The following is a 56772-nucleotide window of genomic DNA, read 5'->3' as shown; positions in this document are numbered from 1 at the left end:
GGAGGGCAGGACCGTGCGGATCGACAAGCCGCACGACGCCCAGAACCTCGGCGTCGCGACCGTCTATCAGGACCTCGCGCTGTGCGACAACATCGATGTCGTCGGCAACCTCTACCTCGGCCGGGAGCTGCGCAGGTTCGGCATCCTGGACGAGGTCGAGATGGAGCGCCGCTCCCGCGAGCTGCTGTCCACCCTCTCCATCCGGATCCCGAGCGTCCGCATCCCGATCGCCTCGCTCTCCGGCGGCCAGCGCCAGACCGTGGCCATCGCCCGGTCGATGCTCGGCGAGCCCCGCCTCGTCATCCTCGACGAGCCGACCGCGGCCCTCGGCGTCGAGCAGACCGCCCAGGTCCTCGACCTCGTCGAGCGGCTGCGCGAGCGCGGTCACGCGGTCATCCTCATCAGCCACAACATGGCCGATGTGAAGGCCGTCGCCGACAAGGTGGCCGTGCTCCGGCTGGGCCGCAACAACGGTGTCTTCGATGTGAAGACCACCTCCCAGGAAGAGATCATCTCCGCCATCACGGGCGCCACGGACAACGCCGTGACCCGACGTGCGGCGCGCAACGCGGAGGTTTCCCCGTGACCACCGACGAGACCACCAACCCGGTGGACAAGACCAGCACCTTGCTGGACAAGGACAAGGACAACGCCGCGGCCGGCCCGCCGCCGGTCGCCGACCCGGCCGCGGCCGACGGCGCCGCGACGGCCCTCGACCCCCGGCTGCTCATCCGCGAGCAGGGCCTCGCCGGTTACGTCACCGAGTTCAAGCGCAGGATCAGCGGCGGCGACCTGGGATCGATCCCGGTGGTCGTCGGCCTCGCGATCATCGCCATCGTCTTCCAGAGCATGAACTCCGAGTTCCTCTCCGCGAAGAACATCAGCGACATCGCCACCACGATGGTCGCCACCGGCATGATGGCCGTGGGCATCATCTTCGTCCTGCTGCTCGGCGAGATCGACCTCTCGGTCGGCTCCGTCTCCGGTGTCTCCGGCGCCCTCGTCGCGGTGCTCAGCGTCACCCAGGGCATGAACGAATGGCTGGCGATCCTCGTCGCCATCGTCAGCGGCGCGGTGATGGGCGCCATCCACGGCTTCTTCTTCGCCCGGATCGGGGCGCCCGCCTTCGCCGTCACCCTGGCCGGCCTGCTGTTCTGGCTCGGCTTCATGCTCCAGCTGCTCGGCGACTCCGGCACCATCAACCTGGACGGCGACGGGGTGGTCGGCAAGCTGACCACGTACTACTTCACCGACGTCGCCGCCGCCTACGGGCTCGCCGCCGTCGCGGTCGTCGGCTACTTCGCCGCCGCCTTCCTGGACACCCGCCGCCGCACGGCGGCCGGCATCCCGGCCCGCCCGATCGCCGACATCGTCGTACGCACCGCCGTCCTCGCGGTGTTCGCGTTCGCCGCCGCGTACATGTTCAACCAGTACCGCGGCCTGCCGCTCGCCCTGGTCCTCTTCCTGATCGTCCTGGTCGGCACGGACTTCCTGCTCCGCCGCACCGCCTACGGGCGGAAGATCTTCGCGCTCGGCGGCAGCGTCGAGGCCTCCCGGCGCGCCGGCATCAACGTCACCGCGATCCGGATCTCCGTCTTCTCCATCGCGGGGACCTTCGCGGCGATCGGCGGCCTGTTCTGGGCCTCCAAGATCGCGGCGGCCAACCAGGGCTCCGGCACCGGCGACCTCCTGATGAACGTCATCGCGGCGGCCGTCATCGGCGGCACCAGCCTCTTCGGCGGCCGCGGCCGCACCTGGAACGCCCTGCTCGGCGTCATGGTGATCGTCTCCATCCAGTACGGACTGTCGCTGGAGGGCATCGCCACGCCGGTCCAGTACATGGTCACGGGCGCCGTTCTTCTCGCCACGGTCGTCATCGACTCCGTCACCCGTAAGACCCAGAAGACCGCGGGCCGCGCCTGACCGCTCAACCGCGCAGCCGCCCGGTGCCCCGAGGGGGTGCCGGGCACCTGCGTGTCCCGCCGGTCCGCTTTCGAACACAGGCTCCCGCTGCCCAGGCCCGGTGGCGGAACATTAGACTCATCGGATCGGCACGCTCGATCAGCTCAAACGCAAGGAGGCACGGGTGGATCTGCTGACCCGCATCAAGGGACCGCGCGACCTGGACCGGCTCAGCCTCGGTGAGCTGGAGCAGCTCGCGGAGGAGATCCGCACCTTCCTCGTGGACGCGGTGTCCAAGACCGGCGGACACCTCGGCCCCAACCTGGGCGTCGTCGAGCTCACCATCGCCCTGCACCGGGTCTTCGAGTCGCCCCGGGACAAGGTGCTGTGGGACACCGGCCACCAGGCGTACGTCCACAAGCTGCTCACCGGCCGGCAGGACTTCTCCCGGCTCAAGAGCAAGGGCGGCCTCTCCGGCTACCCCTCCCGTGCCGAGTCCGAGCACGACATCATCGAGAACAGCCACGCCTCCGGGGTCCTCGGCTGGGCCGACGGCCTCGCCAAGGCGAACGAGGTCCTCGCCAAGGACGACCACGTCGTCGCGGTCATCGGCGACGGCGCGCTCACCGGCGGTATGGCCTGGGAGGCGCTGAACAACATCGCCGCCGCCAAGGACCGCCCGCTGGTCATCGTCGTCAACGACAACGAGCGCTCCTACGCCCCGACCATCGGCGGCCTGGCCAACCACCTCGCCACGCTCCGCACGACCGACGGTTACGAACGGTTCCTGGCCCGCGGCAAGGACATCCTGGAGCGCACACCCGTCGTCGGCCGTCCGCTGTACGAGACCCTGCACGGCGCCAAGAAGGGCCTCAAGGACTTCATCGCCCCGCAGGGCATGTTCGAGGACCTCGGCCTGAAGTACGTGGGCCCGATCGACGGCCACGACATCGAGGCCCTGGAATCCGCGCTCCAGCGCGCCAAACGCTTCAACGGCCCGGTCATCGTGCACTGCCTCACCGAGAAGGGCCGCGGCTACACCCCGGCCCTCCAGGACGAGGCCGACCGCTTCCACGCGGTGGGCAAGATCCACCCGGACACCGGCCTGCCGATCTCCACCTCCGGCCTCGACTGGACCTCCGTCTTCGGCGAGGAGATGCTCAAGCTCGGCCAGGAGCGCGAGGACATCGTCGCGATCACCGCGGCCATGCTCCAGCCCGTCGGCCTCGGCAAGTTCGAGGCCGCCTTCCCGGACCGGATCTACGACGTCGGCATCGCCGAGCAGCACGGCGCGGTCTCCGCGGCCGGCCTCGCCACCGGCGGCCTCCACCCGGTCTTCGCGGTCTACGCCACCTTCCTCAACCGGGCCTTCGACCAGGTCCTGATGGACGTCGCCCTGCACAAGTGCGGCGTCACCTTCGTCCTGGACCGGGCCGGTATCACCGGCACGGACGGCGCCTCGCACAACGGCATGTGGGACATGTCGATCCTCCAGTGCGTGCCCACGCTCCGGATCGCCGCCCCGCGCGACGCCGACCAGGTCCGCGCCCAGCTGCGCGAGGCCGTCGCCGTCGACGACGCGCCCACCGTGGTCCGCTTCTCCAAGGGCGCGGTCGGCCCGGCGGTCAAGGCGGTCGGCAAGGCCGGCGGCATGGACATCCTGCGCGAGCCGAAGGCCGCCCGCCCGGACGTCCTGGTCGTCTCCGTCGGCGCGCTCGCCCCGATGTGCCTGGAGATCGCCGACCTGCTGGACGCCCAGGGCATCTCCAGCACCGTCGTCGACCCCCGCTGGGTCAAGCCCGTCGACGAGGCGCTCGCCCCGCTCGCCGAGCGCCACCGCGTCGTCGTCACGGTCGAGGACAACAGCCGCGCCGGAGGCGTCGGTTCCGCCGTCTCCCAGGCCCTGCGCGACGCCGGCGTCGACGTACCGCTGCGCGACTTCGGCATCCCGCCGGTCTTCCTCGACCACGCCTCGCGCGGCGAGGTCATGGCCGAGATCGGGCTGACCGCGCCGGACATCGCCCGGCAGGTCACCGGCCTGGTCGCCAAGCTCGACGGCCGCTTCGAGAGCCGCGTGGCGGAGCCCGCCCGCGACTGACCCGCGCACACCTCTCCGTACGGCCGACGGGCCGGGAGAACCGCCCTTGTACGGGTGGTTCGCCCGGCCCGTTCGCGTGGGACGGGCCGGACGGCGCTCACCGGCCAGGTCGCCGGGGAGACGGCGGGCCCCGCCACCGGCACCGCTGTGGCGTTGGCCGTCGTCGCCCTCGGAGCGCTGGTCGAGCGCCGCACCCACCCGGACCTGCCCGCGCCTTCCGCACCCCGTGAGTGCCGCCGACGTCCGTGCCGGGCCGGGTCCTCACGGAGCGGCCCCGCCCGGCGCCCGCAGCCCCACCTGTCCGGCCAGGAACGCGAGGCACTCGGCCTCCAGCGCCACCACGCGCGAGACGGCGCGGGCACCATGCCCGACGCCGCGTTCCAGGCGCAGCAGGACCGGCCCGGCCCCGGACGTGGCGTGCTGCAGGGCGGCGCACATCTTGCGCGCGTGCAGCGGGTCGGTCCTGGTGTCGCCGTCCGAGGCGGCCAGCAGCACCGCCGGGTAGCTGACGCCGGGCCTGACGCGGTGGTACGGGGAGTAGCCCAGCAGCGTCCGCGCCTGCGCGGGGTCGCGCGCGCTTCCGTACTCGGGCACCCAGCTGGGCCCCAGCCCCGACGTCTCGAAGCGGACCATGTCCAGGAGCGGGACCCGGCACACCGCGGCGGCGTACTTCTCGGGCTCCTGGGTGAGGGCCGCGCCGACCAGCAGCCCGCCGTTGGAGGAGCCCATGACCGTGACCCGGCCCGGTGCGGTCCAGCCGGCCGCCAGCAGGTGGTCGGAGGCGGCGGCGAAGTCGTCGAACGTGTTCTGTTTGTCGGCTCCGCTGCCGGCGAGGTGCCACTCCTCGCCCTCCTCGCCGCCGCCGCGCAGCCCCGCCCAGGCGAAGACGCCGCCCGCCTTGACCCAGGCGAGGACCTGGGGCCGGTACCGGGGCGACATGATCTGGCCGAAGCCGCCGTATCCGGTGAGCAGGGCCGCGCGCGGCACGTCCGGGCGGCCGGTGGGCGAGATCACGAACATCCGCACCGTCGTCCCGTCCCGGGACGTGAAGGCGACCTGCCGGGTGACCGCCCCCTCGGCCTCCGGCTCGTGTCGGGCGCCGTGCTCCCAGGGCGTCACGCGGCACGTCCGCCCGTCGAAGCGGAGGACGCGTGTCGGCGTCACGAAGTCGGTGTAGGTGAACCACGCCTCGTGGCTGCCGGGCGGCCCGGCCGCGAAGCCGCCGACGGTGCCGCTGCCCGGCAGCGGCACCGAGGCCACCTGCCTGCCGTCCGTCAGGTCGTGCACGGTCACTTCCGCCACCGTGTGGCGGGTCCAGGAGGCCAGGCCGAGCGGGTGGTCGAGCTCGGGTCCCGAGACCACCGTGAAGTGGGTGAGGACCGCGTCGGGACGTGGCGCGACCACCTCCCGCCACGCCTCGGGGCCCCGGTGGAGCGCGTCCGGCGGGCACGCGACGACGTGGCCGCGAGCGGCTCCGTGGTCGGTGCGCAGCCACACCGGGTCCTGCGGACCGGTGCCGGGCGCCACGTGCAGACGGGTGGCGGCCGGAGTGTTCTCCTGGACCGGCACCAGCGCCGGCCTCTCCAGCGGTCCCGCGGTCAGGTCGGCCAGGTAGAGGTCGGTGCGGCGGCCGGTGCCGAGCGTGGCCCTGATCCCGAGCCAGCGGCCGTCGGCGGACCCGGACACGCTGTAGAACTGGGTCCTGTCCCGGCCCTCGCCGAAGACCAGGGCGTCGGTGTCGGGCGCGGTCCCGACCCGGTGCAGCCAGACCCGGCGATGGTACTGCTCCTCGCCGGGGTTCAGCCGCGGGTCCAGCCGCCGGACGTAGTAGAACGCCTCGCCGCCGGGCAACCAGGCGACCGACGACCTCCGCACCCGGTCCACCGGCCCGTCGACGACCTTCCCGGTCGCCACGTCGATCACCCGGAGCCGCGAGTCCTCGGTGCCGTCCCGGGAGACCTGAAAGGCCAGCAGATCGCCCTCCAGGGAGGGCTGCCAGGCGTCGAGGACGGTGCGTCCGGAAGGATCGAGGACCTGGGCGTCCAGCAGCATCCGCCCGGCAGCCGCCCCGGGCTCCGCCACCATGAGCACCGGATGCTCCTGGCCCGCGTCCTGCCGCAGCCAGAACGCCCTGCCGCCGCGGGCCCTGGGCGGTGTCGCGCGATCGACGGCGGTGAGCGCCGACACCTCCGCCTCCCACCGCTCCCGGTCGGGCCAGGCCGCCCGTTCCGCCGCGTAGAGGGCCTCCTGCTCGGCGTCCCAGCGGATCACCTCGTCCGCCTTCGCGTCCTCCAGCCAGCGGTACGGGTCGGGGACGCGCACCCCGTGCAGTTCGTCCACGACGTCCTGCCGGGCCGTGCGGGGGTACGCGTGCTGTGCCGGTCGGGCGGCGGAGGTCACTCGGTGCTCCCTCGTCGTGGTGGGGCGGGGGTTCCGACGGCGGCGGCCTTCGGGACCGCTTTCCCGGCCGGCCCGGTGGGCTCACCGGCCTTTTCCTCACCGGCCTGTCCTCCGGCGGGGGCACCGTCCTCGGCGGTCTCCGTGCCGGGCAGGGCGCTGCGGGCGTAGAGACCGGACAGCAGGATGCACAGCCCGGCCACGGCGATGATCGTGTCGATGGGACCGAACCGGACGCCTGCCACCGAGGCTTCGAAGTTCCGCAGCACCGTGCCGGCGAGCCAGCCGGACAGCGCCGCCGCGACCATCGCCGCCAGCTGCGTCATCGGCTGGAACACGGCGACCACCCGCCCGCGGTACTCGGTGGACGCCGCCGAGAGCAGCAGCGGGGCCATCGCGGTGTTCAGCGTGGTGAGGGGAATGGTGAACAGGACGAGCAGGGTGATGCCGCCGATGAATCCGGTCTGCCGGGAGTAGGCGACCAGCAGGGCGCCGCTCAGCAGCAGGCTGACCCACGTCGTCCGGCGCGCCCCGATCCACTGCACCACCCGGCCGGCGCACAGCGCGCCGACGATGCCGCCGACCCCGATGGCCATGCCGACGTAGCCGAAGAGCCGGGCCGACATGCCGAGGTTCTCGGTCGTGAAGAAGATGTTGAGCGTGTTCAGCGCGCCGACCCCGAACTGGCCGATCACGGCGAAGACCAGCAGCGCGACCAGGAACTTGCTGTGTCCGAAGAAGCGGAGGCCCGCCACGAACTCCGGCAGCACGCCGGACCGGCGACCGGCGGCCTTTCCCGTGCCGCTCCCGTCGACCGGAGCCTTTTCGGCGGGGGCCACCCGGACCGAGCGAATGGCGACGTACGACACCAGGTAGGAGAGCGCGTTGAAGAGCATGGCCCACTGCACGCCCAGCGTGAAGAACAGCGGCGCGGCGAGCGGCGGGCCGACGATCAGGGCCGTCTGACTGGTCGCCTGGGTGATGCCGGCCGCCCTGGCGCGGTCGGCGTCACCGGTCACCAGGTCCGCGATGATCGTGAAGCGGGCCGGTGCGAAGAACCGGGCGGCCGCGTGCAGGAGCAGCACGGTGCCGTAGACGAGGGCGAGCCACACCCCGGCGGGCAGCGCGTCGGCCGGCAGGAAGGAGACGGCGGCCAGCACGGCCACCAGACCGCCACGCAGCACTTCGGTGCCGAGCATCGTGCGGCGTTTGTCCCAGCGGTCGACGAAGACGCCCGCGATCGGACCGACGACCAGCACGGCGGTGCCGCCCGCCACCAGGACGCCGCTCACCGCCGCCGGGGCCCAGCTCTCGTCCTTCGCCAGTACGGTGGCCACCCACAGCATCAGGGTGGTGCTGAAGACCATGTCCCCGACGGACGAGACGGCCTGCCCGAACCAGAGCCGCGTGAAGTCGCGGCTGATGAGGGTCAGGCGCGGTGCCATGACGGCCTCCCCGACGACACGACCAGTGTCATGAGAGCGGCCACCAGCGTCGTGTGGTATGCCTTCCGGAAGAACTCCCCGGCCGGGGCCGACCGGGACGCCATGAGCGCGGCAGACCGCCCGGGAATCGCCCCGTCGGACCGCTGGGCCCGCACCAGGCACTCCACGGCCGCCGCTCCCGAGGGAGTGCGCAGCGGCTCCAGCCCCAGGATGAACTGGGTGATGACGAGTTCGGCGGCCAGGTCCCACCGGTCCTGCCCGACGCAGTGGTCCAGCATCAGGCGGACCAGCTCCCGCGCGTGTGCCAGGGCGTCCCCGTCCAGACCGGTCGCGGTCCGCCCGTAGTCGCCGAGGAAGAACGCGGCGTGGGTGAGAGAGTATCCCTCGGAGTCGGTGAGCGGAGCCACCCCCTCCGACGCCGCGCCCCCCGTCGCCGCGCCCCCCGTCGCCGCGCCCCCCGTCGCCGCGCCCCCCGTCGCCGCGTCCCCCGTGACCGCGCTCCCCGGCGCCGCGGCGGTCAGGGTGACGAGCGGGCTCTGTCCGACGAGTTCGGCGTACGGCTCGATGGTGTGGTCGGCACCCGCCTTGTCCGCGTAGAAGCGGATCTCCATGCGCTTGAGCGGCGACTTGCCGGCCGGTGAGAGGAAGCCGGGCGTGAGCCGTCCGAGCGTGGCCCGGCACACCGTGTCGTCGATCCCGTCGGGGGCGAGCGCGGCGCAGGCCAGTCCGTAGGTGGGGGCGGAAGGGGGGTGGGTGTCGAAGAGCCGCGGGAACTCCGGGCGCTGCCAGAGCTTGCGCAGCAGGGCGGTCGCCCCGCCCAGCCGCTCGTCGTGGGGGCCGCCGGCCCGTGCCGAGCAGTGGTGGAGCAGCGCGAGTTCCAGTACGGCCTTCGCCTGCTGGTGCGTCGCCGTCCCCGCGTCCGCCGCGTACGGGTCGAAGTGGTCCAGGTTCGCTCCCAACCAGTCGAGCGTTCCGGCGGAGAGCTGGTCGAGAGATGGCGTCATGGCTACAGCCGCTCCGTCTCGTCCAGGTAGTCGAGCAGGGTCGCGTCCACGTCGTCGCGGAACCGCGTGAGGATGCGGGTGTCCTCGTCGTAGCGGTAGAGGTCCTCGCAGGAGATCCAGCGGTCGCGGGTCGCCTCGGCGGACCGGTACCCGTCTGCCGCCGTGCCGACCTCCCAGTCGGGTTTGCCCGCGGTCTCCCAGCAGCTGGCCAGGGTCCCGTCCGCGCTGATCACCGCGCCGTAGCGGCCTTCGGTGTGCCCGCAGGTGTGGCAGGGCCGGCGGGCGCCGGGACGGCTCACGGCGAAGCCGAGTTCGAGCGCCCGACGCTGCCACCGGGTGAAGTGGGCCGAGAGCTCGCCCGTGTGCAGCAGGTCGTTGGCGTACCCGATGCCCACGTCGCCGACCCGGGCGAAGTACAGGGCGCACCGGGAGGGGTCCAGCTCCGCCGCGAGCCGGTCGATGAGCGCGTCGACGCCGCCGAAGGTCTCCTGGGAGACGTTGACCCGTAGGGTCCACCGGATCGGCGTGACCTCGCCGGCCGCGACGATGTTGCGGACGATCTTGTCGAAAGTGCCACCGTTGTCCGCCCTGTTGACCCGGATGCGGTCATGGTCGGCGCGGTCGCCGTCGAAGGTGACCTGGACGGAGTCGAGCCCGAGGTCGGAGAGCTGCCGTGCGAGCCGCGGGGAGAGCAGCGTGGCGTTGGAGATCATCCACGCCGACGTCATCCCGATGCCCGCGGCCCGTTCCAGCAGCTCCAGGCAGCCACGCGGGTTGAGCAGGGGCTCCCCGCCGAACAGCAGGATGCGCAGCCGGTCCAGTTCGGCCGCGGCCATCTGCCGCTCGGTGAACCCGAGGATCGAGGTGATGGTCTCCGAGGTGAGACGGGTCCGGGCGATCCTGGGCGGACGGCTGCCGTCCGTGGTGTCCTGGGCCGTGTTCTGGAAGCAGTATCCGCAGCCCAGGTTGCAGTTGGTGCTGGTGAGGACGGTCAGCGCGTAGGAGCGGACCGGTGGGGAGGCGAACATGCCGCGCTCGCGCAGCCGGACCTCCGTGTCGGGCCGCAGGCCTCCCTCGGGCGTGACGTGCCGGCCGCCGAGGCGGACCACCCCGCCCCGGCCGAGGAACCACCAGTTGCGTCTGCCTTCGAGGAGGCGTGCGCCGTCCGGGAGTTGGACCAGTTGCTGGCTCATCGCGTCCTCCGAGCTGTGGGTGGTGCCGTGGTCGGAACGGGTTGGGGGTGGCGGCCGTTGACGAGGAGCAGCGTCGTCAGCGCCGTGACGAGCGTCGGCTGATAGGCCCACCGGAAGTACTGCTGGGGACCGGCGGACGCCGGAGCCCGTCCCCGGGCGGTCTTGCCGGGTATCGAGCCGTCCGGAGACCGGGCCCCCGCGAGCATCGCGAGGGCGGCCGTCCCCGAAGGCGTCCGCAGCGGGTCCGAGCCCAGGCAGTGCTGGGCGAGCAGCAGCTTGGCCGCGTACTCCCACGCGTTCTCGCCCACGCAGTGGTCGGTGAGCCGCTCCACCACGCGCAGCGCCCGCTCCCGGGCCTCCGTGTTCAGGCCGGTGTCGCGGAAGCCGTAGTCGGAGAGGTGGAACACGGTGTCCGTCACCTGGCAGACGTCCAGTTCGGTCACCGGCACGCCGTCGGCGCGCGCCAGCATGCTGTTCGCGTACAGCTTCTCGTACGAGGCCAGTTCGTGCCCGAGGCCCGCGAGATCGGCGTAGAACCTGGTTCCCAGGTGGAGGTAGGGCGACTTCCGGCGCGGCGTCAGATAGCCGTCGGCGGACAGTCGGCCGAGCAGGTCGCGTCGGGCGTCGGTGGCGGCCCCGGTCGGCGCCAGGGCGGCCCAGATCAGACCGAACGGGCGCGCGCTGTCGGGGGAGTGGGCGAGGAGGCGCGGGAAGTCCGGCCGCCGCCAGGCGTGCTCCACGACCGCGAGCACGGGCTCCAGGGCGATGTCGTCCGGCGCGGCCTTCTGCCAGCAGCGGCAGAGCAGCGCGAGTTGCAGGAGGGCCTTCACCCGCGGGGTCACGGGCAGTTCGGCGCGGCCGGCCGGGGAGTCGAGACGGCCCGCGTGGAGCCCCAGCCACCGTCCCGTGTCCGTGGACAGGATCGCGAGGGTCCTCTCGGCGACGGCGGCCCCGTTGTTCGTGTCAGGCGCTGACGTTCGCGTAGTCATGGTCCTCCTTCGGGATCACGGAGTGCTGCACCACTCGCTCGACGATGTCGGCCGCGCGGGCGGCGCCGTCCGTCGCGGCCAGCCTCCGGCCGAGGGTCCGGGCGCGGTCCCCCAGGGCTCCGTCCCGCCAGGCCGAGTCCAGCAGCGCCGGCCAGTTCGCCGGCGCGGATTTCGGCAGGTGCGCGGCCACCCCGGCCCGCATGCAGGCGCCGGTGAGCAGCGGCTGCTCGGAGCCGTTGGGCGAGGCCGCGAGAGGGCGGCCGCGCAGCAGAGCGGCCAGCACGGGGGCGGAGGTTCCGCTGGTCAGCACCATGCCGGCCAGGTCGATCAGCGGACCCATCCACGGTTTGCGCACCGTCAGGATGTCGGCTTCCGGCGCGGGTTCGGGGGCCGGGGAGCGGCCCTGCTCGACCACGGCCTGGAACCGGCCGCCGGTGAAGGTCCTGTTGAGGTGGGGCCACCGACTGCCGCCCTCGAACACGCGCCCGAGGTGTACGTACACCACGGGTTTCCGGGACCGTTCCACATGGTCCCTGACCGCTTCGACCTCGCCCGGTCCGGGCGTCGGCTCCCAGCGCAGCGGCCCCACGTGCCGGACGCGGTCGGGCAGTTCGGCGCCCGGGTACTCCAGCACCGGGTCGCCGCGCAGCAGCAGGGCGTCGCCGGGCAGCGGGTCGTCCCCCCACCGGGAGCCACGCGCCGGCAGCCCGGCCTGTTCCCGCACCTCGGCGTACTGCTGACGCATTTCACGGGTCCGGTTGCGCCGGGGCCTGCCCAGCGGTGGTTCGCCGTCCCCGCCCGCCCGGTAGTCCCAGAGGTGGACCGAGAGCCCGACCACGACCACGGGAAGGCCGAGCACTTCGGCCGCGAGCAGCGTGCCGTGGCACAGCACGGAGGTGATCAGCAGGTCGGTGCTGTCCGCGCGGGCGGCGCGCACGGTCGCCCGGTACTGTGCCATGGCGGAGCTGCCCCACCACGCGACGGAGAACGCGCGCCGTTCGCCGAAGTCCTCCGCCGCCGCGAACGGCAGTCCGGCGTCGGCCGCGACCGGTGCGGCGCCGGACCGGCCCAGCACGCTGACGTGATGGCCGCGGCGCCGGAGCTCACGACCGGCCGCGATCGCCGGGTAGAGGTAGCCGCCGTCGCTGAGCGGACACAGCAGGATCCTCACGACGCCCCCCGGCGGGGACGGGCCGGCCGGATGGCGGACGACGCGTGCCGGAGCGGAGCGGCCGGTGCCGGGAGTTCCCGCACCGCGTGCTGCGGGGCCCGGTGCGGGCGTCGGCGATGCGCCGGTAGGGCGGCGGGGGTCACTCGCTGCTCCCTCATGGCATGGCGGGCGGTGGCGGCCCTGAACGGGCGGGAGGGCCGGCAGGGGGAGGGCCGCACGGCGGCCGGGCCTGACGGCGGCCGGGCCTGACGGCGGCCGGGCCTCCGGCGCTCGGAAGGATCTGTCCGAGCGCCGGAGGCCCGCGCGGTGCATCAGGACTCGACGGGGCGAGCTACTGCAGCATGTCGCTGTTGTTGGTGAGGCAGTTGCCCGCCTCGTCCTCGCCGTCCTCACTGTGCGCGACGACCTCGAAGTCCTCGGACTCGGTCGGCTCCTGGCTCTGGTTCTCAGGCATGTTCTTCTCCTCTGTCGACGGTGTCGGTTGCACCGGCTGAGAAGAAACGTACGGACGCGCGGTATGGGAACGCCTGATCGTCGGCCCGACGCCGGTATACGGCCCCGGACACGGGCACGCGGCAGCACGGGAAACCGCTGCGGGGCCCGGTGCCGGACCGTGGACACGTGTCGGGCTCCCCGCGCGCCCACGCACGGCGAGCGGACCGCGAGGGGCGGTCGGGCGCGGTGGCTTCGGGCGGCCGCGCGGAAGGGGGCCGCCGCGCCCCGGGCCGGAGGCACTGGCCTCGACCGGCAGGGACCGGGGGCAGTGGCCTGAGCTGTGTACGGACCGGGGGAGCGCTACGCGTCCGGCAGCGGCCGTACCGTACGCGGCCCCACGCACCGGGCCCCGTACGCCTGGACCCGCTGCCGCAGTCCGCGGTCGGCGGTGACGACGACGCAGTCCCGGTCGGGGGAGGCCCCGGCCGCCAGCTCGGCGATCAGGTCGTCGCCGCTGCCGGTGGCCGGTTCGACCCGGACCCCGGCCACGGACGCGACGCCCCGGGCGGCCCCTTCGACGACGAGCACCAGCTCGACGGGGCCGGGCGCCCCGGGCAGCCCGGCCGCCGCGTACGGGACCAACGAGTCCCGCAGCCGGGCCGCCGCCCCGCGCCGGTCCCGCCACCACCCGTCGGGCACGGAACCGACCACATTGGCGGCGTCCACGATCACCAGCACCGTATCGTCGTCGCTCATCCCGGCAGGGTGTCACGGGGAGCGCGGTGCGGCGGTCCGTCAGCCGCCGGTGGCGGGGGACTTCTTCGCTTCCTCGGGGATCGTGGTGTCCTCGCGGATCGCCTTCCACAGCTGACCCGCCTGCGGCTGGGCCGCGACCACCCGGTTCTTGTCGATCTTGTCGTACTCCACCGGCAGCATGATCGTCTCCATCGATGCCGGGTCGACGCCGTTCATCGAGCGGGCGAACTCGGCCAGGGAGCTGAGCGAGGCGAGTCCCGAGTCGGTGGTGAGCGACTTGGTGGCCGATTCGGCGATCTTGTACGAGTTCGCCGGACTGCCCAGCAGGTCCTGCGACTTGACCTCGCTCAGCAGGGCCATCAGGAACTGCTGCTGGAGCCCGATGCGGCCGAGGTCGCTGCCGTCGCCGATGCCGTGCCGGGTCCGGACGTACGCCAGGGACTCGGTGCCGTTCAGCTTCTGCGGGCCCGCGGTGAGGCTCAGCCCGGACGCCTTGTCCTCGATGTCCTGCGGTACGTCGACGGTGACCCCGCCGATGGCGTCGACCAGGTCCTTGAACCCGGCGAAGTTGATCTCCAGGTAGTGGTCGATGCGGACGCCGGACATCTTCTCCACCGTCTTCACGACACAGGCCGGACCGACCTGCGCGTAGACGGAGTTGAACATGACGCGTTCCTTGGCCGGCACCGTGGATTCGTCGCCCCCGGCGCATTCGGGCCGGGTCACCAGGGTGTCGCGCGGGATGGAGACGGCGACGGCCTTCGACCGGCCCTCGGGTATGTGCACCACCATCGCGGTGTCGGAGCGGGCGCCGCTGACGGCCCCGCCGCCGCCCAGCTCCTTGTTCTCCGCCCCGGCACGTGAGTCCGAGCCGAGGACCAGCAGGTTCTGCCCGCTGGTGGGAAGCTTCTCCGGGCGGTCCTCGCCGAGCGCCTTGTCGATGTCGACGGCCTTGATGTTCCCGTCGAGCCGGCTGTAGAACCAGTAGGCGGTGGAGCCGCCGGCGAGCAGCAGGACGAGCAGGACACCCAGCGTGATCTTGAGGCCGCGGCGGCGCTTGCGGGGCTTGGCGGCGCGTCGGGAGGCGCGCGGGCCCGGAGGCATGACGTCGTTGCTCATCCTGCTGGAGTCCCTCGTTCTCTTGGCCCGGTCGGGCGGTGCGGAGTGGGGGACTCGGGTGGGGCCGGTCCACGCGCGTGGGGGGCTGAGCGTGCACTATAGACAGATTTTCGAATGTTGTGTAATTCTTCACGCGCCCTTCGGCCTCCGCACATGATCGCCGCCCGTCGCGCGATGGGGCGGTGAACTCCTCCGCCGCCTCGTCGTGCCGGGGGAGTGCTGCGCGTCGGGCCGAACAGAGATTCTATGATGGGTGCGTATCGGTCTGCCGCCCGTCCACAACGCCGACGCGTTGCCCGGGGCGGGGCCGAGGAACTTCTGGGAAGGACGACCTCACGCCATGCCGGTCAGATCCAAGCGCGCTGCCCGGAGAGGGGCCCCGCACCCGGGTGCCGAGGACCACGACGCCCGCGTACCGAACGACGCTTCCGCGCCTCTCCGCGCCCGGTCCACCGCGGGCGGCCGGTGGCTGGTCCTGGGCAAGGACGGCCGGCTCACCGCCTACGCGCTGGCCGCACAGGGACTGCTGCGCTGGACGGAGGAGTCCCCCGGCGGCCCCCGGTGGACCGGCCCGGTGCTCATTCCGGCTCCACATCTCACGCATCTGTCCGTGGCCCAGGGCGCCGACGGTTTCGTGCACTTCGTCGGCCGCCGAGCCGTCGAGGGGGACCACTGCCGGGCCGTCGACCTGGTGAGTGCCACCCAGTTCCAGTCCGGCCGCCCCCTCACCGAATGGCGGTCGCTCGGGAACCAGCACAAGGAACCCGAGAAGGCGGCGCGCATCGGCATACCGTCGGCCGCGGTGGGCCAGTCCGGTGCGCTCCACGTCTTCGTGCGGAACGCGAACGGAAGTCTCGTCATGCGGCGCGAGACCGCGGGCGGCAGCTGGCAGGGATGGCAGGACCTGAAGGCCGGACCGATCCGGGACGGAGTCGCCGTGGCCGGCGCCTCGACCGGTCGCGTCGAAGTGGTCGCCCCCGGGGACGGTCTGACGATGCGCTGGACCCAGGGCGAGCCCGGAGGTGCCTTCCGGCGCGACCAGGACATTCCGTTCGGCCATGCCGCCGGAAGCGCCGTCGCCCTGGAGACCGCGCCGGAACGGATGACGTTCTACTGGGCGGACGAGGGCACGGGCGGCGTCGTGGCGTACCGCCCGGGCACCTGGGCCATCTCGCTGGGCGGCGCGGCCTCGAACGTCCCGGTCGCCGCCCTGCGCGCCGTGCTCGACGGTTACGACTGCACGGTGCTCGCCCACCGGGGCCACGACGGCCAGGTCATGCTGGCGGCCTGCGGTACGGAGAACGAGAGCGGCGGCATGTGGTGGTCGCCCACCGGCGAGAACTGCGCGGGCGGCCCCGCGCTCGCGCACGACGTGTACGGGCGGGTGGTGCTGGCCCTGATCGGCGAGGACGGCGCACTGCACGTCGCCCGCCAGAGGCGCGAGCCCGGTCTCGCCCTGGAGCCTTCCGTGCGGGTGTGACGGCGACGGCGGGAGCATCACCCCTCGGGGCGCTCCCGCCGTTCATGTTTTCGCTCCCGCCCGCGCGGGGTGTTCCCCGCCCGCGGGGAACACCCCGACCGAGGGCTCAGGTGAGGAGCTTCAGCCCGATCGACAGGTAGTTGCTGTCCGTGTAGTACGGGTGGAATCGCACCGAACGGCCCTGCGGTGTGGCGACGACCCGCTGCGGGAAGACGTTCACCTGCTTCCGCTGCACGATGTCGTCGGCGAAGCGGCCGATCCGCAGCCGGTGCGCCGTGCCCGAGACCGTCAGATTCGCCGGGATACTCAGGGAGAGGTCCCAGATGGTGTCCAGCTCGATCATCCGGTCGCCGTACTGCAGGAGATCGATGGTGAAGCTGGCGCCGCCGTTGGAGAACGCGCAGGGGATGGTGAAGAACGACTCCTTGTTCTTCCGGCTCTGCGCGATGATGTGCGCGCCGTGCCCGTCGGCGTCGACATGAGGGCCGCCCTGCGCGGCGGCGACTCCCAGCGCGAACATCTGCACGTTGAGATGCGAACCCGCCGTCTCGATCCCGAGGACCTCCGCGTGCGCGGGAACCTCGCGGGAGACGATCTGGAGGTATCCGCCGTCGGGCGATCGCGTGAACGACCGGAACCGCGCCGGGGAGGTACTCGCGCCGGAGATGAGCGAGTTCGCGGACTGCTGGAGTTCCTTGATCTTGATGCGGCGCATCACCCCGTCGTCCTCTCGGCGCAGGAGGACGTTCCAGGTCCCGGTGGCCAGCCGGAGCTGCCCGGGGATCGCCGCGTAGTGCCCGTTGGCCGTCTGCTCCGTGGGGCCCGTCATCAGGGCCTGCCGGCCGTCCGCCGCGTTCACGCACAGGACGGTGAAGCGGTGGCCGGCGGCCCGGGTCGGGTCGACGACGAGTTCGAGGTCGCCCGAGGAAGTGGCCCGGCACAGGGCCTCGGGGCGGTAGTCGCGGGCCGTGAGCAGCCTGGAGAGGTACGTCTCGTAGGTGATGGCCTGCGACTCGTTGCTGTAGTCGCGGGCCTTCTCGACCGCGTTGGCGCCCATCTGCGACCGGGTCTCGGCGTCGCCCATGAGCCAGTCGAGGTTCTTGGCGAACGACTCCGCGTCCCCCACGGGGGACAGCACGCCGTCCACACCGTCGGAGATGATCTCCGAAGGACCGTGCGGACCGGCGGTACTGAGCACCGGGACGCCACAGGTCATGGCTTCCACGATCGTCAGTCCGAAGGTCTCGTCCGTCGAGGTCGAGGTGTGCAGCGCCGACTTGGCCAGTTCCTCACGGAGGTGCTTGGTGTGCCCCATGAGCAGGATGCGCTCGCTCGCGCCCATGTCGTCGATGAGCTTGCGGAGCTTCGGCTTCTCCGCACCGCTTCCGTAGATGCGCAGGGTCCAGTCGGGGTACTTCGTGCCCAGTCGCCCGAAGGCGTCGATGAGGAGGTCGAACCGCTTCCAGTCGACCATGCGCCCCGACGCGGTGACGATGCGCGACTCGCGTACGTCGGACCGCATGAACGTGCTGGTGACCGCGTTGGGAACGGCGTGGAAGTCCGTGCCGACCGCCCCGTAGGCGTCCCGGTGCGTCTGGGCGTCCCTCGACGTCACCGTGACGAAGCCGTCCAGCTGTGGGATGGCGAGGTCCAGCATCTGCCGTGAGGCGCGGCTCTGGTGGTGGTAGTGCGTGTGTGCCTGACCCAGCGTGACGTATCCGCCGGTGCCCAGGGCGGCCACGAGTGCGATGGCGCTCGGCGCCGTCGCGATCACGACGTCGGCGTCGGCGCTCTTCAGATACTCGGCGGCACGCTCGTCCACGAGCCTGCTGTAGCGGTTCTTGTCGTCGGGGTTCCATCCGGCGCCGGGGCAGCGCTCGGTGGCGGCCTGGTGCAGCGGATGGGTGAGGTCCGGCGAGCCGTCACGGGTGTCGACGAGGGTGCGCAGGGTGATGGCCGGGTCGAACCGCAGCGGCGGGACGTCGTGGTACTGGAAGGCGCTCACCAGCTCGACCTCGTGCTGCCGGGCGGCGAGGGAGTTGGCGAGCGTCTGCGTGGCGACGGACGTACCGGCCTGCCCGTACGCGCTGTACATCAGGAATGCGATCTTCACAGGTCCCCCTGGATCGGTGGCCATGAGGCCCGGCTCAGTCGGAATGACTTTCGGAGTGGTTCAGGACCTGCGAGAGTGCGGATTCGAAGGCGGAGTCGGGCGCCGACGTCGGGTCCTGCCGCCGCACGTCGATCACATGTCCCGTCATCGTGGAGAGAAGCACGTCGAGCGAGCTGCGCGCGACCTCCTCCGACGAGAGCAGGGACCCCTCCGGCTCCTGCCCGAACGCCTTGGTGCGCATCGGGGTCGCGGTGCGCTCCGGGTTCACGCAGTTGACCCGGATGCCGTCCTCGGCCCATTCGTCCGACAGCGCCTGGGTGAGGTTGACCATGGCGGCCTTGGTGGAGGAGTACAGGCTGTACTCGGCGCGCCCGCGGGTGTAGCTGCTGGAGGTGAAGAGCAGCAGCTGCCCGGCAGTCTCGGCCAGGTACTTGTACGAGGCACGGGCGATGTTCACGGGCGCGAGGTAGTTGACCTCCATCGCCTCGCGGACGGTGGCGTTGTCGGCCTGGTCGAGCCTGCCGATGCGCAGCACGCCCGCGGTGTTGACCACGTAGTCGATCCGGCCGGTCTCGGCGTAGGCGGTGGCGAAGGCCTCGTCCACGTGGTCGGGGTTCTCGACATGGGTGCCGGTCGTGGAGCGTCCCAGCGCGTAGACGGTCGCCCCGTACTCCCGCGCTATCCGGGCGATGTCGCCGCCGATCCCGTACGAGCCGCCGAAGACGAGCATGGTGCGGCCCGCCAGCCGGTCCCGGTAGAACTCCTCGCCGCTGTGCGCCGGGGCCGTCGTGGAGGCCAGCTGGAACAGCTTGTCGGCGATGAAGACGTCGACGGGCTGGGTCACCTTCATGTTGTACTCGTCGCCCGTCACCACATGGACGGGGACGTCGGGCAGGTACTTCACGACGACCGAGCAGTCGTCGGTCGCCTGGAAGAACGGGTCCGCGGCGGCGTGTTCGTAGGCGGCGCGGATGGTGGAGAGCCGAAAACCCTGCGGGGTCTGCCCCCGCCGGAGCCGGGCGCGGTCGGGCACCTCAGTGATGAACTCCCCGTCGTTCCCGTGTGTCCGGGTGACGATCACGGTGTCGGACGACGGGATGGCCACGTCGACGGCCCGGTAGCGCTCCAGCGCCTCCACGCATTCCTTGACCACACGCTGGGACAGCATCGGGCGCACGGCGTCGTGGAACAGCAGGTTGCAGTCCTCGTCGGCGCCGAGCCGCCCGGACACCGCCGCGATCGCGATGTTCGTCGTCTCACTGCGGGTGCCGCCCCCGGCCAGCACCGCCGACACCTTGCGCAGCCCCGCCCCGGCGACGATCTTCTCGGCCTCCGTCACATGGCTCGGCGTCATCAGGACGATGACGTCGTCGATGTCCGGAGCGTTCTCGAAGACCCGCAGGGTGTGCTCCAGGATGGGCCTCCCCGCGATCTTCAGAAGCTGCTTCGGGATGGCGAGCCCGATGCGCTGCCCGGTGCCACCGGCGAGGACAACGGCGACTGTACGGCGACGGGTGGCGCGCGTGGTCAAGACGTTCCTGCTTCCTGTCGAGGATGAGGGGCGTACGAGAGGCCCGGACACGGAGCGTCCGGGCGACGGGGAGTGTGCGGAATCCGAGTGCGGTCAGGCCGGCTGACGGGGCTGCTGACCGGAGAGGCCGGGGTGGTCCGGGTGTTCGACGGGGAAGTCCCGGATCCCGGACCGGTAGAGAGTGTTCGCGGCCTCGGCGAAGCGAACGGTCGACGGCGGGCTGTCCGGTCCCAGCAGGTATTCCTTGAGCTGTTCCCGGTAGGGGGCCATCACGTCTTGGTCGACGGAGAGCATGGCGGTGAGCGCCGTCTCCAGACCGTTGCACTCGGCGTCCAGGAGGTAGGAGGCGTACGCGGTGCGCTGCTCGTTCCGGAACTCGGCGTCGGGGAGCCCTTCGAGGTTGAAGATGGCGTACGGCTTACGGGTCGCCACGAAGTCCGACACCACGCTCGACATGTCCCCGATGAGCAGATCGGAGTGGTTGAAGCAGTCGTACAGCGTGGGCACCTTGTCGGTCACGACATGGTGAGCGTCGGCGGGCAGCGAGTCCCAGTAGAGCGCGCCCGCCTGGGCGCGGAACTTGCGGATACGGGTGGTCCGCTCCGCCTCGGTCAGGTCCGGGTACTTGGAGCGGACGCCACGCTCCTGGAGCGCGGCGAGGCGCTTGTCGATCCGGGCCAGCCGACGGGCCGCGGTCTTCGAGTCGAGGACCTTGCGCCCGAACCGGCGGGTGTTGTCCTCCTGGAGGAGCGCGATGATGCGCCGGTGGGCGGCCGCGGCCGCGGGGGAGCGGGTGCCGGTCAGCGGATGAGGCTTGTAGATGATTCGCAGTTGCTCCTTGTACGAGAGCAGGGTGCGTATGAGGTGCTCGCCGGCCGGGATGACCGAGGTGTAGCAGGCGTCGTCCGTCCAGCCCTCCCAGGTGGGGGCGTAGATGACGGTGGGTATCTCGTTGTCGACCGAACCCGTCCAGCGGCGCAGGGGCATCAGCTGCGGGCGCCCGACCTCCACGATCTGCTGGGCGGTCACCGCGTGCTTGATGCGCTCGTAGCGGTCGCGTCCGGCGCGTCCGGCCACCCAGATCTCGTCGAAGACCTTGCTGACGCGGTTGCTGCTGGCCAGCTTGTCGCTGTCGCCGTGACCGATGAAGACGTGCTTGACCTCGTGCCGCTGGAGCATGTGCACGTTCTTTCCGGCGTTGCCGGGGTAGAGCGTGACGCGGAGCTCGGGCATCTCGACGCGGGCCAGGTACTCGGCCTTGGGAACGCAGATGACCGGTACGGAGGTGGCGTCCAGGAAGCGCAGCGTGGCCCGCTCGCGCAGCACGATGATGGGGCGCAGGTCCAGCTCCTCTAGCGACTCCAGCCACATGTTCACCTGGTACATGAAGTCGCGGGAGACGGCGGCGAAGGTGAAGTACAGGGCGACCTGCGGCCGGTACTGCCCGAGCTGCCAGTTCAGCTCGTCGATGGCCTCGTCGGGGGTGGGCAGGACCAGCGCGCTCCGGGCGCCGGGCAGCAGGACGAGCACGGCCAGGAAGGCGAGCCAGACCGTGGCGATCCCGCCGAAGGTCACGTACTCCCAGTCGTCCGTGGCGACGGTGCCGATCGCACCGGCCATCAGCGGGACGTCCAGGTGCAGCATCTTGCGGACGTGCTTGCTCGTCAGGAACGGATGCGGCATGCGGCGGATGCCCAGCGCTTCGAGGTCCAGCCCGCGTGTGGTGAAGGGCAGCGCCGCGCGTTCGGACTTGACCCGCTTGACCATCGCCCCGTAGACGAGCTGCAGCGTGAAGAGCAGCAGCAGCCCCACCGCCGTCATCTGGATGACGAACGAGTCCAGGTCGATGATGGCGCCGCAGAGCGCGAGCAGCAGGAACTGACGGATCAGGAAGCGGATGGTGAGCCCGAAACGCGAGTCCCTCAGCCGTTCCAGCGTGGAGGACTCGGCGGTGTGCAGGAGCAGGTCGGCCAGGTAGCTGACGGCCGCCGCGTAGGCGAAGACGGGCAGCGACACCATCACCACCGCGGCCATCATCGCCACGAAGCTCAGCACCAGAGCAGCTGTGATCAGGACCCCCAGTACGGCCTGACGTTTTTGCTTGCCCATGGGCTGCCGACCCCTCCCTCGAATGATCTTGTGCGGCGCTGGCTGGGTTGCCGGCCAGGAACAGGACTGCCGCACGTCACAGTGGGGGCCGTGCCGCGGCGGTACTCCGGTGCGGACGGTGCGTAAGGAACTTGTGAAGCATCCGATCAAACTTTAGACACTGGCCGCGCTCACCAAAGAACTTTCAAGGGGCAAAAATAGAACAATTGTCGTCTGGATGCTGAACAGTTATGAACAGTTGGCTGTCACGTGATCGAAATGCGCGACTTGCGTCACATCTGACGGCCGTGGAGTCGGCTCACGTCGTGGCGCCCGGGGCCGGGCACGCGTAGACGGCGAGACGGCGGTGCCCGGGGGTCTTGACCGAGAAACCCACACAGAGCTGGGGCTCGGGCGCGGCCCGCACGGCAATCCCCTCGGGTTCGCGGTACCCCAGCTCCGGCGCCACGGTCACCTTGCGGCGGCCCGCTACCTCGCCGGTGCGCACATCGAGCGCCGCCACGAAGGTGTCGCCCCCGCCCGAGGGAGGGTTGGCCCCGGCTTCGTCCGTGTAGCCCTTGCCGGTCAGCTGGTAGATGTGGTTCCCGTGCAGCGCGCACCCCTGGACCCACTCCCCGTCACGCAGGGCGCCGTCGACGACCGTGTGCAGGGGCTCGTACCGCCCGGCGAGGAAGTCGTCCGTCCGGTAGACCGCGTAATGGTGCGCCTCGCCGACCCAGTGACTCACCAGGACCCGGCCGTCCACCGGATCGAAGGCCGGATGGAGCTGACGGCTGCCCGGCAGCGGCCGGTGGTGCCGTACGGCGGGCGACGAACTGTCCAGGACGGCCCCCTCCCGGAACGGCACCCGGGCGACGGCGCGTCCGTAACCGGTCCGCTCGTCCACATCGGACTCCACCCAGAGCAGCACGTCCTCGCCCGAGGTCTCCACGCCCATCGAGACTCCGTGGCCGAACCCTCGGAGATACATGTGCCCGGCGGCGCCCCCCGCGAGCGGCAGCACCGAGACGCACATATCGCCCGCCGCCTTCCGTTCGCGACCGGACAGGGGCTCGTCCTCGTCGGGCAGCCGAAGCCCACCCGCCATCACCTGCAGCGCGTACACCCGGTCGCCCACGGGGTCGAAGGCGATCGACTGGGGTCCGCTGACGGTGCGCAGCGGGCTCGGCGGCAGCAGCGCCACCGCCTCGTCCACGGCGAACAGTCCCACCGTCGCCGGGGGAGGAGCCGCCCGGTCGTCGCGCCCGGTCGCCCAGGACAGCACGCCGCCCGCCGCGGCGATGGCCGCGCCACCGCCGGCGAAGAGGACCGCTCTACGGCCGAGGTGATTCCTGGTGCCCGTCATACCGGTGTGCACGCCGTTCTGCCCGTGGACGGGGACCGTCCACTTCCCGGGCTGCTCAGGGGGGGAGTGATCGGGGCATTCTGTCACCACTCCACCGGGACCGGTCCGGGCAGGCACGAAGGGTACGACTCGTCGCCGAGTCGTACCCTTCGTGGTCCGTCCGTCGTGATCCGGGTGTTACGCCGGCACGCTCGCCACGCCCTGCTCCAGGAACGGCTTGCCGTTCACCCGCTGGGAGACGCCCTCACGGTCCAGGTACGGCGTGATGCCGCCCAGGTGGAAGGGCCAGCCCGCGCCGGTGATCAGGCACAGGTCGATGTCCTGGGCCTCGGCGACGACGCCCTCGTCCAGCATCAGGCCGATCTCCTGCGCCACCGCGTCGAGCACCCGGTCGCGGGTCTGCTCCTCGGTGAGGACGGTGTCGCCCTGCTTGAGGAGGGCGGCGACCTCGGGATCGAGGACCGGCGCGCCGGAGTCGTGGACGTAGAAGCCGCGCTTGCCCGCCTTGACGACCGCCGCGAGGTTCTCGGAGACCGTGAAGCGCTCCGGGAAGGCGCGGTTCAGGGTCTCGGAGACGTGCAGGCCGATGGCCGGGCCGACCAGCTCCAGGAGCACCAGCGGGGACATCGGCAGGCCGAGCGGCTCGACGGCCTTCTCCGCGACCTCGACCGGGGTGCCCTCGTCGATGACGTTCTGGATCTCGCCCATGAAGCGGGTGAGGATGCGGTTGACGACGAACGCCGGGGCGTCCTTCACCAGGACCGCGGTCTTCTTCAGCTTGCGGGCCACCCCGAACGCCGTCGCCAGCGAGGCGTCGTCGGTCTGCTCGCCGCGGACGATCTCCAGGAGCGGGAGGATCGCGACCGGGTTGAAGAAGTGGAAGCCGACGACCCGCTCGGGGTTCTTCAGCTTCGACGCCATCTCGGTCACCGAGAGCGAGGAGGTGTTGGTGGCGAGGATCGCGTGCGCCGGGGCGACCGCCTCGACCTCCGCGAACACCTGCTGCTTGACGCCGATCTCCTCGAAGACGGCCTCGATGATGAAGTCCGCGTCCGCGAAGCCCTCGGCCTTGTCGAGGACCCCGGAGACCAGGCCCTTGAGACGGTTGGCCTTGTCCTGGTTGATGCGGCCCTTGCCGAGCAGCTTCTCGATCTCGGCGTGGACGTAGCCCACACCCTTGTCGACGCGCTCCTGGTCGATGTCCGTGAGGACGACCGGGACCTCAAGGCGGCGCAGGAACAGCAGCGCCAGCTGCGAGGCCATCAGGCCCGCGCCGACGACGCCGACCTTGGTGACCGGGCGGGCCAGGCTCTTGTCCGGGGCGCCGGCCGGGCGCTTGGCGCGCTTCTGGACCAGGTTGAAGGCGTAGATGCCGCTGCGCAGCTCGCCGCCCATGATCAGGTCCGCCAGCGCCTGGTCCTCGGCGTCGAAGCCGGCGCTCAGGTCGCCGTCCTTCGCCGCCGCGATGATGTCCAGCGCCCGGTACGCCGCCGGGGCCGCGCCGTGCACCTTGGAGTCGGCGATGGCCCGGCCGCGGGCGACGGCCTGGTCCCAGGCCGCACCGCGGTCGATCTCCGCGCGCTCGACCGTGACCGAGCCCTTGAGCACGTTCGCGGTCCAGATCAGCGACTGCTCCAGGAAGTCCGCACCCTCGAACAGCGCGTCCGCGATGCCGAGTTCGAAGACCTGCTTGCCCTTGAGCTGACGGTTCTGGTTCAGCGAGTTCTCGATGATCACCGAGACCGCGCGGTCCGCGCCGATCAGGTTCGGGAGCAGCGCGCAGCCGCCCCAGCCGGGGACCAGACCGAGGAAGACCTCGGGCAGCGAGAACGCCGGGAGCGCCTTGGAGACGGTGCGGTAGGTGCAGTGCAGACCGACCTCGACACCGCCGCCCATGGCCGCGCCGTTGTAGTACGCGAAGGTGGGGACCGCGAGGCCGGCCAGGCGGCGGAAGACGTCGTGGCCGCCCTTGCCGATGGCCAGCGCGTCCTCGTGACGGCTCAGCAGCTCGACACCCTTGAGGTCGGCGCCGACCGCGAAGATGAACGGCTTGCCGGTGATGCCGACACCGGTGATGGTGCCCTCGGACGCCTCCTTCTCGACCTGGTCGATCGCGGCGTCGAGGTTCGCCAGCGACTGCGGTCCGAAGGTGGTCGGCTTGGTGTGGTCCAGGCCGTTGTCCAGCGTGATGAGCGCGAACCGCCCGGCGCCGTACGGCAGGTCCAGGTGGCGTACGTGCGCCTGGGTGACGACCTCACCGGGGAACAGCTCGGCCGCACCCTTCAGAAGCTCAGTGGTGGAACTCACTTGTTGCCTCCGTCAGCGTTGAAGTGCGGGTTCTCCCAGACGACCGTGGCGCCCATGCCGAAGCCGACGCACATGGTCGTCAGGCCGTAGCGGACCTCGGGGTGCTCCTCGAACTGCCGGGCCAGCTGCGTCATGAGCCGGACACCGGAGGAGGCCAGCGGGTGGCCGTAGGCGATGGCGCCGCCGAACTGGTTGACGCGGGTGTCGTCGTCGGCGATGCCGTAGTGCTCCAGGAAGGCGAGCACCTGCACGGCGAACGCCTCGTTGATCTCGAAGAGACCGATGTCGTCGATGGTCAGACCGGCCTGGGCCAGTGCCTTCTCCGTGGCCGGGATCGGGCCGTAGCCCATGACCTCCGGCTCGACGCCCGCGAAGGCGTAGGAGACCAGGCGCATCCTGACCGGGAGGCCCAGCTCGACCGCGACGTCCTCGGCGGCGAGCAGCGAGGCGGTGGCGCCGTCGTTGAGACCCGCGGCGTTACCGGCCGTCACCCGGCCGTGGGCGCGGAAGGGGGTCTTCAGGCCCGCGAGGGACTCCATCGTGGTGCTGGGGCGCATCGGCTCGTCGGCGGTGACCAGGCCCCAGCCCGTCTCGCCCGCCTCGGGGTTGGTGCGGCGCACCGAGACCGGCACCAGGTCCTGCTGGATCTTGCCGTTGGCGTACGCCTTGGCGGCCTTCTCCTGCGAGCGCACCGCGTAGGCGTCGGCGCGCTCCTTGGTGATGGTGGGGTAGCGGTCGTGCAGGTTCTCCGCCGTCATGCCCATGAACAGGGCGGATTCGTCGACCAGCTTCTCCGACACGAAGCGCGGGTTCGGGTCGACGCCCTCGCCCATCGGGTGGCGGCCCATGTGCTCGACGCCACCGGCCACGACGACGTCGTACGCGCCGAAGGCGATGGAACCGGCCGTCGAGGTGACGGCGGTCAGCGCGCCCGCGCACATGCGGTCGATCGAGTAGCCCGGGACGGACTGCGGCAGACCGGCCAGGATTCCGGCGGTACGGCCCAGCGTGAGGCCCTGGTCACCGATCTGCGTGGTCGCGGCGATGGCGACCTCGTCGATCTTCTTGGGGTCCAGGTCCGGGTTGCGGCGCAGCAGCTCCCGGATGGCCTTCACGACGAGGTCGTCGGCGCGGGTCTCGTGGTAGATGCCCTTCGGGCCCGCTTTGCCGAACGGGGTGCGGACGCCGTCGACGAAGACGACGTCCCGGATGGTACGAGGCACGATGGCTCTCCTCCAGGGTGCGGGATGGCACTGCTGCGGGGCACGCCACGGGGACGCGCCGCCTGCCATCATGCTACTTGCGGGTAACCAGACTGCCCACCCCTCATGGCCGGAGCGTCGAAGGTCACACCGCGTCGGCACCCGCCGCAGGCCGCCGAAGCCGGTGCGCAGCGGGCGAGGAGGGTCGTGAACCTGGCGTGATTTCGACCATCGGTTCGGTCCGCGAACAGGGCCCGGAGAGCGGAAAACCCCCGGTCCGTGACCGGGGGTGTCCGCTGCGTGACGGAATCAGGAGGTGCCCAGCGCCCGGACCAGGAGCGGGGCGACCTGCTGGATCTGCCAGTTCCGCGCCCCGTACCCGGCGAGGGTGTCCTCGACGGCGCCCGGGGTCGGGTGCGTCGGCGGCTCCCAGCAGACCCGGCGCACGGTGTCCGGGGTGATCAGGTTCTCCTGGGGCATGTGGAGGCGTTCGGCCAGCTCGGAGATGGCGGCGCGGGCGGCCGAGAGCCGGGCGGCGGCGGCCGGGTCCTTGTCGGCCCAGGAGCGCGGGGGAGGCGGTCCGGCCGGCTGCTGACCGGGCTGCGGCAGCTCCGGCTCGGGCAGCGCCCTGGCCCGGTCCACGGCCGCCTGCCACTGCTCCAGCTGACGGCGTCCCATGCGGTGGCCGAATCCCGGCAGCGCGGTCAGGGCCTGCACATCGACCGGCAGCGCGAGCGCGGCCTCGACGATCGCGGCGTCGCCGAGCACCTTGCCCGGGGAGATGTCGCGGCGCTGGGCGACCTGGTCACGGGTGGTCCACAGCTCCCGGACGACGGCCATCTGACGGCGGCGGCGCACCTTGTGCATGCCCGAGGTGCGGCGCCAGGGGTCCTTGCGGGGCGGCGCGGGCGGCGCGGCGGCGATGGCGTCGAACTCCTCCCGGGCCCATGCCAGTTTGCCCTGCCGCTCAAGCTCCTCCTCCAGCGCGTCGCGCAGGTCGATCAGGAGCTCCACGTCGAGCGCGGCGTAGCGCAGCCAGGGCTCGGGCAGCGGGCGGGTGGACCAGTCGACCGCGGAATGGCCCTTCTCCAGGGCGTACCCGAGGACGTTCTCCACCATCGCGCCGAGGCCGACGCGCGGGAAGCCCGCGAGCCGTCCGGCCAGCTCGGTGTCGAACAGCGAGGTGGGAGTCATGCCTATGTCCCGCAGGCACGGCAGGTCCTGGGTCGCCGCGTGCAGGATCCACTCGGTGCCGGTCAGCGCGGAGCCGAGGCCCGAGAGGTCGGGGCAGCCGACCGGGTCGACCAGGGCGCTGCCCGCGCCCTCGCGGCGCAGCTGTACGAGGTAGGCGCGCTGGCCGTAGCGGTATCCCGAGGCGCGCTCGGCGTCGACGGCCACCGGGCCGGTGCCCGCGGCGAAGGCGGCGATCACCCCGGCGAGGGCGTCGTCGGACGTCACCACCGGGGGAATGCCCTCGCGCGGTTCGAGCAAGGGGATCGGCGCCGGGGCGACGTCGTCCGGGGGAGCGCCCCCGGTGGTTCGCAGTGAAGTGTCTGCTGCGGTCTCTTGGGCGTCGGTCACGTGTCAAGGGTATCTGGGTATGCGCGGAGCCCGTCGACGGAACGTTCCGTCGACGGGCTGCCATGCGCGTATTCCAGCCGGAGGCGCGTCGAGGCACGTCCCGGCGGGGTGCGGTCAGTGGATGATGCCCGTCCGCAGGGCGACCGCGACCATTCCGGCGCGGTCTCCGGTGCCGAGCTTGCGGGCGATGCGGGCGAGGTGGGACTTGACGGTCAGGGCGGAGAGGCCCATCGAGACGCCGATGGCCTTGTTGGACTGGCCTTCGGCGACCAGGCGGAGCACCTCCACCTCGCGTCCGGACAGTTCGCGGTAGCCGCCCGGGTGGCTCGGGGAACCGGGAGGCCGGCGGTGCATACGGGCGGCGTTGGCGCCGATGGGGGCGACGCCGGGGCGGGTGGGGTGACCGATGTTGGTTCGGGTGCCGGTGACGACGTAGCCCTTCACGCCGCCCGCGAGGGCGTTGCGAACGGCGCCGATGTCGTCGGCGGCGGAGAGAGCGAGACCGTTGGGCCAGCCTGCGGCGCGGGTCTCGGAGAGCAGGGTCAGCCCGGAACCGTCGGGCAGGTGGACGTCGGCAATGCAGATGTCGCGCGGGTTGCCGACGCGGGGGCGTGCCTCCGCGATGGACGACGCTTCGATGACGTCACGTACTCCGAGGGCCCACAGATGGCGGGTGACGGTGGAACGGACGCGCGGGTCGGCCACGACGACCATGGCCGTCGGCTTGTTCGGGCGGTAGGCGACCAGGCTTGCGGGCTGCTCAAGGAGAACGGACACCAGGCCTCCTGGGGGGAGTGGCGGGACGGGCCGGCTCGGGGGATGAAGCCGGGGGCGAACCGTGCTTGAAGGGTCATTGACCTCTTCGGCAGCGGACCCGTCCTCCTTTAGGGGAAGATCACGATTTGGTGAGTAACAATTCGGGCAAATAGGACGTGCGATCGATTGTACGAAAAGAGAGCCGGCGCCTGTGCGATACGGGTGACGGAGTGTTACGGAACCTGTGGCCCGCGCCGCTGCGGCAGCGTCACCACCGTCGCGTCCGCCGGATCCGACGGCGGCAGTCCCGCGATCTGGCACAGCAGATCGCCCCAGGCCATCAGGTGTGACGCCACGTCCGGCACCCCGGACCGCCCCTCGCGAGGCGTCCACGAGGCGCGGATCTCGATCTGCGTCGCCGGACGGCGCGCGGACAGCGCACCGAAGTAGTGCGATCCGGCGCGTGTCACCGTTCCGCCGGCCTCTCCGTACGACAGGCCCCGCGCGTCCAGCGCACCCGTCAGCCAGGACCAGCACACCTCCGGGAGCAGCGGGTCCGCCGCCATCTCCGGCTCCAGCTCCGCCCGGACCAGCGTCACCAGCCGGAACGCGCCCTGCCAGGCGTCGTGCCCCGCCGGATCGTGCAGCAGGACCAGCCTGCCGTCCGCGAGATCGTCCTCGCCGTCCACCACCGCCGCCTCCAGGGCGTACGCGTGCGGCGCGAGGCGCTGGGGCGGCCTGGTCACCTCCACCTCCAGCTCCGGGCGGAGGCGCGCGGAGCTCAGCGCTTCGACCGCCGCCAGGAACGCGGGCGGCACGGAAGGACCCTCCGTGCGGTCCTTGCTTTCAACGCCATCGGAATGATCGGAAAATTGTCCCTGAGCCGGAGCCATGCGGGGAAGAGTAGGCGGAAGGCGGGCTTCGCGCAGGGAGAGACACCCGTGCGGGACCGGGCTCCTTCGGCACGCGTGCGAAGATTCTGTGCGTGAGTGCCAACGACAGCCCTTCGGGCCAGCAGACGACGACCTCCGCCAGCCTCGACGCGGTCCGCCACGCCACCCACGACTCGGCGTTCCTCCGGGCCTGCCGCCGCGAACCCGTCTCCCACACGCCGGTCTGGTTCATGCGCCAGGCGGGACGCTCGCTGCCCGAGTACCTGAAGGTCCGCGAAGGCATCGCGATGCTCGACTCCTGCATGATGCCGGAGCTGGTCGCCGAGATCACCCTGCAGCCCGTACGCCGCCACAAGGTCGACGCCGCGATCTACTTCAGCGACATCGTCGTGCCCCTGAAGGCCATCGGCATCGACCTCGACATCAAGCCCGGCGTCGGCCCCGTCATCGCCGAGCCGATCCGCACCCGCGCCGACCTGGCCCGGCTGCGCGACCTCACCCCCGAGGACGTCCCGTACGTCACCGAGGCCATCGGGATGCTCACCGCCGAGCTGGGCGCCACCCCGCTCATCGGCTTCGCCGGGGCCCCCTTCACCCTCGCCAGCTACCTCGTCGAGGGCGGCCCCTCGCGCAACCACGAGCGCACCAAGGCCATGATGTACGGCGACCCGCAGCTGTGGGCCGACCTCGTCGACCGGCTCGCGGAGATCACCGGCGCCTTCCTCAAGGTGCAGATCGAGGCCGGCGCCTCGGCCGTCCAGCTCTTCGACTCCTGGGTCGGCGCACTGGCCCCCGCCGACTACCGCCGCGCGGTGCTGCCCGCCTCCGCGAAGGTCTTCGACGCCGTCGCCCCCTACGGCGTCCCCCGCATCCACTTCGGCGTCGGCACCGGCGAACTGCTCGGCCTGATGGGCGAGGCGGGCGCGGACGTCGTCGGCGTCGACTGGCGCGTCCCGCTGGACGAGGCCGCCCGCCGCGTCGGCCCCGGCAAGGCGCTCCAGGGCAACCTCGACCCGGCGGTGCTGTACGCGCCGGCCCCGGCCGTCGAGGAGAAGGCCCGCGAGGTGCTGGACGCGGCCGCGGGGCTCGAGGGCCACATCTTCAACCTGGGCCACGGCGTCATGCCGACCATGGACCCGGACGCCCTCACCCGGCTCGTGGAGTACGTGCACACGCAGACCGCGCACTGAACCGACGGATGCCCGGGGGCCGGCCCGCGAAGCCGGCCGGCCCCCGGGACCTCGTCAGCTGCCCGCGCCCCGCACCGCCGCCACCGCCTTGCGCGCGGCGACCAGCACCGGGTCCCAGACCGGCGAGAACGGCGGGGCGTAGCCCAGGTCGAGCGCCGTCATCTGCTCCACCGTCATCCCGGCCGTCAGCGCCACCGCCGCCACGTCCACCCGCTTCGCCGACCCCTCGCGCCCGACGATCTGCACCCCGAGCAGCCGTCCCGTGCGGTACTCCGCGATCATCTTCACCGTCATCGGCTTCGCCCCCGGGTAGTAACCCGCCCGCTGCGTCGACTCGATCGTCGCCGTGACATACCGCAGCCCGACCGCGCGGGCGTCCTTCTCCCGCAGCCCGGTCCGGGCGATCTCCAGGTCGCAGACCTTGCTCACCGCCGTACCGACCACGCCCGGGAACGTGCCGTAGCCGCCCCCGGCGTTGGAACCGATCACCTGGCCGTGCTTGTTGGCGTGGGTGCCCAGCGCGATGTGCCGGGTGCGGCCCGCCACCAGGTCCAGGACCTCCACGCAGTCGCCGCCCGCCCAGATGTTCTCGTGGCCCACCACCCGCATCGACAGGTCCGTCAGCAGCCCGCCGTGCGGACCCACCGGCAGCCCCGCCCCGCGCGCCAGCTCTGTCTCCGGCTCCACGCCGATGCCGAGGACCACCACGTCCGCCGGATACCTCCCCGCGTCCGTCGCCACCCCGCTCACCCGGCCGTCCGGGCCGGTCAGGATCCCGGTGACGGCGGCCCCGTTGACCGTGGTGATGCCCAGCCCGTCCATCGCGTCGTGGACGAGCCGCCCCATGTCCGGGTCGAGCGTCGCCATCGGCTGCTCGCCCCGGTTCAGGACGGTCACCTCGAAGCCCCGCGTGAGCATCGCCTCGGCCATCTCGACGCCGATGTACCCCGCGCCCACCACGACCGCCCGGCGGGTCTCCCCGGAGCCCAGGGCGTCCAGCGAGTCCAGGAGCGCCTGCCCGTCGTCCAGGGTCTGCACCCCGTGCACCCCGGCCGCGTCCATCCCGGGCAGCGCCGGGCGCACCGGACGGGCCCCGGTGGCGATCACCAGCTTGTCGAAGCCCGTCCAGTACGTCCGCCCGCTCTCCCGGTCCAGCGCCTTCACCCGCTGCCCGGCCACGTCGAGCTCCGTCACCTCGGTCCGCATCCGCAGATCGATGTCCCGCTCCCGGTGCTCCTCGGGGGTCCGGGCGATCAGGTCGTCGCGCGCTTCGACGTCGCCGCTCACCCAGTACGGGATGCCGCAGGCGGAGTACGAGGTGAAGTGGCCGCGCTCGAAGGCGACGATCTCCAGCGCGTCCGCCCCCTTCAGCCTGCGCGCCTGTGACGCGGCGGACATACCCGCCGCGTCACCGCCGATGACCACCAGTCGCTCCACTGCTGCCATTCCGGGTCCCCTTTCGCCGATTCGCCGATCCCGCGAATCGCTGAGCCAGGGATCCCACGCTACGGCGCTGGAGTGCCCTCCTCCGCCGGTGCGGGTGCCGGTGCGCCGGCCGGTGCGGGTGCCCGTGACGTCCTGCGACGGAGCAGCACCCGCCGGACCAGCAGCGCCAGGGCCCCGGCGACCAGGAACGGGAACATGGCCCCGAACGCCACCGCGATCCACCGCAGCAGCGTCACGAACGCGTCCCAGCCACCGCCCAGCGCGTCCAGGAACCCCGGATGGTCGTCCTTCTTCTCCCCGTCCCCGTCCGGCGCGTCCGGAGGCGTCAGGTCCAGCGTGATCGTCGCCAGCGAGGTGCGGTCCTTCAGGCTCGCCCGCCGGGCCAGCAGCGACTCCAGGTCGGACTGACGGCTGCTCAGCTCGCCCTCCAGGGCGACCACATCGCTGATCCGCTCCGCCCGGTCCATCAGCTCCCGCACCCGCGCCACGCTCGCGCGCTGCGTGGCGATCCGGCTGTCCACGTCGACCACCTGGTCGGTGACGTCCTTCGCGTCGGAGGTGCGCGAGAGCAGCTTCCCGGAACCGGAAAGCTCCCGCAGCACCTCCTGGAACCGGTCCTGCGGCACCCGCAGCACCAGGTGCGAGGTCTCGGAGGTGTCGTCGAGCCGCTCGGTGTTCTCCGTCGCCACCAGGCCGCCCGCGCCCTCCGCCGCACCGCGCGCGGCGGCGGCGGCCTTCGGCACGCTCTTCACCTCGACGGACAGGGTGGCCGTACGGATGACATGGGTGGCCCCGGGCGCGGGCGCCGCCTTCTTCCCCGTGGCCTTCCCGTCCGCCTGCTTCTCGGCGGCGGAGGCCGCGGCCCCGTCCGCGCCGGACCCCGCCGGTCCGTCCGCGAACCCCTCGCGCGGGGCGGATTTCGCGTCCGCCGCCTGCTTGCCGCTGTCCGAGGCGTCGCCCGACGCCCCGCAGCCGCCGACGGCGAGCAGGAGGCCGAGCGCCCCGGCCACGAGCGCCGCCCGCCCGCGGACGAACGACCGAGCGGTTCCGCTGTCCGATTCCATAACTGGTCCCCCCAGAACGGTGGTTGATGGCAACCGTTCGACGTGGCGGCCCCGGGACCGGTTGCCGGACACCGGTTTCGAAGTGGTCACGGTCAGGACGCGAAACGGGTTTGAGAGAGTGGACCCATGCAGCGTTCTCAACAGCGTGCGGAAACGGCCGGGCGTGCGGAAGCGACCCCGGGCCACGTCGTCGTCATCGGCGGCGGCATCGCCGGCCTGGCGGCCGCCCACCGTCTGGTCGCCACCGGACTGCGGGTCACCCTCCTGGAGGCGACCGACCGGCTCGGCGGCAAGCTCATGACCGGCGAGATCGCGGGCGTCCAGGTCGACCTGGGGGCCGAGTCGATGCTCGCCCGGCGCCCCGAGGCGGTCGCCCTGGCCCGCGAGGCGGGCCTCGCCGACCGCCTCCAGCCGCCCGCCACCGCCACCGCCGCGCTGTGGACGCGCGACGCGCTGCGCCCCCTGCCCAAGGGGCACGTCATGGGCGTCCCCGGCGACCCGGCCGTGCTCGGCGAGGTGCTGTCCCCCGAGGGGCTGGCCCGGATCGCCGAGGAGCGCGACCTCACCCCGACCCCCGTCGGCGACGATGTCGCCGTCGGCGCGTACGTCGCCGACCGGCTCGGCCGCGAGGTCGTCGACCGGCTGGTGGAGCCCCTCCTCGGCGGGGTCTACGCCGGTGACGCCTACCGGATCTCGATGCGCGCCGCCGTACCCCAGCTCTTCGAAGCCGTACGGGAGGGCGGCCCGCTGCTGGAAGCCGTACGCCGCGTCCAGGAGCGGGCCACCGCCCGGCAGCAGACCGGACCCGTCTTCCAGGGCATCGAGGGCGGCATCGGCACCCTCCCCGACGCCGTCGGCGACGCCGTACGGGCCGCCGGCGGCGAGATCCTCACCCGGACGCCCGTCCTCGGTCTGACCCGTACGGAAACGGGCTGGGCCGTTCGCACCGACACCCGGACGATCGCCGCCGACGGCATCGTCCTGGCCACCCCCGCCTGGTCCGCCGGCACCCTGCTGGCCGCCGAGTCCCCGGCCGCTTCCGCCGAGCTGTCCGGCGTCGAGTACGCCTCGATGGCCCTGGTCACCCTGGCCTTCCGGCGCACCGACATCGAGGCGCACGAGGCCCTGCGCGGCCGCTCCGGCTTTCTGGTGCCGCCGGTCGACGGCCGCACCATCAAGGCGTCCACCTTCTCCAGCAACAAGTGGCAGTGGGTCGCCGACGCCGCCCCGGACCTCTTCGTGCTCCGCACCTCCGTCGGCCGGTACGGCGAGGAGGATCATCTGCACCGCGAGGACGAGGAACTCGTCGCCGTCTCCCGGCGCGACCTCGCCGCGGCCACCGGACTCACCGCCCGGCCCGTCGACACCGAGGTCACCCGCTGGATCGGCGGCCTGCCGCAGTACCCGGTCGGCCACCACACCCGGGTCGCCCGGATCCGCGACGAGGTCGCCGGGCTCCCCGCCCTGCGGGTCTGCGGCGCGGTCTACGACGGGGTCGGCATCCCCGCCTGCATCGCGAGCGCGCAGCGGGCGGCCGACGAGATCACGAGAGAGATCATCGCCACGCCGACCCTGGTTCGGGGCACGGGGAGCGAGGCGGGACAATAGCCGTATGAGTGCTCCTGAGACTGTGACATCAAGCAAGAGTCCGAACGCCGGCAAGAAGGCCAAGGACCTCAACGAGGTCATCCGTTACACCCTGTGGTCGGTCTTCAAACTGCGTGACGTGCTCCCGCTGGACCGCGCGGGATACGCCGACGAGGTCCAGGAGCTGTTCGACCAGCTCGCGGCCAAGGACATCACCGTCCGCGGCACCTACGACGTGTCCGGTCTGCGGGCCGACGCCGACCTCATGATCTGGTGGCACGCCGAGACCTCGGACGAGCTCCAGGAGGCGTACAACCTCTTCAGGCGCACCAGGCTCGGCCGCGCGCTCGACCCGGTCTGGTCGAACATGGCGCTGCACAGGCCGGCCGAGTTCAACAAGTCGCACGTCCCGGCGTTCCTCGCCGACGAGACGCCGCGCGACTACATCAGCGTCTACCCCTTCGTCCGGTCCTACGACTGGTACCTGCTGCCCGACGAGGACCGCCGCCGTATGCTCGCGGACCACGGCAAGATGGCCCGGGGCTACCCGGACGTCCGCGCCAACACTGTCGCCTCGTTCTCGCTGGGCGACTACGAGTGGGTCCTCGCCTTCGAGGCGGACGAGCTGTACCGCATCGTCGACCTGATGCGTCACCTGCGCGCCTCCGAGGCACGTCTCCACGTGCGCGAGGAGGTCCCGTTCTACACGGGCCGCAGGAAGAGCGTCGCAGACCTGGTGGCCGGGCTCGCATAGCCAGCGAGTCCCGCACCACCCCAACCCGGAAGATCAGAAAGGCGGGCACCGGGCACCGACCGTGCCGCCCGCCGTTCCAGCGACACCGGGTTCGGCTTCGGGGGCCGTCGCACTGTGATGGTGCGGCGGCCCCCGCTCCGTCGTCCGGTCCGGTCAGTCCAGAGACACCGGGTTCGGCTCCGGACGCGCGGCGCAGTCCGCACCCCGCCCCGGTACCTCACCGGTCAGCAGATACCGGCGCAGATGGTCGTCCACGCAGGTGTTCCCGGCCCCGCCGACGCCGTGCGTACCGGCGCCCCGCTCGGTCACCAGCGACGAGCCGGACAGCCGCCTCCGCAGCTCCAGTGCCCCCCGGTACGGGGTCGCCGCGTCCCGCTCCGCCGCCAGGATCAGCACCGGCGGCAGCTCGCCCCACCGCGTCCCGACCTCCAGCGGCCGCTGCCGGGGCGCGGGCCAGAACGCGCACGGCAGGTTCGCGAAGGCGTTGTCCCAGGTCTCGAAGGGGGCGACGCGCGCCAGGTCCGTGTGGTCGCGGTCCCACACCTCGAAGTCCTCGGGCCAGGGCGCGTCATTGCACTCGACCGCCGTGTACACCGCCTGCGCGTTCTCGTTGCCCTCGGCCGCCACCGCGCGCGGGGACGCCTGCGCGACCAGCGGCTCCGGGTTGCCCCGGACGTACTCCGAGAGCGCCGTCGCCCGCATCGCCCAGTAGTCGTCGTAGTAACCGGCCCCCAGGAACGCCGAGTGCAGCTGCCCCGGCCCCACCGTGCCGCCCGCGGGCTTCGTCGCCAGCTCGGCGCGTACCTCGTCGTAGTGCCGCCGCACCGACTCCGGCGTGGTCCCCAGGCGATAGACGTCGTCGTGCCGGGCGACCCAGCGGCGGAAGTCCTCCCAGCGTGCCTCGAAGGCCAGCGACTGGCCCATGTTGGAGCGGTACCAGATCTGCTCCGGGTCCGGGTCGACCACCGAGTCGAACACCATGCGCCGTACGTGGGAGGGGAACAGCGTCGCGTACAGCGCGCCGAAGTACGTCCCGTAGGACGCCCCCATGAACGTCAGACGCGGCTCGCCGAGCGCGGCCCGCAGGACGTCCAGGTCACGGGCGTTGTTCAGCGAGGTGTAGTGCCGCAGCGCCTCGCCCGCGTGGGTCGCGCAGCCCTGCGCGTACGCCTTCGCGCGGGCGACGCGCCGCTCCTTGTACTCCCGCGTCGGGTGGGTCGGCGCGCTGGTCGGGCCCTTCGTGTAGGCGGCGGGGTCCTGGCAGCTCAGCGGGGCGGACGAACCGTTCACCCCGCGCGGGGCGTAGCCGACCAGGTCGTACGCCTCGGCGATCTCCTTCCACTCCGGCAACTCCCCGGCCAGCGGGAAGGTGATGCTGGACGCGCCGGGGCCGCCCGGGTTGTAGACGAACGCGCCCTGCCGCTCCTCGGCCGGGCCGGTGGCCCCGGCGCGGCTGACGGTCAGTTCGAGCTGCCGCCCGTCCGGCTCCGCGTAGTCGAGGGGCACCTTCACCGTGCCGCATTTCAGGGAGTCCGGGAGCATCTCCTCCTCCGGGCAGGAGACGAAGTCGATCCCGGCGGCCGTGGCACGGGCGGCGGCGATCGCGGTGCCCCGGGCCTCGGCGGCGGCCGGGCCCTCCCGGGCGGCCGCGGGAGCGGCGGCCAGGGCGGACAGGACCAGGGAGCCGATCGATGTGTACAGCGCAGCTGTTCTCACGCGCGGTGCCTCTCTGCGGATGCGGAGAGGGATGATCGGGCGGGCGGGCGCCGATGTCCAGTACCGCCCCCGCATGTCCCCGCCCATGACTCCGATGGGCGGTCAGAAACCGTGTACCGCAGGGCGGTTCGGAGACTCCGGCCCCGGAGGCGAGGTCAGGAACCGCCCCCGCCGCAGCTGGACCCGCCCGAGCTGCCGCAGCTCGATCCGCCGCCGCCCCCGCAGCCGGAACCGCTGCCGGACCCGGATCCGCAGCCGGACCCACTGCCGCAGCTCGAACCGGAGCCGCCCCCGCCGGACCCTCCGCAGCTGGAGCCGTCGGGACTGGCGGCGGCGCACCAGAGCGTCGTCACGGCGACGGCGGTGACTCCCGCAGACGTCCCCCCGGCGGTATGCGCCGACGACCGCCCGCGCGGACCGCTCAGCCGCGCCGCCGACGCCAGTTGGGCCTGGAGCACCGGGTCGGGCAGGGCGCGGAGCCCCAGCGTGGCGACCAGGTGGGCGGGGGTCACCACCTGGGCGTAGGCGTTCCGGAACGCCAGGGCGGCCCGGCGGCCCGCCTTCGTGATGCGGGTGGAGGAGGTCGCCGTGACGATCAGACCGCTGAATCCGCCGATCAGGACCGGGGGCAGCATCATCAGGACGAACGGGAACGGGCTGTCGTCGGTGGCGAACTGGACGAAGGTCAGCACCATGCTCAGTGGCAGGGCGGCGACGCACGCCAGCCCCTGGATCATCGCCCACCGCCGCAGCGGCCGGCTCTCCACGGGCGACACGAGCAGCCCGCGGCGAGCCCGTCGCCGATCTCCTGGACCGCTGGGTGCCGCATCACCGCGTCCCGCAGGCCGTGCAGAGCGCCGCTCGGCGCGGCGGCCAGCTCCTGGAACACCGCGCGCTCCACCAGGTCGTTCGCCCGCGCCCGCCGGGCGCCGACGATGCCGGGCCCGCCGACGACCAGCCGGCCGTCCGCGTGCAGGGCGGCCAGCGCGGTGTCCACGACCCTGGCCGGTCCGCCGTTCAGGAACGCGGCCTCGTACAGGTCGTGCAGAGCGGCGCCGGGGGCCGGCCGGGGGCGGCGGGCCCGCCCGCGCGCGGCTCCGACGACGAGCCCCACCGAGGAGACGGCGACCACGACGGTCACCAGCAGCGCCAGTACGTACACAGCGGATCACTTCCCCACGAGAGCGGTCCGTGCCGCCCGGACCAGTCGGGTGGCACGGCGCGGCGGCCGGGCGCCCGACCGGTCCTGCCACCAGTACGTCAGCCGGCGGCGCGCCGCCGGATCGGCGGGGCCGCCCGCGATGAGCACGTGCTCCGCGAAGTCCAGGGCGTCGCGCCGGTATCCGTCGGACATCGGGCGGCTGCCGGCGTACGCGAGGAACGCGGCACGGTAGCCGCCGCCGAGGATTTCCGGCAGCTCCGGCGCGACCTTGGCGACGACGTCCGCGCGCTTGGCGGCCAGCGCCCGGCTCTGCGCCCGCAGCCGCCGCGGGTCGAAGCCCTCGGGCACCGGGGTCCCCGCCACCAGCGCGGAGAGCAGCGCGGTCTGCGCGACGGCGGCCCGGTCACGGGTCCCGGCGGGCACGGGGACGGCCGCTGTACGTTCATGGGCTCGGGGCGGCGCGGGGGCGGCCGCCGTACGGCCGGAGGCGTCGGCGGGCACGGGGACGGCCGCCGTGCGGGTTCCGGGACCGGGCCCGCCCCGCTGTGCCGGGCGCGGGTCCGCCGGGGGAGCCGCCCGTCGCAGCGTCGCCCGGATCGCGTCCAGTTCGCCCGCCAGCTCGGCGGCCGGCGGGAAGGCGTCGTCCCGCTCCAGCAGCACGCCCGGCGGGTCGACCCGGGAGCGCAGCTCGGCCAGCACCTCCAGGACGGGAGCGGTCACCGGATGAGCGTGCGTGTCGTGCCAGACGCCGTTCCTCTCGACCCCGCCCGCCACATGGACGTACGCGATGGCCTCCACCGGCAGCTCGTCCAGCGCCTTCGCCGGGTCCTGGCCGAGGTTGACGTGATTGGTGTGCAGGTTGGCCACGTCGATCAGCAGCCGTACCCCGGTCCGCTCGACCAGCTCCGCCAGGAACTGCCCCTCGGTCAGCTCCTCGCCCGGCCAGGAGATCAGCGCCGCGATGTTCTCCAGGGCGAGCGGGACCGGCAGCGAGTCCTGCGCGATCCGCACGTTCTCGCACAGCACGTCCAGCGCGTCCCAGGTGCGCGGCACCGGCAGCAGGTGCCCCGCCTCCAGCCTCGGCGACGCGGTCAGCGGCCCCCCGGCCCGTACGAACGCGATGTGCTCGGTCACCAGCGGTGTCCCCAGCAGTTCGGCGCACGCCGCGAGGGAGGCGAGGCGTACGGGGTCCGGACGGTCGGCGCCGCCCAGGCCGAGGGCCACCCCGTGCGGCACGATCCGCACGCCGCGCTCCCGGAGCCGTACCAGGGAGGCCGGGAGGTGGTCCGCGCAGAGGTTCTCCGCGACCGCCTCGACCCAGTCGATCCCGCTCAGCGCCTCCACCGCGTCCGCGATCTCCGGCCGCCAGCCGATGCCGATGCCCAGTTCCATGGTGTCCCCCTGCCTCACCCGGGCCTCCGTCCTGTCCAGGGGTCATGACCCCGCCCAGCGGTGCTGAACCCGACAGAGGGGACGTTCAGAGCTTGATTTGAGGTTCCGGGACCCTCGCCCCCGTCAGGGCATCGGCACATCGGGAGACACGTGAGCGGGCACGGAACCGCTCAACCTCCTGTCCGCGCGGCCGAGGTCAGTACGGCGGCCAGTTCCTCCAGGCTGTCCGTCCGCCAGTCGAAGGTGTCGGTCTCCTTCGGGGGGTCACCGCACGGGCGCCGGACGTAGGCCGTGCGCATGCCCACCGACTGGGCTCCCCGGAGGTCCCAGGCGTGGGCGGCGATCATCACCGTGCGCTCCGGAGGGCAGCCCGCGGCGTCCAGGGCGAGCTGGTAGACCTCCTTCGCGGGTTTGAAGGCGCGGGCGTCCTCGGCGGAGAGCGCCTGGTGCCACCGCAGGCCGGTATGGGCGTTGAGGCGGAGCAGGGTCGCGCGACTGGCATGGGTGAGGCCCACGACGGGGAACAGCCGCGCCAGGTCGGCGAGGCCGGCGCGGGAGTCCTCCCAGGGGTCGAGGCGCTGACTGGCCGTGGCCAGGCGCCGGACGGCGGCGGGGTCGGTGAGCCCGGCGCGTTCGGCCACCCGTACCGCCGCCTCGCGGTCGAGGGCGGCGGAGTCCGCGTAGGGCCGTTCGCCGTCCTCGATGCGCTGCTGCTCGCGCTCGACGTGCTCCTCCCACACGGCGAGCAGCCGGCCGGCCGACGCCTCGTCGGCAGCGGGGACCGCGTCGCGGATCGCGGCCCGCAGCCCGCCCGGCTGGTCGACCATCGTGCCGAGGACATCGAAGACGGCGACCTCGATGTCGTGTGCCTGGGGCATCCACTCTCCCCTTCCTGTGTCCGGGCGTCGCACCACACGAGCGCCATCACCCGGCACAGGCTGGCCCGCGGGCCGGCACAGGGGCCCGATTGGGCCGATCGGCGGCATGTCCCGGACTCTCCGGAGGCGGTCGCGGCGCGGGCTCGCGGTACCTCGGAGGGGCGACCGGCCCGACCTGGGTCGCGGGCGGTTCGGAAGCTATCCTCTGTATACTGCTGGGTGTACCGTTCGATGGGTGACCATCAGCAGCGAAACCACCGGCAGAAGGACAAAGCGCCGCGGTGCCCAGCATCTGACGCCGGCCGGCGTGAAGGTCCTCGAGACCGCCTCACGGCTCTTCTACGATCTGGGCATCCGAGCTGTCGGCGTGGAAGCGATCGCGGAGCAGGCGGGCGTCACGAAGAAGACGCTCTACGACTGTTTCGGTTCCAAAGAGGATCTCATCGTCGCTTACCTGCGGGCCCGTGACGGCCTGTGGCGGTCCACGCTGGTGAAGCACGTCAACGGCCAGGAGGGGCCCCCCGGGGAGAAGATCCTGGCCACCTTCAGCGCCCTGCACGACTGGATGAACGAGCGGAACCGGCGGGGCTGCGCCTTCATCAACGCGTCCGTGGAGCTACCGGACGACCATCCGGGCCGGGAGGTCGCCCGGGACCAGAAGACCTGGTTCCTCGCCTTCCTGGAAGACCTCGCGAAGGAAGGCAACGCCAAGGCGCCCGCCGCGCTGGCCGCCCAGGTGCTGATCCTTCACGAGGGAGCCTCCATCGCCGGTTCCATGGGGTCGGTGGACCAGGCCGTGCGGTGCGCCGAGCAGGTGGCCGCGATCCTCGTCGAGAGGTCGCTCACCGCCTGACGCGGCTCCGGGGGCGCAGGGCTCCCTGACGTGACCCTGTCGGAGGTCTCGGAGATCTCGGGGATTTCCGGGATCTCGGGGACCCCCGGCAGAGCCAGGTCAGGCGACGAGGGCCGTATCCGCCGTCTGCCGCACCGCCTTCGCGGACGCGGAGTCGCCGTCCAGCTGTCGTGACAGGTCCGCCGCATACGCGCGCAACAGATCGTGCATCAGGTAATGGCGCTCGTCCTGCCGCCGGATCAGGTGCGCGCTCGCGAGACCGCGCAGCAGCCGTACCGCCTCGTCCTGACTGACGCCCGCGGTCGCCGCGGAGGCGGCGGCGTCGATCAACTGAACGGGGAGCGCCCCGAGCAGCCGGAACATCCGGGCGCTCTGCTCGTCGAGGGCCCGGTAGGACGTGTCGAACGTGTTGCGGAGCACCACGTCCCCCTCGGCGAGGTTCAACCGGGCGCCCTCCAGCTTGAGTTCGGTGGCGAGCTGGTCCGCACTGCGGTGCTGGCAGCTCACGATGTGCTCGGCCGCCAGCACCAGGGCCAGGGGCAGCCGACCGCACCGTTCGGCCAGGACCGTCACCGCGGCGGGGTCGGCGTCCGCGCGGGCGTCCCCGATCATCGCGCGGAGCAGCGTCGTCGCCTCCGGACGGCACAGCTCCGCCAGGGGTACGGTGACGGCGTCCACCCGGGACAGCAGTCCGGGCAGACACGAGCGGCTGGTCACCACGACGGCGCAGCCGGCGGAGCCGGGCAGCAGATGGTGGACCTGCTGCGCGTCGGCGGCGTTGTCCAGCACCAGGAGCATCTCGCGGCCGTGCAGGTAGGAGCGGAAGGTGGCCGCGCGCTGGCTCAGGTCCGCCGGCATCCGCTCGCCGGGCACGCCCACCGCGCGGAGCAGGTGCTCCAGGACGTCGAACGGGTCGGCCGCCGTCCCCGGCTCGGGGCCTTCGAGGTTGACGAACAGCTGCCCGTCGGCGAAGCGGCCGTCGCTGACCGCCTGGTGGGCCCACTGCACCGCCAGGGCGGTCTTCCCCACCCCCGGCGGACCGTTGATCACCGCGACCGGCACGGCGAGGGACTGGCCGTCGTTGCGCAGTCGACGGGTCAGCTGGCTCAGGCATTCCCGGCGCCCCGTGAAATAGCGCTTGGCCGAAGGGAGTTGGGCCGGGTGTACCCACCCCGGCTGCTGGCGGGCGGCCGCTTCGAGGGCCGTGGCGATGGAGGTGAAGGTGTCCCCGGCGTTCAGCACCCGGTCGCAGGCCTCCGCGAAGGCCACCGAAGGCGTCCGCTTGTCGGTCTCGACCTTGCTGATGTGGCCCCGGTTGAAATGCACCTGGGTGGCGAGCTGGGCGAGCGAGAACCCGCGCCGCTCGCGGTGGGCCCGGAGCAGTTGGCCGAACGTCCCCGGGCCCCCGGGATCGGGCGGGCAGCCCGACTCGCTGCGGGCGGGCCGGATTGTCGCTGTACCCTGCACTGAATTCCGTAGCACTGCGAATCCCCTAAAGTCGCACACGGTGTCTGCGCCTTGGATCTCACGAGCGGCGCGGGTCTGCCGGGCAGGGCCGTACCGCTCAGGACGGCGCCAGCAGATCGTCGAGCGTCGGGAAGCGGGCGGCGATGCTGTCCGGCAGGAACCGGGCGCTGTACCGGTCACCCTCACGGAGGAAGCGGACGGCCGTGTAGTGGGGGTCCGCTCCGGCGTCGAACCAGTGCACCGTACGGCTGGGCACCGACAGCAGGTCCCCGGCCGTGCAGAGCATCGCGTGCACCTGGCCCGCGGCGTGGAGGTAGAGGCAGCCGGCTCCCGCCACGACGAAGCGCACCACGTCCTCGTCGTGGAAGTGCTCCTGGCGGTACTTCTCGCGGTTCGCCCGGTTCCGCCCGCGATGGCCCGGATCGGGCGACGCGGCGGTCAGGCGTGCTATGTCGACGACGTGGTAGCCGCTCTCGGCGCTGACGTGGTCGATATGGCTGCGGTAGGCGTTCATGATGGTGACGTCGTCGGCGTCGGCGGGAATCCGGCGGGCGGCGTGCCACCGCGCATAGCGCACGCCGATCTTCAGCAGTTCCCTGCGGATGACGTCCGGGTCGTCCGATCGTACGCGCACCGTCCCGGGGTCGGCGGCCGGCATGATCTGCAGGAGTGTCACCAGGCGTTCACCCCGGCCGCGCCGAGGTGGCCGGGGTGCTCCGGCAGGAGCGGACGGCCGAGCTCCTCGGTCCGCTCCAGCCTGCTGAGCGCCTCGCCCGGGTCGCGGCCCCAGGTGTAGACACCGCTTCCCTCGACGAGCAGGGCCGTCACATCGTCCGAGAGCTCCGGGAGACCGGAGACGCCGACGAGGTGGGAGGGGCCGCGCAGGTCCGGTGCGACCACCAGCACCCTCGCGCCGATCGCCCCGGGCGCTTCGCCGACGGCGGCGGCGAGGGCCAGGGAGCGCGGTTCGTGGGTGTGGACCACGGCTCCGCGGCCGAGCCGCCGGTGGATCGCGAGATGCGCCGGAGTCTCGGGGGGAGGCCAGCCGGTCTCCCCGAGCAGCGGCAGTCCCTGCGAGGGATCGACCATCACGGCGTCCTGCTGGAGCGACTCCTCGTTCAGGTCGCCCGTCGTGATGATGACGGCCTCACCCGATCGGATCGAGATGCTGCCGGACGCTCTTCCCGGCCGGCAGCGCCGGTCCAGCGACCGGCAGGCGAGGGACAGCAGTTCACGGTGGAGTTCGGCGTCCTCGTGGACGTGTACGGGCTTCACGGGCTCTCTACTTCTGCTGCGGTGGGGAGATTCGGGGGCCAGTCGGATGCCTGGCCGGACACACGGAGCGACACGCGTGCATCTCCTTCGGTGTATGGGGGAGAGACGGGACGACGATGTATACCAACCGGTATAGCTACAGGGTAGGGAGCCGATTCTCACCGTGTCAACGGGGCCCCGTGGGGTGGCCGGAAAGGGTCATCGCGGTGCGGTCCGGCGGGGCGTTCGTCGCATCCGTACGGTGGAACACGCGCTCGACCGCTTCGAACGGACCGCTGTCCGTGGCCGTACCACTCGCCTCCTATCAAGCGGTCCCGTGATGTTGCTGTTGCCTGTCGAGAGGCAACAGGGCAGCTCTGTACAGGGATTCCGGCGGTGGCGATAGTGAAGTCACTTCCACCGCAGGGATGCCGCTCCCCCCAAGGCACCTTCCCCCGCTGCTGAATTCCTTCGGTGCAGGCCGCTTCGTTTTCCCGTCGACCGCCGGTCGGTCCGGGGCAGGCCGGAAGGCTTCGTAGTAGCAGAGCCGTCGCCACGTCGCAGGAGGCTGAGATGGGTACGCAAACCGACTATGTAGAACTGGTCGTGTCGCCGGGCGAGTTCTTCCGGATCGGAGAGACGGAGCGGATCAGGTCAACCGTAGGACTCAGGCTCTCTGACCACTCGTACCTTCCGAAAGCGGATGATCCGCGCGCGGACTGGGTCGCCAGTGTCGCCGTTCCCGCATTCCGGACCCTCGCCCAGATGGGCGTTCTCGCCCCGAAGTTCTGCACCATCGGTACCGGAGCGGGCCTGGACGTCCTGGCGGCCGTGGAGATTCTCCGGGCGCACACGGTGGGCTTCACCGACCTGCACGACGATGTTCTCGACTTCGCGCGGCAGAACATCCAGAACAATCTGGTCAGCCAGGACGTCGAACTGATCGGAGGCGCGGGGGATATCCTCGCGCCGCTCGCCGGAAAGATGGCACAGGTCGATGTCGTCTACGAGAACCTCCCCAACATCCCCATGGGGGGAACGGGCGACCTCGACGAAGGTCAGACGAGTTCGACCTTCATCGCGGAACGCAGCGAGGAGATTCCCGGATTCGCCGAGAAGAACCTCATCACTCTGCACTACCTCGCCCTCCAGCAGGCGCACCCGCTCCTGAGGGTCGGCGGCCGGGTGCTCTCGTCGATCGGGGCGAGGGTGCCGCTGTCGGAAATCCTGTCCCTCTCCAGCGCCGCCGGATACAACGGCAGCATTCTGACCTACACGTGGAAGGTCCAGTCCGAACCGCACGACGTCGTCGGCGGCTACGCCCAGTGGGAGAGGGAAGGGCTCGGGCCGTTCCACTTCTACCCGGTGAACGTGTTGCGTGAGGCATTCGACGGACTCACGGTCGCGGCGGCCGGCGCACAGGCCCTGCAGATGGAGAAGGAGCTGGCGCCGCACGAGATATCGGCGGTGGAGGCCTTCGCCCTGGTGGAGAAGGGCGAGAAGGTCGGTCACACCGTCGCGATCCTCGACTCCGTCAAGGTCCCGGACTCCGCTCTCTGACGTCCCCCTAAGGGCTGTCCCGGATCATCCCCCCACGCGGTGCCACTGAGTAAGGACTCGGAATGAATATTCAGTCGATCATCGGCGGAACGCCACTTGTGGAACTGACGACCTTCGATGTCCCTGCCGGCGTTCGCCTTTTCGCCAAGGTCGAGTTCGTGAATCCGGGCGGCAGCATCAAGGACCGGGTGGTCAGCCATGTCCTCGCCGACGCCGAGCGCCGGGGCCTGCTCGAACCGGGCGGGACGATCGTGGAGAACACCTCCGGAAACACGGGTGCGGCCATCGCGATGATGGCGGCGAAGCGCGGCTACCGCGCGATCCTGACCATGCCGGACAAGGTCAGCAAGGAGAAGCGGGACGCCCTTTTGGCCATGGGCGCCGAGGTCATCGTCTGTCCGACCTCGGCCGCTCCCGGATCGGCGAAACACTATGTGACCCGTGCGAGACGCATCCACGCCGAGACACCGGGCTCGTTCATGCTGAACCAGTACGACAACCCCCTCAACGCCGAGGCTCATTTCCGCTCCACGGGTCCGGAGATATGGGAAGCGCTCGGGGATTCGGTGACGGCGTTCGTCGCGTCGGGCAGTACGGGCGGAACGATTTCCGGGGTCTCCCGGTACCTCAAGCTGAAGAACCCGGCCGTCTCCTCCGTCCTGCTGGACCCGGTCGGCTCCATCTACTACCGCTACTTCCACGACGGGTTCGTCGACCCCGAAGAGATAGCTCCGTACTTCGTGGAAGGCGTCGGCGAGGACCACCTGGCCCAGTGCATGGATTTCTCGCTGATCGACGACGTGATGCGGTTCCGCGACGCCGACGCCTTCGCCACCTGTCACCACCTGGCGCAGCGCGAGGGCCTCGTCTGCGGCGGAACGTCGGGCGCCAACGTGTGGGGCGCCGTGCGGGTGGCCCGGTCGCTGAAAGGCCCGGCCACCGTCGTCACGGTCCTGCCGGACAGCGGAAACAAGTACATCTCCAAGATCTACAACCCGGATTGGCTGAAGCAGAACGGCTTCGCCACCGGGGAAACTCGCGAACGGGAACATGAGCTGTAATGGGAAGCACGCCGAAGAACGTTCTCGCCGCACTGACGGCCGCCCTGCTCTGGGCCTTCGCTTTCGTCGCCCCGGCGGCAGTGCAGCCCGCGAGTGAACTCCTCCTGGTCACCGGCCGGTATTCGCTGTTCGGGCTGTGCGGCCTCTACGTCCTGTGGAAGGGGTGGAAGCAGCTCCGGCTGATGCCGACCCGGAGAATCCTCTTCGGCCTCTACATCGGCTTCGTGGGCTACTTCGTCTTCTACGTCTGCGTGTCGTACTCGGCGACCATGGACAGCGGGTTCATCACCGCGGTCGTCGTGGGATCGTCGCCGATCACGATCGCCGTGGCAGGGAACTTCGCGGAAAAGCGGATGTCCTGGCGACAGCTCATCGCGCCCGTCGCGCTGATCATCGTCGGCCTGGGGCTCCTCAGCGTCTCCGACCTCATCCAGGGAAAGGACCTGGAAGGCGCGAACGATTCGATGTTCGCGATTCTGCTGGCGATCGGGGCCATGCTGACCTGGTCCTACTTCGTGGTCCGCAACGCCCAGTCGCAGCGCACCTGGGAGACGAAGCCCGACCCCAAGCTCTGGGCCGGTCTGGTGGCGATGGGGGCCGGCGGAGCCTCGATGGTGCTGCTGCCCTTCGCCATCGCCTCCACGCCCCCCGAGACGTTCGAACCGTACCCGCTGTTCAAGATCATCGCGTGGTGCGTGTTCCTGGGCGTCATCGCCTCCTGGTGGGGGACGCTCATCTGGGTGAAGGCGGCGCAGGGTATTCCGGTGCCTCTGGTGGGGCCGTTGCTCGCCACGGAGACGATCTTCGGAGCGATCCTGAGCCTGCCGGTGGAAAACCGCCTGCCCACCTGGTCGGAGGTCGCCGGCGCTCTGTTCGTACTCTTCGGGATCGGCGTCTACATGGTCTTCGACATGAAGAACTCCCGATCGCGCGGCCGTGGCGGGGGAGGAAGCGAGAAGGAGAAGAGCGCGGATGCGCCAGGTGTGCCCGCCGCTACCTGAAGACCGTCCCGCAATTCCCGGGGACGGCCCTTGGCGGGACGAGAAGAAGAACGGTCATGATCGTCGGTTCGGCCTGACAGAGAGGTAATTCCATGAGCACCTCCTTCACGAACATCAAGCAGTCCCATGTCTTCTTCGAGGACGCCCCCGGGCTGAAGAAGTACTACGAGGACTGGGCGTCGGGCTACGACGTGGACCTGGCGGACCAGAAGTGGGTGGCGCCGAGGGTCGCGGCCAACTTCGTGCATCTGCTCGCCTCCGCCTACGGAGAGCCGGGGACGGAGATATTCGACGCCGGCTGCGGCACCGGCCTCGTCGGCAGGGTCCTCGCCACCCTGGGCACGTACGAGATCGACGGCGTCGACCTCTCCGAGAACATGGCCGCCGAGGCGCGCAAGACCAACGCCTACCGGAAGGTCTACGGCGGGGTGGACCTCTCCGTACCGAAGCGGGACGAGCGGCTGGGCCAGTACGGCATCGTCGTCAGCAGCGGTGTCTTCACCCTCGGCCATGTGCGCCCGACGGCGCTGCGCACCCTGATCGAGTACGCCCTGCCCGGCGGGCTGATCCTGGTCTCCACCCGCGGCAGCTACGCCACCGAGACGGGCTTCGAGGAGTTCGCCCTCTCGCCCGGGATCAGCGCGCTGGCCACACTGCGGTTCAAGCTGCCGGACGCCAGCTACATCGCGGAAGAGGGCGCCGACTACTGGGTGTTCCGCAAGGCCGCGCCCACGTCGTAGCGGGGACAGGCACCGCCGATCCCGTCCGCCACCTCCTTGGAGTGCCATGTCCCGCACCCTGTTCACCTCGGAGTCCGTGACCGAGGGACATCCCGACAAGATCGCCGACCAGATAAGCGACACGATTCTCGACGCGCTGCTGAGCCGTGACCCCGCCTCACGCGTCGCGGTCGAGACGCTGATCACCACCGGCCAGGTCCACATCGCGGGCGAGGTGTCGACCACCGCCTACGTCGACATCGCGACCCTGGTGCGGAAGAAGATCCTCGACATCGGGTACGACTCGTCGGCCAAGGGCTTCGACGGAGCCTCCTGCGGCGTGTCGGTGTCGATCGGCGCGCAGTCCCCGGACATCGCGCAAGGCGTCGACACGGCGTACGAGTCCCGGCAGCCAGGCTCCGGGACCGCCGCGGACGCCGACGAGCTGGACCGGCAGGGTGCGGGCGACCAGGGACTGATGTTCGGTTACGCGACCGTCGAGACGCCCGGCCTCATGCCGCTGCCGATCGAGCTGGCCCACCGCCTCTCCCGCAGGCTGACCGAGGTCCGGAAGAACGGCACCGTCCCCTATCTGCGGCCGGACGGAAAGACCCAGGTCACCATCGAGTACGTCGGCAGCCGGCCGGTCCGCCTGGACACGGTCGTGGTCTCCTCGCAGCATGCGAGCGATGTCGACCTGGCGGGCCTCCTCGCTCCCGACATCCGCGAGCATGTCGTCGAGCATGTGCTCGCGCGACTGGCGGAGGACGGCATCAAGCTGGAGACGGACGAATACCGTCTCCTCGTCAACCCGACCGGCCGTTTCGAGATCGGCGGCCCGATGGGCGACGCGGGCCTCACCGGCCGCAAGATCATCATCGATACGTACGGGGGCATGGCCCGCCACGGCGGCGGCGCGTTCTCCGGCAAGGACCCCTCCAAGGTGGACCGTTCGGCCGCCTACGCCACCCGGTGGGTCGCCAAGAACGTCGTCGCGGCAGGCCTCGCCGCCCGCTGTGAGGTCCAGGTCGCCTACGCCATCGGCAAGGCCGAGCCGGTGGGGCTGCTGGTCGAGACGTTCGGCACGAACACGGTCGCCGTCGCCAGGATCGAGGACGCCGTCCGGCAGGTCTTCGACCTCCGTCCGGCCGCGATCATCCGCGATCTCGACCTGCTCCGTCCGATCTATGCCCAGACCGCCGCGTACGGGCATTTCGGCCGCGAGCTGCCCGACTTCACCTGGGAACGCACCGACCGTGCCGACGCGCTGCGCCAGGCGGTCGCGGCGGGCTGACGGTGGAACGCCGGGTCCGCCCCGGCACACCGGCCCGCGGTGCGCGGCTTCCCCCCGGGGCCGCGCACCGCGGGCCGGTACGGCACCCGCCACGCGGTGCCGTACCTCCCTCCCGGCCACCGGACCAAGGAGTGTTGTCCATGCGTATCGCCGTGACCGGATCCATCGCGACCGATCACCTGATGGTCTTTCCCGGCCGCTTCGCCGAGCAACTGATCAAGGAGCGGCTGGAACGGATCTCCCTGTCCTTCCTCGCCGACGGGCTGGAGGTGCGCAGAGGGGGTGTCGCCGCCAACATCTCCTTCGGGCTCGGCCGGCTGGGGCTGGAACCGGCCCTCGTCGGCGCGGCGGGCCTGGACTTCGCGGAGTACGACGCCTGGCTGCGGACGCACGGCGTCGACACGTCCGCCGTCCGGGTCAGCGAATCCCTGCACACCGCGCGGTTCGTCTGCACCACCGACCAGGACCAGAACCAGATCGCCACCTTCTACGCCGGTGCCATGGCCGAGGCCCCGAGGATCGACCTGGCGCAGGTCGCGGCCCGGCCCGAGCTGGTTCTCGTCGGCGCCGACGACCCCGAGGCCATGCTCCGGCACACCGCCACCGCCCACCGCCTCGGTGTCCCCGTCGCCGCCGACCCCTCCCAGCAACTGGCGCGGCTCGACCGCGACCAGGCGCGCCAACTGGTCGACGGGGCACAGTGGCTGTTCACCAACGAATACGAGGAGGCCCTGCTCGTCGAGCGCACCGGATGGGCGAAGGGCGAGCTGCTCGGCCGGGTCGGGACCTGGATCACCACCCTGGGGGAGAACGGGGTGTCCCTGGCCTGCCGGGGCACTCCCGCACTGCGGATCCCGGCCGTGCCCACGGACCGGATCGCCGACCCCACGGGGGCGGGGGACGCCTTCCGGTCCGGCTTCCTCGCCGGTACGGCATGGGGGTGGACACAGGCGCAGGCGGCGCGGCTGGGCTGCGCGATGGCCACCACCGTGCTCGAATCGGTCGGCACCCAGGAGTACAAGCTGACCTCGTCGGACCTGATCGCCCGCATCGACCGGGCGTACGGCACCGACGCGGCGCGCGCCGCCGAGCCGCGGCTCGCCCGGGTGTCCTGACCCCGGCCCGACGGCCGAACGGCTCCGCCCTTCCCCGGGGCGCGAAACCCGGGGAAGAGCGGCGCCGTTCGACGCCCCGTCAGTTGCCGTACGGCTGGGTACAGTTGGCTCGCAGGGCCCTTCCGTCGCCCGATCCCGGGCCAACACCGTGTGGAGATGCCCCATGAGGATGCTGCTTCGACAGGCCTGGAACCTCCTGCGCGACATCGCGTACGGCGTCAACGCGGGGCACGCCATCAGGCTGGGGCTGAAGGCCCCGGCAGGCAGGAGCTGCGGGACGCAGACCTGAGGGAAACGCGCCTACGGGCGCCGGGCACGCGGGAGCGCGCAGAAGCCGGCGCCCCCCTCCGCGACGACGGTCGGCCCCGGGGCGATCTCGGTGAACCCGGCGTCGCGCACCACCGGCAGGCCGCTCGCGGTCAGCTCCCGCCAGCTTTCCGGGGTCGCGGTGGCCACGGAGAGCGGGAAGCCCGCCTCGCGCCACGCCGTGCGCTCGGTGTCGCCCAGCTCCCACCAGGCGAGCTGGGCGCCATGGCCGACCTGCGCCATCGTCTTGCCCGCGGACATCTCCAGCTCCGGGTTGAGCCACAGCACCGGACCCGCCGGGCCGGGGGCGGCGGGCGGTTCGGGGTCGTCCAGTTCGGTTCCCGACACCTGGAGCTTGGCCAGCTCCTTGGGCCAGCCGTCCAGCGGGATCGGCGGGAACACCCGTACCTCCGCGTGCTCGCCCGTCACCGTGATCCCGGGCAGCGTGGCCGCCTTGCGCCACTCCGCGCCGCGCGCCCGGCGCACCACCTTGCGGATCCGGGCGTCCTCCCAGTTCCGGATCGCCCCGGCCCATTCGCCCTCGCCGGTGGACCGCTCGTCGGAGAGGATGGTGAGCACCGCGCGGGCAGCGGTGCGCAGGGCGTCCGTCCGGGCGGGCGGGTCCGTCTTCTCCAGGTGGAGCACCAGCGGCAGCACGAACTGCTGCGCCTGGTCGCGGTCGGTCGGACCGCTGTGGAACGGGCTCTCGGGGGCGGGGGTGTCGTTGCTGGTCACCGCCCCAGTCTGCCAGGCCGGTCACGTCACCTGCTTGGCGGAAGGGGTGGCTCCGGGTGAGGATGCTCCGCATGAAGAGCGATCTCTTTTCCAGCGAGCACATGGCCCAGCCGGCCACCGCCCCCGGCATGACCCTGCAGAACTCCAAGTCGATCAAGTACGCCGTCAACGGGGAGATGCACGCCCGTCAGGGCTCGATGATCGCCTTCCGCGGAAACCTCCAGTTCGAGCGCAAGGGACAGGGCATCGGCGGTCTGCTCAAGCGCGCGGTCACCGGCGAGGGCCTCGCGCTGATGGCCGTCCGCGGCCAGGGCGAGGCGTGGTTCGCGCACGAGGCGGCGAACTGTTTCATCGTGGAGCTGGACCAGGGCGACTCCATCACCATCAACGGCCGCAACGTCCTCTGCTTCGACCCCACGCTCTCCTACGAGATCAAGACGGTGAAGGGCGCCGGAATGGTCGGCGGCGGCCTCTTCAACAGCGTCTTCACGGGCTACGGCAAGCTCGGCCTGATGTGCGAGGGCACCCCGATCGTGATTCCCGTGACGGCCGATCGGCCGGTGTACGTGGACACGGACGCGGTCGTCGGCTGGAGCCAGCAGCTCACGACCAGCCTGAACCGCTCCCAGAGCGTCGGCTCGATGGTGCGCGGAGGATCCGGCGAGGCCGTCCAGCTGATGCTCCAGGGCGAGGGCTTCGTCATTGTGCGACCCAGCGAGGCCAGGCCCGACAAGACCTCCAACTGAGCCTGAGCTTGAGGCTGAGCCTCCGGGGCGTGGGCCATCGGTACGGACTTGGCGCCACCGGGGTGCTGTTGGGTGCGGCGTGGCGGCGCTCGGCACCCGCCCGGTGGCGGTCCGGCCGGGTGCCGGTCCGGCCGGGTGCCTTCCGCCGGGTGCCGGTCCGCAGGGGGCGGCTCGTCGCGGTGGCCGTGCTCGGGTCGGCCCGCGCGCACGTGACCACCGGACCCCCGGCGCACCACGCGGTCGCCGCCCCGGTCACGGGATCGCGGACCGGGACGTACCAGCCGCCCGCCGTGTCCCCTGCCCGGGGCAGCAGCCCTCGCCGTGGCAGCCGCGCTTCTCGTCCGCCGGCTCGCCGCCCGGCGCGGATGAGTAGGCTCGTGGACGTGGACATGGACGACACGTACTGCGCGACCCCGGGGCCGGTCGCTCCGGCCCGGCCCGCCGGAGCGGCCGAGGGCCCTCCGTACGCCGAGTGCGTGCTGTGCCGCGAGCCGACCGAGTACCCGGAGTCGACGAAGGGCACCACGCTCTGCCCGGTCTGCGCCTGGCAGGAGGCGGGCCGCACGGCCTGCTCCGGCTAAGGACTGTCCTCCATCAGTTCCGACACCTTCACGAACCGGTAGCCGCGTTCGCGCAGCTCCGGCACGATCCGGCGTACCGCCGCCTCGGTGGCCGGGGCCGCGCTGCGGGTGCAGTGCATCACCACGAGGGACCCCGGCCGCACCCCGTCCAGCACCTGCTCGGCCACCGCGTCCGCGTCCGTGGCGAAGGCGTCGCCGCTGACCACGTCCCACTGCACGGCCGTCACGTTCGCCGGGGCCAGAGCGCGCAGCGCCGTGTCGTCGTAGCAGCCGCCGGGGAAGCGGAAGTACGGAACCACGTTCTGTGCCCCAGCCTTCCGGATCGCCGTGAAGGCACGTTCCACCTCGCGGGTCATCGCGGCCTTCTCGACCACCGGCAGGCCGTAGCAGGGGGCGCTGAAGGCGTAGTGGCTGTAGGAGTGGTTGGCGATCTCGAACAGCGGATCCGTGCCGATGGCCTTCGCCTGCGCCGGGTACTCCTCGGCCCAGCGCCCGGTCATGAAGACGGTGGAGGGCACCTTCAGCCGGCGCAGTGACGCGACCAGCTCCGGGTTGTCGAAACGCTCGCCGGAGGCCGCCCGGGGGCCCTGATCTGCGGTCATGTCGGCGTCGAACGTCAGCGCCACGACCTTCTCCGCCGAGCCGCCGGCCGCGCCACCGCCCCCGCCCGCCGCTCTCCGCTCGAAGACCGGGGTACGCCCCGCCGGACCGGGGGCCATCGTGGGCGGCTTCTCCGGAGCGGCGGGGGCGGAGGCAGCGGGGGCGGCCGGGGGAGCGGGTGCGGGGGCAGGGCCCCCGCACCCGCTCAGGGCGGCACCGGTCAGCACCCCCGCGACCGTCAGAGTTGTCATCTTCCGTGCAGTAGCGATCACTCACGGAAAAATATCCGACATCGCAGTCGTATCATCTGACGGCACTCCGATGTCCCGGCACTCCGCCGGAACATCGGAGTGCCGGAGTCACCTCAGCACCAGGGCCCCGTCACCGCGAACGTCGTGCCCGGCGTGTAGCAGTTCACGTACATCGTCGATCCGTCCGGCGAGAAGACGACCCCGGCGAACTCGCCCCACGCCGGCTCCTCGGGCGTCCCGATGTTCTGCCGCCCGCGCGCCATCGCGTACACCTCGCCGCGCCGCGTCACCCCGAGCACGTGCTGCGCGCCGCCGCCGTCCTCACAGACCATCAGCCCGCCGTCGGCCGCCAGGCAGATGTTGTCGGGGGACTCGCCGGGCAGCTGGATGTCGGTGTCCGGGCCGAAGAGCACGACCAGGGTGAGGCGGCGCTTCTTCGGCTCGTACCGCCAGACCTGGCCGTAGTGGTCGGCCGCCGAGCCCTCGTCGCTGCGGGCGAAGCTGGAGACGAAGTAGACCGAGGAGCCGCCCCAGTAGCAGCCCTCCAGCTTCTGCGCGTGCGTGATGCCCTTCGGGCCGAAGTCCTGGAAGCGGATCGGGGTCTCGGCGGCCGACGGATCCGGTACGGGGACCCACTCGATCCGGTCGAACCCCGTGCCGGTCTCCCGCACGGCCGAGAGGTCGGGCACGCCCGGCACCCGCATCGCCTCCAGCGCACCGCCCGCCCGGAGCGAACCGGTGCCGCCGAGCGGCTTGCGGGGAAGGAAGCGGTAGAAGAGCCCGAACGGCTTGTCGAACGCGTCCTCGGTCTCGTACACGATCCCGGACTTCGGGTCGACGGCGACCGCCTCGTGCTGGAAGCGGCCCATCGCGGTCAGCGGGACGGCCCCGGTGCGGCGCGGATCGGCGCCGTCCACCTCGAAGACGAAGCCGTGGTCCTTGGTGTATCCGTTGGTCCCGGCCTTGTCCTCGTTCTCCTCGCAGGTCAGCCAGGTGCGCCACGGGGTGGGCCCGCCCGCGCAGTTCACCGCCGTACCGGCGATGGCGACGCGCTCGCCGAGCACCTTGTTGCGGCCGTCCAGCTCCAGGGATGTACAACCGCCCCTGGCCGTCGGGTCGTAGGTCAGCCCCTCGACGGCCGGTACGCCGATCTCGGCGGTGTGCCGGTTCTCGTGGTTGCGGACGAGGTGGACCCGCCCGTTGCGGCCGCGCAGGGCGGCCATCCCGTCGTGGTTGCCGGGCACCGGCCCTTCGCCGGAGCGCAGCGGATCGCCCTCCCGGGACAGCACCCGGTAGCGGAATCCTTTCGGCAGGTCGAGCAGACTGTCCGGATCGGGGACGAGGGGGCCGTAGCCACCGTGGCCGCGTGCGGCGGCCGTGCCCGCGAAGAGTTCGGAGAAGGCCCCGGTGAAGGCGACCGCGGCGGCTGCGCCGCTGCCTGCCAGGACCTGGCGTCGGGTGGCGGTGGGGCGGGGTGCGGATGACATGAGGTGACTCCCTGTTGGCGGACAGGTGAAGTGACCCGCATGTGTGTAGCACGCACAAAGGCGCGGGGGAACCATGCGTGCCCCCGCGCCCCGTGTTGCTGCTGGGACGGCCCTGATGGGAGCAGCCGCCCGTGCGGCGTCAGGCCAGCGAGGCCGACAGCGTGATCGTGGTGCCCGTCAGCGCCTGGCTGACCGGGCAGTTCGCCTTGGCGTCCTCGGCGGCCTTGAGGAAGCCGTCCTCGTCGAGACCGGGCACCTCGCCCACGACGGTGAGGTGGATGCCGGTGATGCCCGTGCCGGGCTGGAAGGTCACCTCGGCCTTGGTCTCCAGCCGGGTCGACGGGGTACCGGCCCCGGCGAGCCCGTGGGAGAGCGCCATCGAGAAGCAGCTGGAGTGCGCGGCGGCGATGAGCTCCTCCGGGCTCGTCTTCCCGTTCGCCTGCTCCGAGCGGGCGGGCCAGGAGACGGGGTAGTCACCGATGCCGGAGGAGTCGAAGGTGACGACCCCCTTGCCCTCGATCAGATTGCCTTCCCAGTTCGTGTGCGCCTGACGCGTGGTAGCCATGCTGGATCCCTTCGAACGATGTGCGCGGTTGTACGGGATATGTGGTGGTACGGGATATGCGGTGGTGCAAGGTGTGCGGTGGTGCAGGGTGTGCGGGATAACACGGAACACGGCGCAGCGCGCGCGGCGTCCCGTTGCGTTACGCCTCCGAACCTACTGCGC

Annotated in this window: 50 protein-coding genes (2 of these 50 running past the window's edge); 17 read left to right on the top strand and 33 right to left on the bottom strand. The window is 71.7% G+C overall.

Annotated features, from left to right (window positions below; genetic code table 11):
• From ACGF2Y_RS07925 to dxs, 3 genes are all read left to right on the top strand, one after another.
• A protein-coding gene (locus ACGF2Y_RS07925; protein WP_392944035.1) for an ATP-binding cassette domain-containing protein crosses the window boundary here: on the top strand, positions 1–586 show its 3' portion. The gene continues 203 nt to the left of window position 1, outside the view; 586 of the gene's 789 nt are visible here — the last part of the coding sequence; the start codon falls outside the window, past its left edge; it ends in the stop codon at positions 584–586.
• Complete coding sequence (locus tag ACGF2Y_RS07920; protein WP_392944033.1) at positions 583–1923, top strand: sugar ABC transporter permease; 1341 nt, start codon at positions 583–585, stop codon at positions 1921–1923. Before ACGF2Y_RS07925 ends, ACGF2Y_RS07920 begins: the two co-directional genes overlap by 4 nt.
• A gap of 163 nt (positions 1924–2086) precedes the next feature.
• On the top strand, positions 2087–4000 hold the full coding sequence (dxs, locus tag ACGF2Y_RS07915; RefSeq protein ID WP_392944031.1) for a 1-deoxy-D-xylulose-5-phosphate synthase: 1914 nt from the start codon (positions 2087–2089) through the stop codon (positions 3998–4000).
• A gap of 261 nt (positions 4001–4261) precedes the next feature.
• Here dxs and ACGF2Y_RS07910 read toward each other — a convergent pair whose 3' ends face one another.
• From ACGF2Y_RS07910 to ACGF2Y_RS07870, 9 genes are all read right to left on the bottom strand, one after another.
• The gene (locus tag ACGF2Y_RS07910) at positions 4262–6400 is read right to left on the bottom strand and encodes a prolyl oligopeptidase family protein (protein WP_392944029.1); all 2139 of its coding nucleotides are present in this window, start codon (positions 6398–6400) and stop codon (positions 4262–4264) included.
• The gene (locus tag ACGF2Y_RS07905; RefSeq protein WP_392944028.1) at positions 6397–7842 is read right to left on the bottom strand and encodes an MFS transporter; all 1446 of its coding nucleotides are present in this window, start codon (positions 7840–7842) and stop codon (positions 6397–6399) included. Before ACGF2Y_RS07905 ends, ACGF2Y_RS07910 begins: the two co-directional genes overlap by 4 nt.
• Positions 7827–8846: a DUF6895 family protein gene (locus tag ACGF2Y_RS07900; RefSeq protein ID WP_392944026.1), complete on the bottom strand. Its 1020-nt coding sequence runs from the start codon at positions 8844–8846 to the stop codon at positions 7827–7829. The genes ACGF2Y_RS07905 and ACGF2Y_RS07900 overlap by 16 nt, the downstream gene beginning before the upstream one ends.
• A gap of 2 nt (positions 8847–8848) precedes the next feature.
• Complete coding sequence (locus tag ACGF2Y_RS07895; RefSeq protein WP_392944024.1) at positions 8849–10039, bottom strand: radical SAM protein; 1191 nt, start codon at positions 10037–10039, stop codon at positions 8849–8851.
• Positions 10036–11028, bottom strand: coding sequence for a DUF6895 family protein (locus ACGF2Y_RS07890; RefSeq protein ID WP_392944022.1), 993 nt, complete (start codon positions 11026–11028; stop codon positions 10036–10038). The genes ACGF2Y_RS07895 and ACGF2Y_RS07890 overlap by 4 nt, the downstream gene beginning before the upstream one ends.
• A complete protein-coding gene (locus ACGF2Y_RS07885) occupies positions 11003–12199 on the bottom strand; it encodes a glycosyltransferase (protein ID WP_392944020.1) in 1197 nt (398 codons plus the stop codon). The genes ACGF2Y_RS07890 and ACGF2Y_RS07885 overlap by 26 nt, the downstream gene beginning before the upstream one ends.
• A gap of 331 nt (positions 12200–12530) precedes the next feature.
• Complete coding sequence (locus tag ACGF2Y_RS07880; protein ID WP_257132553.1) at positions 12531–12653, bottom strand: hypothetical protein; 123 nt, start codon at positions 12651–12653, stop codon at positions 12531–12533.
• A gap of 341 nt (positions 12654–12994) precedes the next feature.
• Positions 12995–13390 (bottom strand): NTP pyrophosphohydrolase, encoded by a 396-nt coding sequence (locus ACGF2Y_RS07875; RefSeq protein ID WP_392944018.1) that lies wholly within the window; start codon positions 13388–13390, stop codon positions 12995–12997.
• A 39-nt stretch (positions 13391–13429) separates the two neighbouring features.
• The gene (locus tag ACGF2Y_RS07870) at positions 13430–14509 is read right to left on the bottom strand and encodes an LCP family protein (RefSeq protein ID WP_392944016.1); all 1080 of its coding nucleotides are present in this window, start codon (positions 14507–14509) and stop codon (positions 13430–13432) included.
• A gap of 340 nt (positions 14510–14849) precedes the next feature.
• On the opposite strand from ACGF2Y_RS07870, the gene ACGF2Y_RS07865 reads away from it, so the two are divergent.
• On the top strand, positions 14850–15989 hold the full coding sequence (locus ACGF2Y_RS07865) for a hypothetical protein (RefSeq protein ID WP_392944014.1): 1140 nt from the start codon (positions 14850–14852) through the stop codon (positions 15987–15989).
• 106 nt (positions 15990–16095) lie between these two features.
• Here ACGF2Y_RS07865 and ACGF2Y_RS07860 read toward each other — a convergent pair whose 3' ends face one another.
• The 9 genes from ACGF2Y_RS07860 to ACGF2Y_RS07820 form a co-directional block, all read right to left on the bottom strand.
• Positions 16096–18102 (bottom strand): glycosyltransferase, encoded by a 2007-nt coding sequence (locus ACGF2Y_RS07860; protein WP_392944012.1) that lies wholly within the window; start codon positions 18100–18102, stop codon positions 16096–16098.
• A gap of 34 nt (positions 18103–18136) precedes the next feature.
• Positions 18137–19633: an SDR family NAD(P)-dependent oxidoreductase gene (locus ACGF2Y_RS07855; RefSeq protein ID WP_392944010.1), complete on the bottom strand. Its 1497-nt coding sequence runs from the start codon at positions 19631–19633 to the stop codon at positions 18137–18139.
• A gap of 93 nt (positions 19634–19726) precedes the next feature.
• Complete coding sequence (locus ACGF2Y_RS07850; RefSeq protein ID WP_392944008.1) at positions 19727–21742, bottom strand: hypothetical protein; 2016 nt, start codon at positions 21740–21742, stop codon at positions 19727–19729.
• 298 nt (positions 21743–22040) lie between these two features.
• Positions 22041–23087 (bottom strand): signaling protein, encoded by a 1047-nt coding sequence (locus ACGF2Y_RS07845; RefSeq protein ID WP_392944006.1) that lies wholly within the window; start codon positions 23085–23087, stop codon positions 22041–22043.
• Positions 23088–23264: 177 nt separating this feature from the next.
• Positions 23265–25394, bottom strand: coding sequence for a 3-hydroxyacyl-CoA dehydrogenase NAD-binding domain-containing protein (locus ACGF2Y_RS07840; protein ID WP_392944004.1), 2130 nt, complete (start codon positions 25392–25394; stop codon positions 23265–23267).
• Positions 25391–26617, bottom strand: a complete 1227-nt coding sequence (locus ACGF2Y_RS07835; RefSeq protein WP_392944002.1) for a thiolase family protein — start codon at positions 26615–26617, stop codon at positions 25391–25393. Before ACGF2Y_RS07835 ends, ACGF2Y_RS07840 begins: the two co-directional genes overlap by 4 nt.
• A gap of 288 nt (positions 26618–26905) precedes the next feature.
• Positions 26906–28177 (bottom strand): HRDC domain-containing protein, encoded by a 1272-nt coding sequence (locus ACGF2Y_RS07830; RefSeq protein WP_392944000.1) that lies wholly within the window; start codon positions 28175–28177, stop codon positions 26906–26908.
• A gap of 114 nt (positions 28178–28291) precedes the next feature.
• The gene (locus ACGF2Y_RS07825) at positions 28292–28954 is read right to left on the bottom strand and encodes a response regulator transcription factor (protein WP_003965521.1); all 663 of its coding nucleotides are present in this window, start codon (positions 28952–28954) and stop codon (positions 28292–28294) included.
• Positions 28955–29166: 212 nt separating this feature from the next.
• A complete protein-coding gene (locus tag ACGF2Y_RS07820) occupies positions 29167–29826 on the bottom strand; it encodes a DUF3000 domain-containing protein (protein ID WP_392943998.1) in 660 nt (219 codons plus the stop codon).
• Between the two features lie 92 nt (positions 29827–29918).
• Between ACGF2Y_RS07820 and hemE the strand changes: the two genes are divergently transcribed.
• Positions 29919–31016, top strand: coding sequence for a uroporphyrinogen decarboxylase (gene hemE, locus ACGF2Y_RS07815; RefSeq protein WP_392943996.1), 1098 nt, complete (start codon positions 29919–29921; stop codon positions 31014–31016).
• A 54-nt stretch (positions 31017–31070) separates the two neighbouring features.
• Here hemE and ACGF2Y_RS07810 read toward each other — a convergent pair whose 3' ends face one another.
• Complete coding sequence (locus tag ACGF2Y_RS07810) at positions 31071–32462, bottom strand: FAD-dependent oxidoreductase (protein ID WP_392943994.1); 1392 nt, start codon at positions 32460–32462, stop codon at positions 31071–31073.
• 59 nt (positions 32463–32521) lie between these two features.
• On the bottom strand, positions 32522–33526 hold the full coding sequence (locus ACGF2Y_RS07805; RefSeq protein ID WP_392943992.1) for a DUF4349 domain-containing protein: 1005 nt from the start codon (positions 33524–33526) through the stop codon (positions 32522–32524).
• 126 nt (positions 33527–33652) lie between these two features.
• On the opposite strand from ACGF2Y_RS07805, the gene hemG reads away from it, so the two are divergent.
• The gene (gene hemG, locus ACGF2Y_RS07800) at positions 33653–35134 is read left to right on the top strand and encodes a protoporphyrinogen oxidase (RefSeq protein ID WP_392943990.1); all 1482 of its coding nucleotides are present in this window, start codon (positions 33653–33655) and stop codon (positions 35132–35134) included.
• A 4-nt stretch (positions 35135–35138) separates the two neighbouring features.
• Positions 35139–35867 (top strand): hydrogen peroxide-dependent heme synthase, encoded by a 729-nt coding sequence (hemQ, locus tag ACGF2Y_RS07795; RefSeq protein ID WP_371626638.1) that lies wholly within the window; start codon positions 35139–35141, stop codon positions 35865–35867.
• Positions 35868–36020: 153 nt separating this feature from the next.
• On the opposite strand, the gene ACGF2Y_RS07790 is transcribed toward hemQ, so the two are convergent.
• From ACGF2Y_RS07790 to ACGF2Y_RS07770, 5 genes are all read right to left on the bottom strand, one after another.
• The gene (locus ACGF2Y_RS07790; RefSeq protein WP_392943988.1) at positions 36021–37583 is read right to left on the bottom strand and encodes an alpha/beta hydrolase; all 1563 of its coding nucleotides are present in this window, start codon (positions 37581–37583) and stop codon (positions 36021–36023) included.
• A gap of 155 nt (positions 37584–37738) precedes the next feature.
• Positions 37739–38350, bottom strand: a complete 612-nt coding sequence (locus ACGF2Y_RS07785) for a TIGR04222 domain-containing membrane protein (protein ID WP_392943987.1) — start codon at positions 38348–38350, stop codon at positions 37739–37741.
• Positions 38317–38745: a TIGR04222 domain-containing membrane protein gene (locus ACGF2Y_RS07780; RefSeq protein ID WP_392943985.1), complete on the bottom strand. Its 429-nt coding sequence runs from the start codon at positions 38743–38745 to the stop codon at positions 38317–38319. The genes ACGF2Y_RS07785 and ACGF2Y_RS07780 overlap by 34 nt, the downstream gene beginning before the upstream one ends.
• Before the next feature lie 6 nt (positions 38746–38751).
• Positions 38752–40137, bottom strand: coding sequence for a DUF692 domain-containing protein (locus tag ACGF2Y_RS07775; RefSeq protein ID WP_392944296.1), 1386 nt, complete (start codon positions 40135–40137; stop codon positions 38752–38754).
• A gap of 170 nt (positions 40138–40307) precedes the next feature.
• Positions 40308–41015 (bottom strand): haloacid dehalogenase type II, encoded by a 708-nt coding sequence (locus tag ACGF2Y_RS07770; protein WP_392943983.1) that lies wholly within the window; start codon positions 41013–41015, stop codon positions 40308–40310.
• 235 nt (positions 41016–41250) lie between these two features.
• Between ACGF2Y_RS07770 and ACGF2Y_RS07765 the strand changes: the two genes are divergently transcribed.
• On the top strand, positions 41251–41868 hold the full coding sequence (locus ACGF2Y_RS07765) for a TetR/AcrR family transcriptional regulator (protein WP_392943982.1): 618 nt from the start codon (positions 41251–41253) through the stop codon (positions 41866–41868).
• A gap of 99 nt (positions 41869–41967) precedes the next feature.
• On the opposite strand, the gene ACGF2Y_RS07760 is transcribed toward ACGF2Y_RS07765, so the two are convergent.
• The 3 genes from ACGF2Y_RS07760 to ACGF2Y_RS07750 all read right to left on the bottom strand — a co-directional run bounded on the left by ACGF2Y_RS07760 (position 41968) and on the right by ACGF2Y_RS07750 (position 44610).
• Positions 41968–43335, bottom strand: coding sequence for a helix-turn-helix domain-containing protein (locus tag ACGF2Y_RS07760; RefSeq protein ID WP_392943980.1), 1368 nt, complete (start codon positions 43333–43335; stop codon positions 41968–41970).
• Positions 43336–43432: 97 nt separating this feature from the next.
• On the bottom strand, positions 43433–44011 hold the full coding sequence (locus tag ACGF2Y_RS07755) for a cupin (protein WP_392943979.1): 579 nt from the start codon (positions 44009–44011) through the stop codon (positions 43433–43435).
• Positions 44008–44610: a class II aldolase/adducin family protein gene (locus ACGF2Y_RS07750; protein ID WP_392943977.1), complete on the bottom strand. Its 603-nt coding sequence runs from the start codon at positions 44608–44610 to the stop codon at positions 44008–44010. Before ACGF2Y_RS07750 ends, ACGF2Y_RS07755 begins: the two co-directional genes overlap by 4 nt.
• Before the next feature lie 552 nt (positions 44611–45162).
• Here ACGF2Y_RS07750 and ACGF2Y_RS07745 point away from each other — a divergent pair.
• From ACGF2Y_RS07745 to ACGF2Y_RS07715, 7 genes are all read left to right on the top strand, one after another.
• Complete coding sequence (locus tag ACGF2Y_RS07745) at positions 45163–46149, top strand: class I SAM-dependent methyltransferase (RefSeq protein WP_392943976.1); 987 nt, start codon at positions 45163–45165, stop codon at positions 46147–46149.
• A 62-nt stretch (positions 46150–46211) separates the two neighbouring features.
• The gene (locus ACGF2Y_RS07740; RefSeq protein ID WP_392943974.1) at positions 46212–47210 is read left to right on the top strand and encodes a PLP-dependent cysteine synthase family protein; all 999 of its coding nucleotides are present in this window, start codon (positions 46212–46214) and stop codon (positions 47208–47210) included.
• Complete coding sequence (locus tag ACGF2Y_RS07735) at positions 47210–48211, top strand: DMT family transporter (protein ID WP_392943973.1); 1002 nt, start codon at positions 47210–47212, stop codon at positions 48209–48211. Before ACGF2Y_RS07740 ends, ACGF2Y_RS07735 begins: the two co-directional genes overlap by 1 nt.
• Positions 48212–48303: 92 nt before the next feature.
• Positions 48304–48951 (top strand): class I SAM-dependent DNA methyltransferase, encoded by a 648-nt coding sequence (locus tag ACGF2Y_RS07730; protein ID WP_392943971.1) that lies wholly within the window; start codon positions 48304–48306, stop codon positions 48949–48951.
• Positions 48952–48997: 46 nt separating this feature from the next.
• Positions 48998–50224: a methionine adenosyltransferase gene (gene metK, locus ACGF2Y_RS07725; RefSeq protein WP_392943970.1), complete on the top strand. Its 1227-nt coding sequence runs from the start codon at positions 48998–49000 to the stop codon at positions 50222–50224.
• 140 nt (positions 50225–50364) lie between these two features.
• Positions 50365–51339, top strand: coding sequence for a carbohydrate kinase family protein (locus ACGF2Y_RS07720; RefSeq protein WP_392943968.1), 975 nt, complete (start codon positions 50365–50367; stop codon positions 51337–51339).
• A 163-nt stretch (positions 51340–51502) separates the two neighbouring features.
• Positions 51503–51628: a hypothetical protein gene (locus tag ACGF2Y_RS07715; protein WP_392943966.1), complete on the top strand. Its 126-nt coding sequence runs from the start codon at positions 51503–51505 to the stop codon at positions 51626–51628.
• Positions 51629–51639: 11 nt separating this feature from the next.
• Here the strand turns inward: ACGF2Y_RS07715 and ACGF2Y_RS07710 are convergent, their stop codons facing one another.
• Positions 51640–52380 carry a peptidyl-tRNA hydrolase gene (locus ACGF2Y_RS07710; RefSeq protein WP_392943964.1) on the bottom strand — a complete coding sequence of 247 codons (741 nt, stop codon included), beginning with the start codon at positions 52378–52380 and terminating at the stop codon, positions 51640–51642.
• A 71-nt stretch (positions 52381–52451) separates the two neighbouring features.
• Between ACGF2Y_RS07710 and ACGF2Y_RS07705 the strand changes: the two genes are divergently transcribed.
• A complete protein-coding gene (locus tag ACGF2Y_RS07705) occupies positions 52452–53126 on the top strand; it encodes an AIM24 family protein (protein ID WP_392943962.1) in 675 nt (224 codons plus the stop codon).
• A 389-nt stretch (positions 53127–53515) separates the two neighbouring features.
• Entirely contained in the window at positions 53516–53707 is a 192-nt protein-coding gene (locus tag ACGF2Y_RS07700) for a hypothetical protein (RefSeq protein WP_392944294.1), read from the top strand.
• On the opposite strand, the gene ACGF2Y_RS07695 is transcribed toward ACGF2Y_RS07700, so the two are convergent.
• The 4 genes from ACGF2Y_RS07695 to zapE all read right to left on the bottom strand — a co-directional run.
• Entirely contained in the window at positions 53704–54558 is an 855-nt protein-coding gene (locus ACGF2Y_RS07695) for a polysaccharide deacetylase family protein (RefSeq protein WP_392943960.1), read from the bottom strand. The genes ACGF2Y_RS07700 and ACGF2Y_RS07695 overlap by 4 nt on opposite strands.
• Before the next feature lie 113 nt (positions 54559–54671).
• The gene (locus tag ACGF2Y_RS07690) at positions 54672–56045 is read right to left on the bottom strand and encodes an alkaline phosphatase PhoX (protein WP_392943958.1); all 1374 of its coding nucleotides are present in this window, start codon (positions 56043–56045) and stop codon (positions 54672–54674) included.
• Between the two features lie 139 nt (positions 56046–56184).
• Positions 56185–56610: an OsmC family protein gene (locus ACGF2Y_RS07685; RefSeq protein WP_392943956.1), complete on the bottom strand. Its 426-nt coding sequence runs from the start codon at positions 56608–56610 to the stop codon at positions 56185–56187.
• A 153-nt stretch (positions 56611–56763) separates the two neighbouring features.
• Positions 56764–56772, bottom strand: the 3' end of a protein-coding gene (gene zapE / locus ACGF2Y_RS07680; RefSeq protein ID WP_392943954.1) for a cell division protein ZapE. The gene runs 1083 nt beyond the window's last position; 9 of the gene's 1092 nt are visible here — the last part of the coding sequence; the start codon falls outside the window, past its right edge; it ends in the stop codon at positions 56764–56766.

The organism is Streptomyces sp. NPDC048142 (genome assembly GCF_043202835.1).
GTDB lineage: Bacteria > Actinomycetota > Actinomycetes > Streptomycetales > Streptomycetaceae > Streptomyces.
Note: the sequence above shows the minus strand (reverse complement) of the source record. Positions and strands in the feature narration are given on the sequence as shown.

What these genes read in the sequence shown, in the direction of transcription:
- ACGF2Y_RS07905 (WP_392944028.1), bottom strand. Translation starts at nt 7,842, where the DNA reads ATGGCACCGCGCCTGACCCTCATCAGCCGCGACTTCACGCGGCTCTGG.
- ACGF2Y_RS07900 (WP_392944026.1), bottom strand. Translation starts at nt 8,846, where the DNA reads ATGACGCCATCTCTCGACCAGCTCTCCGCCGGAACGCTCGACTGGTTG.
- ACGF2Y_RS07895 (WP_392944024.1), bottom strand. Translation starts at nt 10,039, where the DNA reads ATGAGCCAGCAACTGGTCCAACTCCCGGACGGCGCACGCCTCCTCGAA.
- ACGF2Y_RS07890 (WP_392944022.1), bottom strand. Translation starts at nt 11,028, where the DNA reads ATGACTACGCGAACGTCAGCGCCTGACACGAACAACGGGGCCGCCGTC.
- ACGF2Y_RS07880 (WP_257132553.1), bottom strand. Translation starts at nt 12,653, where the DNA reads ATGCCTGAGAACCAGAGCCAGGAGCCGACCGAGTCCGAGGACTTCGAG.
- ACGF2Y_RS07875 (WP_392944018.1), bottom strand. Translation starts at nt 13,390, where the DNA reads ATGAGCGACGACGATACGGTGCTGGTGATCGTGGACGCCGCCAATGTG.
- ACGF2Y_RS07870 (WP_392944016.1), bottom strand. Translation starts at nt 14,509, where the DNA reads ATGAGCAACGACGTCATGCCTCCGGGCCCGCGCGCCTCCCGACGCGCC.
- ACGF2Y_RS07865 (WP_392944014.1), top strand. Translation starts at nt 14,850, where the DNA reads ATGCCGGTCAGATCCAAGCGCGCTGCCCGGAGAGGGGCCCCGCACCCG.
- ACGF2Y_RS07850 (WP_392944008.1), bottom strand. Translation starts at nt 21,742, where the DNA reads ATGGGCAAGCAAAAACGTCAGGCCGTACTGGGGGTCCTGATCACAGCT.
- ACGF2Y_RS07845 (WP_392944006.1), bottom strand. Translation starts at nt 23,087, where the DNA reads ATGACGGGCACCAGGAATCACCTCGGCCGTAGAGCGGTCCTCTTCGCC.
- ACGF2Y_RS07820 (WP_392943998.1), bottom strand. Translation starts at nt 29,826, where the DNA reads ATGGCTCCGGCTCAGGGACAATTTTCCGATCATTCCGATGGCGTTGAA.
- ACGF2Y_RS07810 (WP_392943994.1), bottom strand. Translation starts at nt 32,462, where the DNA reads ATGGCAGCAGTGGAGCGACTGGTGGTCATCGGCGGTGACGCGGCGGGT.
- ACGF2Y_RS07805 (WP_392943992.1), bottom strand. Translation starts at nt 33,526, where the DNA reads ATGGAATCGGACAGCGGAACCGCTCGGTCGTTCGTCCGCGGGCGGGCG.
- hemG (WP_392943990.1), top strand. Translation starts at nt 33,653, where the DNA reads ATGCAGCGTTCTCAACAGCGTGCGGAAACGGCCGGGCGTGCGGAAGCG.
- hemQ (WP_371626638.1), top strand. Translation starts at nt 35,139, where the DNA reads ATGAGTGCTCCTGAGACTGTGACATCAAGCAAGAGTCCGAACGCCGGC.
- ACGF2Y_RS07775 (WP_392944296.1), bottom strand. Translation starts at nt 40,137, where the DNA reads ATGGAACTGGGCATCGGCATCGGCTGGCGGCCGGAGATCGCGGACGCG.
- ACGF2Y_RS07770 (WP_392943983.1), bottom strand. Translation starts at nt 41,015, where the DNA reads ATGCCCCAGGCACACGACATCGAGGTCGCCGTCTTCGATGTCCTCGGC.
- ACGF2Y_RS07745 (WP_392943976.1), top strand. Translation starts at nt 45,163, where the DNA reads ATGGGTACGCAAACCGACTATGTAGAACTGGTCGTGTCGCCGGGCGAG.
- ACGF2Y_RS07740 (WP_392943974.1), top strand. Translation starts at nt 46,212, where the DNA reads ATGAATATTCAGTCGATCATCGGCGGAACGCCACTTGTGGAACTGACG.
- ACGF2Y_RS07735 (WP_392943973.1), top strand. Translation starts at nt 47,210, where the DNA reads ATGGGAAGCACGCCGAAGAACGTTCTCGCCGCACTGACGGCCGCCCTG.
- ACGF2Y_RS07730 (WP_392943971.1), top strand. Translation starts at nt 48,304, where the DNA reads ATGAGCACCTCCTTCACGAACATCAAGCAGTCCCATGTCTTCTTCGAG.
- metK (WP_392943970.1), top strand. Translation starts at nt 48,998, where the DNA reads ATGTCCCGCACCCTGTTCACCTCGGAGTCCGTGACCGAGGGACATCCC.
- ACGF2Y_RS07720 (WP_392943968.1), top strand. Translation starts at nt 50,365, where the DNA reads ATGCGTATCGCCGTGACCGGATCCATCGCGACCGATCACCTGATGGTC.
- ACGF2Y_RS07715 (WP_392943966.1), top strand. Translation starts at nt 51,503, where the DNA reads ATGAGGATGCTGCTTCGACAGGCCTGGAACCTCCTGCGCGACATCGCG.
- ACGF2Y_RS07705 (WP_392943962.1), top strand. Translation starts at nt 52,452, where the DNA reads ATGAAGAGCGATCTCTTTTCCAGCGAGCACATGGCCCAGCCGGCCACC.
- ACGF2Y_RS07700 (WP_392944294.1), top strand. Translation starts at nt 53,516, where the DNA reads ATGGACGACACGTACTGCGCGACCCCGGGGCCGGTCGCTCCGGCCCGG.
- ACGF2Y_RS07695 (WP_392943960.1), bottom strand. Translation starts at nt 54,558, where the DNA reads ATGACAACTCTGACGGTCGCGGGGGTGCTGACCGGTGCCGCCCTGAGC.
- ACGF2Y_RS07690 (WP_392943958.1), bottom strand. Translation starts at nt 56,045, where the DNA reads ATGTCATCCGCACCCCGCCCCACCGCCACCCGACGCCAGGTCCTGGCA.
- ACGF2Y_RS07685 (WP_392943956.1), bottom strand. Translation starts at nt 56,610, where the DNA reads ATGGCTACCACGCGTCAGGCGCACACGAACTGGGAAGGCAATCTGATC.